This is a genomic window from Rhodococcus sp. NPDC003348, from assembly GCF_053589375.1.
The window spans coordinates 1-56190 of sequence record NZ_JBSFRT010000042.1 but is presented as its reverse complement, the minus strand read 5'-3'; the positions used below and the strand labels follow the sequence as shown (position 1 = coordinate 56190).

The 56190-nt window shown below is 69.9% G+C and carries 53 protein-coding genes and 1 pseudogene (1 of these 54 only partly in view); 34 read left to right on the top strand and 20 right to left on the bottom strand.

What is annotated here, in order from left to right:
- A protein-coding gene (locus ACWDU4_RS22965; RefSeq protein ID WP_450116238.1) for a GAP family protein crosses the window boundary here: on the bottom strand, nucleotides 1-421 show its 5' portion. It extends 251 nt beyond the left edge of the window; the window shows 421 of its 672 coding nt (coding positions 1-421); its start codon is at nucleotides 419-421; its stop codon lies beyond the left edge, outside the window.
- A 90-nt stretch (nucleotides 422-511) separates the two neighbouring features.
- Between ACWDU4_RS22965 and ACWDU4_RS22960 the strand changes: the two genes are divergently transcribed.
- The 6 genes from ACWDU4_RS22960 (at nucleotide 512) to ACWDU4_RS22935 (ending at nucleotide 4869) form a co-directional block, all read left to right on the top strand.
- Nucleotides 512-1435: a formylglycine-generating enzyme family protein gene (locus tag ACWDU4_RS22960; RefSeq protein WP_450116240.1), complete on the top strand. Its 924-nt coding sequence runs from the start codon at nucleotides 512-514 to the stop codon at nucleotides 1433-1435.
- Complete coding sequence (locus ACWDU4_RS22955; RefSeq protein ID WP_450116237.1) at nucleotides 1435-2280, top strand: hypothetical protein; 846 nt, start codon at nucleotides 1435-1437, stop codon at nucleotides 2278-2280. The genes ACWDU4_RS22960 and ACWDU4_RS22955 overlap by 1 nt, the downstream gene beginning before the upstream one ends.
- Nucleotides 2281-2439: 159 nt before the next feature.
- A complete protein-coding gene (gene rplS / locus ACWDU4_RS22950; protein ID WP_450116236.1) occupies nucleotides 2440-2781 on the top strand; it encodes a 50S ribosomal protein L19 in 342 nt (113 codons plus the stop codon).
- A gap of 195 nt (nucleotides 2782-2976) precedes the next feature.
- The gene (gene lepB / locus ACWDU4_RS22945) at nucleotides 2977-3762 is read left to right on the top strand and encodes a signal peptidase I (protein WP_450116235.1); all 786 of its coding nucleotides are present in this window, start codon (nucleotides 2977-2979) and stop codon (nucleotides 3760-3762) included.
- A gap of 26 nt (nucleotides 3763-3788) precedes the next feature.
- Nucleotides 3789-4481, top strand: a complete 693-nt coding sequence (locus tag ACWDU4_RS22940; protein WP_450116234.1) for a ribonuclease HII — start codon at nucleotides 3789-3791, stop codon at nucleotides 4479-4481.
- A gap of 64 nt (nucleotides 4482-4545) precedes the next feature.
- Nucleotides 4546-4869: a DUF2469 domain-containing protein gene (locus ACWDU4_RS22935; protein WP_345343313.1), complete on the top strand. Its 324-nt coding sequence runs from the start codon at nucleotides 4546-4548 to the stop codon at nucleotides 4867-4869.
- Between the two features lie 31 nt (nucleotides 4870-4900).
- On the opposite strand, the gene ACWDU4_RS22930 is transcribed toward ACWDU4_RS22935, so the two are convergent.
- The 5 genes from ACWDU4_RS22930 to ACWDU4_RS22910 form a co-directional block, all read right to left on the bottom strand.
- Entirely contained in the window at nucleotides 4901-5413 is a 513-nt protein-coding gene (locus tag ACWDU4_RS22930; protein WP_450116233.1) for a TIGR04338 family metallohydrolase, read from the bottom strand.
- A complete protein-coding gene (locus ACWDU4_RS22925; protein ID WP_450116232.1) occupies nucleotides 5410-6165 on the bottom strand; it encodes a DUF2786 domain-containing protein in 756 nt (251 codons plus the stop codon). Before ACWDU4_RS22925 ends, ACWDU4_RS22930 begins: the two co-directional genes overlap by 4 nt.
- 95 nt (nucleotides 6166-6260) lie before the next feature.
- Complete coding sequence (locus ACWDU4_RS22920; protein WP_450116231.1) at nucleotides 6261-9629, bottom strand: DUF4132 domain-containing protein; 3369 nt, start codon at nucleotides 9627-9629, stop codon at nucleotides 6261-6263.
- A gap of 92 nt (nucleotides 9630-9721) precedes the next feature.
- Nucleotides 9722-10360, bottom strand: a complete 639-nt coding sequence (locus tag ACWDU4_RS22915) for a response regulator (protein WP_450116230.1) — start codon at nucleotides 10358-10360, stop codon at nucleotides 9722-9724.
- Entirely contained in the window at nucleotides 10351-11598 is a 1248-nt protein-coding gene (locus ACWDU4_RS22910) for a sensor histidine kinase (RefSeq protein WP_450116229.1), read from the bottom strand. The genes ACWDU4_RS22915 and ACWDU4_RS22910 overlap by 10 nt, the downstream gene beginning before the upstream one ends.
- A gap of 111 nt (nucleotides 11599-11709) precedes the next feature.
- Here ACWDU4_RS22910 and ACWDU4_RS22905 point away from each other — a divergent pair, with 111 nt between their 5' ends.
- The 6 genes from ACWDU4_RS22905 (at nucleotide 11710) to ACWDU4_RS22880 (ending at nucleotide 18605) form a co-directional block, all read left to right on the top strand.
- The gene (locus ACWDU4_RS22905; RefSeq protein ID WP_450116228.1) at nucleotides 11710-12474 is read left to right on the top strand and encodes an ABC transporter ATP-binding protein; all 765 of its coding nucleotides are present in this window, start codon (nucleotides 11710-11712) and stop codon (nucleotides 12472-12474) included.
- 2 nt (nucleotides 12475-12476) lie between these two features.
- On the top strand, nucleotides 12477-14945 hold the full coding sequence (locus ACWDU4_RS22900; protein ID WP_450116227.1) for an FtsX-like permease family protein: 2469 nt from the start codon (nucleotides 12477-12479) through the stop codon (nucleotides 14943-14945).
- Between the two features lie 113 nt (nucleotides 14946-15058).
- On the top strand, nucleotides 15059-15415 hold the full coding sequence (locus tag ACWDU4_RS22895; protein WP_450116226.1) for a YraN family protein: 357 nt from the start codon (nucleotides 15059-15061) through the stop codon (nucleotides 15413-15415).
- On the top strand, nucleotides 15415-16923 hold the full coding sequence (locus tag ACWDU4_RS22890; RefSeq protein WP_450116225.1) for a YifB family Mg chelatase-like AAA ATPase: 1509 nt from the start codon (nucleotides 15415-15417) through the stop codon (nucleotides 16921-16923). The genes ACWDU4_RS22895 and ACWDU4_RS22890 overlap by 1 nt, the downstream gene beginning before the upstream one ends.
- Complete coding sequence (gene dprA / locus ACWDU4_RS22885; RefSeq protein ID WP_450116224.1) at nucleotides 16920-18038, top strand: DNA-processing protein DprA; 1119 nt, start codon at nucleotides 16920-16922, stop codon at nucleotides 18036-18038. The genes ACWDU4_RS22890 and dprA overlap by 4 nt, the downstream gene beginning before the upstream one ends.
- A gap of 45 nt (nucleotides 18039-18083) precedes the next feature.
- The gene (locus ACWDU4_RS22880; RefSeq protein ID WP_450116223.1) at nucleotides 18084-18605 is read left to right on the top strand and encodes a hypothetical protein; all 522 of its coding nucleotides are present in this window, start codon (nucleotides 18084-18086) and stop codon (nucleotides 18603-18605) included.
- A gap of 108 nt (nucleotides 18606-18713) precedes the next feature.
- Here ACWDU4_RS22880 and fahA read toward each other — a convergent pair whose 3' ends face one another.
- From fahA to ACWDU4_RS22865, 3 genes are read right to left on the bottom strand one after another with little or no spacing between them, the layout of a single operon-like run.
- Complete coding sequence (gene fahA / locus ACWDU4_RS22875; protein ID WP_450116222.1) at nucleotides 18714-19952, bottom strand: fumarylacetoacetase; 1239 nt, start codon at nucleotides 19950-19952, stop codon at nucleotides 18714-18716.
- A complete protein-coding gene (locus ACWDU4_RS22870) occupies nucleotides 19949-20815 on the bottom strand; it encodes a hypothetical protein (RefSeq protein ID WP_450116221.1) in 867 nt (288 codons plus the stop codon). Before ACWDU4_RS22870 ends, fahA begins: the two co-directional genes overlap by 4 nt.
- Complete coding sequence (locus tag ACWDU4_RS22865; protein WP_450116220.1) at nucleotides 20808-22025, bottom strand: homogentisate 1,2-dioxygenase; 1218 nt, start codon at nucleotides 22023-22025, stop codon at nucleotides 20808-20810. Before ACWDU4_RS22865 ends, ACWDU4_RS22870 begins: the two co-directional genes overlap by 8 nt.
- Nucleotides 22026-22405: 380 nt before the next feature.
- Here ACWDU4_RS22865 and ACWDU4_RS22860 point away from each other — a divergent pair, with 380 nt between their 5' ends.
- The 6 genes from ACWDU4_RS22860 to ACWDU4_RS22835 all read left to right on the top strand — a co-directional run bounded on the left by ACWDU4_RS22860 (nucleotide 22406) and on the right by ACWDU4_RS22835 (nucleotide 29725).
- On the top strand, nucleotides 22406-24175 hold the full coding sequence (locus ACWDU4_RS22860) for an FAD-dependent monooxygenase (RefSeq protein ID WP_450116219.1): 1770 nt from the start codon (nucleotides 22406-22408) through the stop codon (nucleotides 24173-24175).
- Nucleotides 24176-24191: 16 nt separating this feature from the next.
- Nucleotides 24192-25619 (top strand): MFS transporter, encoded by a 1428-nt coding sequence (locus ACWDU4_RS22855; RefSeq protein WP_450116218.1) that lies wholly within the window; start codon nucleotides 24192-24194, stop codon nucleotides 25617-25619.
- 131 nt (nucleotides 25620-25750) lie between these two features.
- Nucleotides 25751-27100 carry a winged helix-turn-helix domain-containing protein gene (locus ACWDU4_RS22850; RefSeq protein WP_450116217.1) on the top strand — a complete coding sequence of 450 codons (1350 nt, stop codon included), beginning with the start codon at nucleotides 25751-25753 and terminating at the stop codon, nucleotides 27098-27100.
- Between the two features lie 43 nt (nucleotides 27101-27143).
- Nucleotides 27144-27860: a CoA transferase subunit A gene (locus ACWDU4_RS22845; protein ID WP_450116216.1), complete on the top strand. Its 717-nt coding sequence runs from the start codon at nucleotides 27144-27146 to the stop codon at nucleotides 27858-27860.
- Between the two features lie 30 nt (nucleotides 27861-27890).
- Nucleotides 27891-28544, top strand: a complete 654-nt coding sequence (locus tag ACWDU4_RS22840; protein WP_450116215.1) for a CoA transferase subunit B — start codon at nucleotides 27891-27893, stop codon at nucleotides 28542-28544.
- Nucleotides 28541-29725 (top strand): acetyl-CoA acetyltransferase, encoded by a 1185-nt coding sequence (locus tag ACWDU4_RS22835; RefSeq protein WP_450116214.1) that lies wholly within the window; start codon nucleotides 28541-28543, stop codon nucleotides 29723-29725. The genes ACWDU4_RS22840 and ACWDU4_RS22835 overlap by 4 nt, the downstream gene beginning before the upstream one ends.
- Before the next feature lie 201 nt (nucleotides 29726-29926).
- Here ACWDU4_RS22835 and ACWDU4_RS22830 read toward each other — a convergent pair whose 3' ends face one another.
- On the bottom strand, nucleotides 29927-30502 hold the full coding sequence (locus tag ACWDU4_RS22830; protein ID WP_450116213.1) for a hypothetical protein: 576 nt from the start codon (nucleotides 30500-30502) through the stop codon (nucleotides 29927-29929).
- Nucleotides 30503-30638: 136 nt separating this feature from the next.
- On the opposite strand from ACWDU4_RS22830, the gene ACWDU4_RS22825 reads away from it, so the two are divergent.
- A complete protein-coding gene (locus ACWDU4_RS22825; RefSeq protein ID WP_450116212.1) occupies nucleotides 30639-31415 on the top strand; it encodes a siderophore-interacting protein in 777 nt (258 codons plus the stop codon).
- A 40-nt stretch (nucleotides 31416-31455) separates the two neighbouring features.
- Here the strand turns inward: ACWDU4_RS22825 and ACWDU4_RS22820 are convergent, their stop codons facing one another.
- The gene (locus ACWDU4_RS22820; protein WP_450116211.1) at nucleotides 31456-32643 is read right to left on the bottom strand and encodes a multidrug effflux MFS transporter; all 1188 of its coding nucleotides are present in this window, start codon (nucleotides 32641-32643) and stop codon (nucleotides 31456-31458) included.
- Between the two features lie 85 nt (nucleotides 32644-32728).
- On the opposite strand from ACWDU4_RS22820, the gene ACWDU4_RS22815 reads away from it, so the two are divergent.
- Complete coding sequence (locus ACWDU4_RS22815; protein ID WP_450116210.1) at nucleotides 32729-33679, top strand: tyrosine recombinase XerC; 951 nt, start codon at nucleotides 32729-32731, stop codon at nucleotides 33677-33679.
- 40 nt (nucleotides 33680-33719) lie between these two features.
- On the opposite strand, the pseudogene ACWDU4_RS22810 reads toward ACWDU4_RS22815, so the two are convergent.
- Nucleotides 33720-34199, bottom strand: a pseudogene (locus tag ACWDU4_RS22810) (M23 family metallopeptidase); the annotation flags it as partial.
- Nucleotides 34200-34485: 286 nt separating this feature from the next.
- Here ACWDU4_RS22810 and rpsB point away from each other — a divergent pair.
- Both rpsB and tsf read left to right on the top strand, forming a co-directional pair.
- Complete coding sequence (gene rpsB, locus ACWDU4_RS22805; protein ID WP_450116209.1) at nucleotides 34486-35334, top strand: 30S ribosomal protein S2; 849 nt, start codon at nucleotides 34486-34488, stop codon at nucleotides 35332-35334.
- A 90-nt stretch (nucleotides 35335-35424) separates the two neighbouring features.
- On the top strand, nucleotides 35425-36249 hold the full coding sequence (gene tsf / locus ACWDU4_RS22800; RefSeq protein ID WP_450116208.1) for a translation elongation factor Ts: 825 nt from the start codon (nucleotides 35425-35427) through the stop codon (nucleotides 36247-36249).
- A 78-nt stretch (nucleotides 36250-36327) separates the two neighbouring features.
- Here the strand turns inward: tsf and ACWDU4_RS22795 are convergent, their stop codons facing one another.
- A complete protein-coding gene (locus ACWDU4_RS22795; protein WP_450116207.1) occupies nucleotides 36328-37119 on the bottom strand; it encodes an SDR family oxidoreductase in 792 nt (263 codons plus the stop codon).
- Between the two features lie 197 nt (nucleotides 37120-37316).
- Between ACWDU4_RS22795 and pyrH the strand changes: the two genes are divergently transcribed.
- The 4 genes from pyrH to ACWDU4_RS22775 all read left to right on the top strand — a co-directional run bounded on the left by pyrH (nucleotide 37317) and on the right by ACWDU4_RS22775 (nucleotide 40342).
- Nucleotides 37317-38060, top strand: a complete 744-nt coding sequence (gene pyrH / locus ACWDU4_RS22790) for a UMP kinase (RefSeq protein ID WP_450116206.1) — start codon at nucleotides 37317-37319, stop codon at nucleotides 38058-38060.
- An 81-nt stretch (nucleotides 38061-38141) separates the two neighbouring features.
- Nucleotides 38142-38699, top strand: coding sequence for a ribosome recycling factor (gene frr, locus ACWDU4_RS22785; RefSeq protein WP_450116205.1), 558 nt, complete (start codon nucleotides 38142-38144; stop codon nucleotides 38697-38699).
- Between the two features lie 3 nt (nucleotides 38700-38702).
- Complete coding sequence (locus ACWDU4_RS22780; protein WP_450116204.1) at nucleotides 38703-39602, top strand: phosphatidate cytidylyltransferase; 900 nt, start codon at nucleotides 38703-38705, stop codon at nucleotides 39600-39602.
- Nucleotides 39603-39616: 14 nt separating this feature from the next.
- The gene (locus ACWDU4_RS22775; protein WP_450116203.1) at nucleotides 39617-40342 is read left to right on the top strand and encodes a class I SAM-dependent methyltransferase; all 726 of its coding nucleotides are present in this window, start codon (nucleotides 39617-39619) and stop codon (nucleotides 40340-40342) included.
- Between the two features lies 1 nt (nucleotide 40343).
- On the opposite strand, the gene ACWDU4_RS22770 is transcribed toward ACWDU4_RS22775, so the two are convergent.
- Nucleotides 40344-41252, bottom strand: a complete 909-nt coding sequence (locus ACWDU4_RS22770) for a cation transporter (protein ID WP_450116202.1) — start codon at nucleotides 41250-41252, stop codon at nucleotides 40344-40346.
- Nucleotides 41253-41255: 3 nt separating this feature from the next.
- Nucleotides 41256-41663: a lipopolysaccharide assembly protein LapA domain-containing protein gene (locus ACWDU4_RS22765; protein WP_450116201.1), complete on the bottom strand. Its 408-nt coding sequence runs from the start codon at nucleotides 41661-41663 to the stop codon at nucleotides 41256-41258.
- 95 nt (nucleotides 41664-41758) lie between these two features.
- Here ACWDU4_RS22765 and rlmN point away from each other — a divergent pair, with 95 nt between their 5' ends.
- Nucleotides 41759-42868 (top strand): 23S rRNA (adenine(2503)-C(2))-methyltransferase RlmN, encoded by a 1110-nt coding sequence (gene rlmN, locus ACWDU4_RS22760; RefSeq protein WP_450116200.1) that lies wholly within the window; start codon nucleotides 41759-41761, stop codon nucleotides 42866-42868.
- Nucleotides 42869-42950: 82 nt separating this feature from the next.
- On the opposite strand, the gene ACWDU4_RS22755 is transcribed toward rlmN, so the two are convergent.
- A complete protein-coding gene (locus tag ACWDU4_RS22755) occupies nucleotides 42951-43241 on the bottom strand; it encodes a DUF2631 domain-containing protein (RefSeq protein ID WP_450116199.1) in 291 nt (96 codons plus the stop codon).
- Nucleotides 43242-43302: 61 nt separating this feature from the next.
- Here ACWDU4_RS22755 and ACWDU4_RS22750 point away from each other — a divergent pair, with 61 nt between their 5' ends.
- From ACWDU4_RS22750 to ACWDU4_RS22725, 6 genes are all read left to right on the top strand, one after another.
- Nucleotides 43303-43818 (top strand): SRPBCC family protein, encoded by a 516-nt coding sequence (locus ACWDU4_RS22750; protein WP_450116198.1) that lies wholly within the window; start codon nucleotides 43303-43305, stop codon nucleotides 43816-43818.
- 106 nt (nucleotides 43819-43924) lie between these two features.
- Nucleotides 43925-45091 (top strand): 1-deoxy-D-xylulose-5-phosphate reductoisomerase, encoded by a 1167-nt coding sequence (dxr, locus tag ACWDU4_RS22745; protein WP_450116197.1) that lies wholly within the window; start codon nucleotides 43925-43927, stop codon nucleotides 45089-45091.
- Nucleotides 45092-45126: 35 nt separating this feature from the next.
- On the top strand, nucleotides 45127-46332 hold the full coding sequence (locus tag ACWDU4_RS22740; protein WP_450116196.1) for a M50 family metallopeptidase: 1206 nt from the start codon (nucleotides 45127-45129) through the stop codon (nucleotides 46330-46332).
- 98 nt (nucleotides 46333-46430) lie between these two features.
- Nucleotides 46431-47585, top strand: a complete 1155-nt coding sequence (ispG, locus tag ACWDU4_RS22735) for a flavodoxin-dependent (E)-4-hydroxy-3-methylbut-2-enyl-diphosphate synthase (protein ID WP_450116195.1) — start codon at nucleotides 46431-46433, stop codon at nucleotides 47583-47585.
- A gap of 84 nt (nucleotides 47586-47669) precedes the next feature.
- Nucleotides 47670-48506, top strand: coding sequence for a GNAT family N-acetyltransferase (locus tag ACWDU4_RS22730; RefSeq protein ID WP_450116194.1), 837 nt, complete (start codon nucleotides 47670-47672; stop codon nucleotides 48504-48506).
- Between the two features lie 95 nt (nucleotides 48507-48601).
- A complete protein-coding gene (locus tag ACWDU4_RS22725) occupies nucleotides 48602-50410 on the top strand; it encodes a penicillin-binding transpeptidase domain-containing protein (RefSeq protein WP_450116193.1) in 1809 nt (602 codons plus the stop codon).
- Between the two features lie 10 nt (nucleotides 50411-50420).
- On the opposite strand, the gene ACWDU4_RS22720 is transcribed toward ACWDU4_RS22725, so the two are convergent.
- The 4 genes from ACWDU4_RS22720 to ACWDU4_RS22705 all read right to left on the bottom strand — a co-directional run bounded on the left by ACWDU4_RS22720 (nucleotide 50421) and on the right by ACWDU4_RS22705 (nucleotide 54302).
- On the bottom strand, nucleotides 50421-51065 hold the full coding sequence (locus tag ACWDU4_RS22720; protein WP_450116239.1) for a LysE family translocator: 645 nt from the start codon (nucleotides 51063-51065) through the stop codon (nucleotides 50421-50423).
- An 82-nt stretch (nucleotides 51066-51147) separates the two neighbouring features.
- Nucleotides 51148-51912 carry a nuclear transport factor 2 family protein gene (locus tag ACWDU4_RS22715; protein WP_450116192.1) on the bottom strand — a complete coding sequence of 255 codons (765 nt, stop codon included), beginning with the start codon at nucleotides 51910-51912 and terminating at the stop codon, nucleotides 51148-51150.
- A 71-nt stretch (nucleotides 51913-51983) separates the two neighbouring features.
- A complete protein-coding gene (locus ACWDU4_RS22710) occupies nucleotides 51984-53408 on the bottom strand; it encodes an APC family permease (RefSeq protein ID WP_450116191.1) in 1425 nt (474 codons plus the stop codon).
- Nucleotides 53409-53432: 24 nt separating this feature from the next.
- Nucleotides 53433-54302, bottom strand: a complete 870-nt coding sequence (locus ACWDU4_RS22705) for a LuxR C-terminal-related transcriptional regulator (protein WP_450116190.1) — start codon at nucleotides 54300-54302, stop codon at nucleotides 53433-53435.
- Between the two features lie 107 nt (nucleotides 54303-54409).
- Between ACWDU4_RS22705 and ACWDU4_RS22700 the strand changes: the two genes are divergently transcribed.
- The gene (locus ACWDU4_RS22700) at nucleotides 54410-56062 is read left to right on the top strand and encodes an AMP-binding protein (protein WP_450116189.1); all 1653 of its coding nucleotides are present in this window, start codon (nucleotides 54410-54412) and stop codon (nucleotides 56060-56062) included.
- Nucleotides 56063-56190 lie beyond the last annotated feature (128 nt).

Below are 56190 nucleotides of genomic sequence, written 5' to 3'. Positions count from 1 at the left end.
CGACGATCATCAGCAGGTTCTTCGGGTTCACCACGGAGAGCACGACACCGAGTCCGAGTGCCTTGCCGGGCGTGACCTTGTCGATCGCGGCGAGCCAGGCCGGCATCTTCGGGTCCTCACCGGGCGCGGGGCGGTCCTTCCACTGCTTTGCGGCGAGCAGGAGCAGCAGCACACCCAGCACGATCTTGATCGTCGCCGTGGTGGCGTTGCCGTCCGAGGACGAGCTCAGTCCGACGGCGCTCGCGATCACCACGAGCACCGCGTAACCGACCGCGATACCCAGGACCCAGCCGGCGGTGAAACTGGTGGCAGTGGTGCCCGCCTTCGGGGTCAGGAGCATGAGGATCGCCGCGATGATCGGGATCGGGCTGATCGCGACGCCGAGCGCGAGGGGGAGGATGTCACCGATTGCAGTACCCATGCCCAGATCTTCGGCGGAGGGTCTCGTACCGACACCATCCGTGATGGGTGAGATGCTGTGGCAATGGTGACCAGCGGGGCGCGCAAGGACATGTCGTGGGTTCCCGGTGGCGTGTTCTGGATGGGGTCGGAGGATTTCTATCCGGAGGAACGTCCCGTGCACCAGGTGCAGGTCGACGGGTTCTGGATGGACACCCACCCGGTGACGGTGGCCGAGTTCCGCCGCTTCGTGAAGGACACCGGGCACGTCACCGTCGCCGAGACCGCGCCCGACCCCGCCGACTACCCGGACGCCGACCCGGGCGACCTGGTGCCCGGTTCGCTGGTGTTCACCCCGCCGCCGGGGAGGGTCTCGCTCGACGACTTCCGGCAGTGGTGGTCGTGGGTGCCCGGGGCGGACTGGCGCCACCCCGAGGGGCCCGGCAGCAACGTCGGTGGGCGTGAACGGCATCCGGTCACCCACGTCGCCTACGCCGATGCGCTCGCCTACGCGGCTTGGGCGGGCAAGGAGTTGCCCAGCGAGGCGGAGTGGGAGTTCGCGGCCCGCGGCGGCCTCGACCGCAAGACCTACGCCTGGGGCGACGACGTCACGCCCGGCGGCCGGTACCAGGCCAACACCTGGCAGGGCGAGTTCCCCTGGCAGAACCTGGCCGAGGACGGTTTCGTCGGCACCTCGCCGATCGGGTCGTTCCGTCCCAACGGGTACGGCCTGGTCGACATGGCCGGCAACGTGTGGGAGTGGACGACGGACTTCCACACCGCCGACCACGGCGCGTCGGGACGCAACGTCGCGCCTGCGAGTGCCTGCTGCATTCCGCGCAATCCGCGGGTGGAGGCGGCGGAGGTGCGGGCCGGCGAGGTGTATCCGCGGCGGGTGATCAAGGGTGGCTCGCACCTGTGCGCGCCGAACTACTGCCTGCGCTACCGCCCCGCGGCCCGGCAGGGGGAGACCGAGGAGACCTCCACCTGTCACGTCGGCTTCCGGTGCATCGTCAGGGGCGAAGGGCCGGCCTGATGCGGCACTGGCTGGAGGACGAGATCGTCGCACGCGGCCGGTTGCCGCTGTTGTTCTTCCTGCTCGGCTTCATTGCCGGTTTCGTCTTCATCCGCTTCAGCGTCCGCATGATCCGTGCGAAGGTCCGGTGGTGGCCGGGCAACGTGACCCCTGGCGGTCAGCACGTCCACCATGTCGTCTTCGGGGTGGTCGCGATGCTCGTGTCGGGGGTCGGGCTGATCGCGATCTACGAGGACGGCACGCAGGCATCCGGTGCGGTGCTCGCCGCGTGCTTCGGCATCGGTGCCGCGCTGGTGCTCGACGAGTTCGCGCTGATCTTCTACCTCAAGGACGTGTACTGGGCCGAGCAGGGGCGTGCGTCGGTGGACGCCGTGTTCGTGGCCGTCGCCGTCACCGGTCTGCTGCTGCTCGGGGCGCGGCCCGACGCGATCGTCAACCCGTCCGACTTCCGGGACAATCCTGAGCTGTGGGTGCGGGCCGTGCTGGCCGTGCTGTCACTGCTGAGTCTCGCGATCGCGGCGGTCGTGATCGCGAAGGGCAAGATCTGGACCGGTCTGTTCGGCATGTTCTTCTTCCCGATGCTGCTGGTCGGCGCCATCCGGTTGAGTCGCCCCGGGGCGCCGTGGGCCCGATGGCGGTACACGGACAAGCCCAGGAAGATGGCGCGGGCTATTGCACGGGAGAAGCGGTACCGGCGGCCGATGATCCGCGCGAAGATCTACGTGCAGGACCTCATCGCAGGCAAACCGAGCGTCGAGCACGCGGTGACGGCGACCGAGCAGGAGTTGGAGCGGACCGTGCGGGCCGCGCCGCCCGTCGGGCACGGCGGCCGGGACGGCGTCTGACGGGTGATTTCGCCTGGGAACAGCCCGTCTGGCACAATTGACGGGTTGCCTGCACAGGCGCACTCATTGAATCGGAGTACGAACCAGCCGAGCATCGCGGATCCGCGGTGCCGCTCGGGTCCTCTGCTCGTGCGAAGAAACGCAAGGATGGATCAACCGATGAACACACTGGACTTCCTGGACGCCCAGTCACTCCGTAGCGACATTCCGGAGTTCCGTCCCGGCGACACCTTGAACGTGCACGTCAAGGTCATCGAGGGCTCGAAGGAGCGCGTGCAGGTCTTCAAGGGCGTCGTGATCCGGCGTCAGGGCGGCGGCATCCGCGAGACCTTCACCGTCCGCAAGGTGTCCTTCGGCGTCGGTGTCGAGCGCACCTTCCCGGTGCACAGCCCCAACATCGCCTCGATCGACGTGCTCACCCGCGGTGACGTGCGTCGCGCCAAGCTGTACTACCTGCGCGATCTGCGTGGCAAGGCCGCGAAGATCAAGGAAAAGCGCTGAGCGTTCGCGCGCAAGCGCACTGAGCTCTGGCTCACAGTGTTGGCCCGGCCCGGAATTTCTGGGCCGGGCTTTCCGCTTTCGAGCGAAGGTCGACGCGTGGGGGGTCGAAGTGCGACGGGAAGCCGTGACCACGTAGCCCTCGTGCTGCTGGGCCAGTAGCAGCAATCGGAAGTGCGCAGACGCTAACCTGTTCCAGTGGTAGATACCCCGCAGGAATCGACGGCGCCGGGCAGCGGCGCCGATGGCCCCGACAGTGCGTCGGAGCGGCCCAAGAAGAAGCCCCGCTCGTTCTGGCGGGAACTCCCCATCCTCATCGTCGTCGCGTTGCTGCTGAGCTTCGTGTTGCAGACGTTCATCGCGAGGGTGTACCTGATCCCCTCCGAGTCGATGGAACCCACCCTGCACGGCTGCGCCGGCTGCACCGGCGACCGGATCCTGGTCGAGAAGATCAGCTACCGCTTCGGGGACCCCGATCCCGGCGACGTCATCGTGTTCAAGGGTCCCGATTCGTGGAACGGCGAATGGTCGTCCACCCGGTCCGACAACGTGGTGATCCGCGGCGTCCAGGAGTTCGGCTCGTTGGTCGGTCTGGTGCCGCCGGACGAGAACGACCTCGTCAAGCGGGTCATCGCGACCGGAGGCCAGAAGGTGGAGTGCTGCGACGAGCAGGGCCGCGTCCTGGTCGACGGCAAGCCACTCGACGAGCCGTACGTGGTCAGCGACTTCCCGTTCACTCCCGGCATCCAGACGTGCGACACCCCGATCAAGTCCGGCCGCTGCTTCGGCCCGTACACCGTGCCGGAGGGCAACGTGTGGGTGATGGGCGACAACCGCAGCAACTCGGCGGACTCGCGCTACCACGTCGGGGACGAGTACAACGGAACCGTGCCGATCGACAACGTGATCGGCAAGGCCGTCGCGATCGTGTTGCCGCCGTCGCGGTGGGGCACGATCTCCTCGCCCAACCCCCAGACGAACTGATCCCGAGACGAACTGACACAGAAGAATTGACCAGTTGGCCACCGCGCACCGTCATCCGCAGAGCATCCGGGCTGCGGACGATGGAGTCTGCGCTGATCCGGACGGGTCTCGGCCCGGTCGCCGGGGTTGACGAGGCGGGCCGGGGGGCGTGCGCGGGACCGTTGGTGGTGGCCGCCTGCGTCCTCGGTCCGAAGCCGCATCGTGCACTCGCCGGGCTCGACGACTCGAAGAAACTGACCGAGCGGGTCCGGGAGGAATTGTTCCCGGTGATCCAGCGCCTTGCCCGAGCGTGGTGCATCGTCGAGATCCCCGCCGCCGAGGTCGACGCGCTGGGCGTGCACGTCGCCAACATCGAGGGCATGCGCCGCGCCGTTGCCGGCCTGTCCTCACCGCCGGGTTACGTTCTGACGGACGGATTCCGGGTGCCCGGACTGGCCGCGCCGTCGCTGCCGGTGATCGGCGGTGACGCGTCCGCCGCGTGCATCGCGGCGGCCAGCATCCTGGCCAAGGTGTCCCGGGACCGCACCATGGTCGCGCTGGACGAGGACCTGCCCGGGTACGGCTTCGCCGGGCACAAGGGGTACAGCACACCCGTTCACACCGCGGCGCTGAGCGCCCTCGGACCGAGCCGCGAACACCGCATGTCGTACGCGAACGTGCGGGCCGCCGCAGGCGTCGGGACGGGTGCGATGTACACCGCCGCGGTCGGTGCGGGATGATGGGGCGTCAGGTCCGGACACCGGGCTGCCTGGACCAGCGAACAGCAGGAGGACAACGAAACCGATGAGCGCCGAAGATCTCGAGAAGTACGAAACGGAGATGGAGCTCTCGCTCTACCGTGAGTACAAGGACATCGTCGGCCAGTTCGCCTACGTCGTCGAGACCGAACGGCGGTTCTACCTCGCGAACTCCGTCGAATTGGTGCCGCACAACGCGGACGGGGAGATCTACTTCGAGGTACGGATGGCCGACGCCTGGGTGTGGGACATGTACCGGCCCGCCCGGTTCGTCAAGCACGTGCGGGTGATCACCTACAAGGACGTCAACATCGAGGAACTCGAGAAGTCCGACCTGCGGCTGCCCGACAACGGCCCGTTCGGATCCTGAGCTCCGCGCGGCCCGGGATCACGCGGTCGGGTCAGGCCAGCCGGACTCCGTTCTCGACGAAGACGGTGCGCAGTACGAAAGCGGTCTCGCCGCCGAGGATCTCCTCGACGAGCACCAGGTAGCGGTCGACGAACTCCGGGCCGTGCGGCGCCAGATCGGCGCCGTCCGGTTCGAGGTGGTGCGCCAGCTCGTGCAGGACGACCAGTTCCCGCAGTGCCCAGCGGGATCGGCCGCCCACGACCGGCACGGCGAGGGTGGCGGTACCGGGTTCGTAGTGCGCCGCCTTCGCGCCGGCGCGCGTCCGCACCGTCACCGGCACCGCGGACCGCGGCCAGCGGGCACGGACCCAGTTCAGGGCCAGCACCCGGTCCGCGTAGTCCTGCACCGACTCCACCGACGCGAAGCGACGCTCGACCGGCAGGGTCAGGTGCGAGCCGAACAGTTCGAGCTGCCGCCCGGTGCCCCGGTCGGCGCGGTCGAAGATCCCGCGCACCACCGATTCCGCGTCGTACACCAGCGAGCGTTGGCTGTCGCGGACACTCACGCGAGCCGCTTCCGTGCACCGGGCAGTTCCGGATTCGCCCCCAGCCGGGCGTCCCGGCCGGCCCGGTCCCCGGCCCGGCGGGCCTTGTCGGAGCGGGCGACGCTCGCCTGCGCGCCCCGCCAGGTGCCACGCGCCTTCGACGTCTGCGAGTAGAAGTCGCGCAGCTCGATCTGCTTGTCCCGCAACACGAGTGCGGTACCGGTCGGATCGGTGTTGCCGGTGTCGGTCCGCACGGCCTCCGCTTCGGCCTCGCGTTTGGCGGTGGCGAGGCGTTCGCCGATCCGCGCCGCGAAGGCGAGCTGGAAGTTCAGCCGGGCGGTCACCCCGGCGACGGGGCGGTGCGCCCCGGACCGGATGTACGCGTCCGACGCCCGGACCATCTGCATGAGCAGCGAGGCGTACAGCGTCTGACAGGCCTCGATGTCGGTGTCGAACCCGTACGCGAACACCTGCGTGGAATTGTGGGCGACGTCGCACTGCACGTCGTTGGCCGCGGCGATCGCCACGAACAACTGCACGTAGGTGCGCAGTCCCTTGCGTCCCGGTTCGCCGATCGAGATCGCCCGCTGCACCGGGGTGGCGCGGCGTTCGCGGGACGCGGTGTGCGCGCGCGCCACGGCCAGGTCAACGGCGGTGGCGGTCGCGAGCCGCTGCGCGGCCTCCATGAACGCCTGCGCCTCGTGCGGGTTGTCGGTCGACTCCGCCTGCCGTAACAGCCCGCCGATCCGGACCAGCATCTTCTCCGAACTCACCCGGTCGAGAGTAGCCGGAGGGTGCGACAGCGGTGCCCTCCCGCGAACCTCGCGGTGCGGCACCGGTGCGCCGGCGTGAGGTCGGACACGGTGCGTCAGGACGCGAAACCCGCCAGATCCGCGATGAGCTCCGAGACGGTCGCCCTGTCGACGTCGTCCAGGGTCCCTCCGCGAAGGTTCACCGAGACGAGCTTCTGGTCGGGATACCCGTCGTACGGGCTGCCCGTTCCCATCCCCGGTTCCAGTCCGAGCAACACCGACACCTCGTCGCTGAGCCGATACAGCAGCCCCTGACCCCAGGACGCGGGGTTCTCCCACACGGGTTCCCATCCGCGATACGTCAGCCGCAGGGCCTGACTCGGTGTCGCGGTCACCCCGGTGAATCGCGACAGTCCGCTCCCGTCGGTGTCACCGGGCAGGGGGTGGTGGACGGTACGGCCGAGTTGGGGAAACGGTTGCGCAATGTCGTGAGCGGCGAAGACGTCGGACCAGGCGCCCACGGTGTCGGGTATGTGGGCGGGGTGCACGAGCCCGATCGGGCCGTCCGGCAGGGCGACCGCGCGGTCCTCGACGTCGGCGAGCGTGTTGTCCTCCGCGACCCGGAACACGACCACGGGACGGGAGTTCTCGTCGAACGAGGCCCACAGCAGGCGGCGTGCCATGTGCACGAGCACGGGATGACCGAGAACGAAGTCGGTGAATTCGTCTCCGCTCCAGCGGCGCCCGGTGACCATCGACCGGTTGAACCGCTTGATCTGCTCCGCGGCGACAGTTTTCGCCTCACGTTTCAGTTCCGAGAACCGCTTCTTCGCTTCCTCGGCCAATGCCGGGTCGTCCCCGGCGCTCGCCTTGGGGAGTCCGGCCGTCTTCGTGCCGGCCTCGTCGAGGACGAACGGCACCAGTGCCTCGGTGAAACCCACGGCGAACGTGCGCGATCCGAAGTCGAACGTCATCGTTCCCTCGGGCGTGAGATCGAGATCGGGCACGGTGCGGTCCGCCAGTTGCTCGGGGTCGAGTCCGAGATCCTGGGCCACGTCCGCGACGCGTTGCCGGGCGCCGTTCTTCAACGACTTGAACTTCATCTTCCGCGAGATGCGATCGAGTTCGGTCAACGCCCGCGCCGACCCGCGTGCGGCGAGCGCATCGAGCCCGAGTTGAGCTCGGGCGGTGCCGTTCTCGCCCGGCCACCGCCGGATGAGTGGTGCCAGCCTGGCGACGGTCGAATCGTCGCCCAGCCAGCCAAGGGCGAGGATCACCCAGTTGTCCTTCGCCGGGGCGCCGGCTCCCCACCAGCGTTCGAACAGTTCCCATGCGGCCGCGGCCAGCGATGTGCGATCACAGAACGCGGCGACGACGTCGAGTCCGGCGTACGGGGCGTCCGCGGTCCCGATCGCGCACATCGTCAGCAGGGTCGACACGGCGGAGGTGGGGAGCGCCGCGGATCGATCGGTCGTCAGAATCGGCGGCAGCGACTCGATGTCCGCCCACGCGGGAATCTTGGGGATTCTCTTGGGTAGCGCCTCGAGCGGGTCGAGATCGACCAGGTCTCCCACGATCTTCGCGGCGTCGGTTCCGTACCGCTCGGCGCCGTCGACCACCGTCTCCCGGGCGGTGGCGCGGGCCAGCGCTCGCAGGGCGGCCGTGGCGTGATCGCGTTGCGTCCCTACCGGTCCCACCGCATCCGGAACCAGCAACGTCACCGCGTCCGCGGCGTGTCGCACGAGCCACGACAGTGCCGGTCTGCGGAGATTCTTGCGGGTGGCGAACATCGTCGCATGCAGCCGCGCAACGTCGATATCGACGTACGGCATCAGGTACGGGGCCGCGGCGCCGGGATGCGCGCGGGCGAACTGCAGCATCAGCGGTAGGGCGTCGAGTTCGTAGCGGGCCACGACGCGAAGCGGGTCCTTGAGCGACGTTCCCGCCCAGTCCGTGAGCAGCGGTCGGGCAATCTCGTCCGGGGCGATCAGGAAGATCAACCAGGCGTCCCACTCGTTCACACCCTGCGCGGTCGTCTCGCGGACGTACTGCCGGTACTGCTCCCACGTGGTGTACCAGTAGTCGTGCGGAGTATTCCGCAGCTCTTCGAGTTCGCCCGGTAGCCAATCGATTCGGCGAACAGCGGGGGCGACGAGCCCGTCCAGTACGGTCGGCGGGGTCGGCTTTCGCCTCTTCGACCACGGCGGGCTGACCAGGATCGCGGGAAGATCGGTTGCCTCGGGCACCGTCGTCGTCAGGTCCTCGACCCGGCGCCGGGCCCACGTGGGGAGGGTGTCCGCCAGCTCGGCGGCCAGGGCAGGTTGTTCCCGGACGTGGCGGTCGAACAACCCCGAACCGGATCGGGCCAGGATCCCGAAGGCACGGCGCGGGTAGTGTTCCATCGCGTGCAGCACCGCGGGAAGTGCGTTCTTCAGCTGCGCCCGGTCGACCAGTGCGGCGAACGCGTCCTCGGTGGGGATCGACGACAGTGCGTGCAGGATGCGCAGCCGGATCTCGTCGTCCCGAACGCTGCGGTAGGGGAATTCCGTGTCGAAGGCGGTGGTCAGTGCCGTCGCGACGTCGGCGCCGACACCGTCGACCACGCCCGCCAGAACCGCTTCGTCGTCGAGCCACGCGTGGCGCCCGTTCCGGCCGATCACCCGCCCGAGTTCGGCGGTCGTGTTCGACGACACCACGAGATGGGTGCGCCAGTGGTACGGGACCTCGTCCATCCCCATGATCAGCTCGTTCGACCAGTCCCGTTCGGTCGGGAAGAGGTACGTCGCGGTGAGGCACCGGATCGTGTTCGTGCGCAGCCCCGATGCCGCGTCGCGCGCCGCGGCGTAGTCGTCGTCCGACGCGGCGGCCAGTAGTGCGCGCATGCGGTCGAGCATGTGTTCGCGGACGGTGTGGCGCACCTGCTCGTTCAGGTCGCCGGTCTGCGTGAGCACGTCGCGCATCACGTGGCTCGGCGGGCCGACTTCCGCCGACGACTCGCGATTCGATCCGATGCCCCCCACCACGAAGGTCACGAAGACGAAGTCGGCGTTCTCCGGCACCGGCACCCGGGTGCTGACCTGCCGCATGTCGGATGCCTCCAGCAGTGCCTCGACCGCGAACGGCACTCCGTGCCTCGCCGCCCACCCGTCCACGACGAGTGCGCCCGTCTCGGGCGTCGTGAATCGCGTGAGCAGGACCATCAGTGCGGCCGCACCGACCGGCGAGTACTCGCCGGCCTGGTAGCGGCGCGCGGCGGCGGCGAGCGCGTTGGGATTGGGATCTTTCACCAGATCCCAGGCGGCCCATTGCAGATGCTGTTCGTTGGACTCGATCTCGTGGTCGAGGACCGTGCCCGCGTCGGGGTCGACGGGGGCGACGTCGGCCGCGAAGCCGCCCCGCCGCGGATACTTCACGGGAATCCACGAGGCGGGTGGCGCGAAGGCGGACTCGTCGTCCCGGGCGTCGGCGGTCGTCCTGTCGCTCACGAAGCTCCTCGAGGTCCCGTCCGGTTTCTTCGGACGCTTCCCGCGAAGGTAGCGACGGGGTCCGACAGGAGATCGCTGTTGCGTCTCGGTCGTCAGGCGCGGAGGTAGGCGAGCACCGCGAGGACCCGCCGGTGACCCGCATCCGACGCCGACAGTCCCAGCTTGGCGAAGATGTTGCCGATGTGTTTGCTCACCGCGGTGTCACTGACCACCAGTCGCGCGGCGATCGACGTGTTGTCCAGGCCCTCGGCCATCAGACCCAGGACCTCGGACTCGCGTGGGGTGAGGGACCGGATCGGGTCGTCGGCGCGGCGCCGGCTCATAAGCTGCGAGATCACCTCGGGGTCCATCACCGTCCCGCCCTCGGCGACGCGGCGCAGAGCGTCGGTGAACTCGGCCACCCGGCCGACGCGTTCCTTGAGGAGATAGCCGAGACCGCTCGCGCCGTCCGCGAGGAGCCCGCTCGCGTACCGGTCCTCCACGTACGCCGAGAGCACCAGAACCGGGAATCCCGGCCGGCGCCGCCGCGCCTCGGCCGCCGCCTGCAGTCCTTCGTTGGTGAACGTCGGCGGCATTCGGACGTCGAGCACCGCCGCGTCCACCGAGTCGAGGGTCTCGAGGAACGAGTCGGGATTGTCCACCGCGGCAACGACATCGAACCCCTCGCTGCGCAGCAGCAGGGCCAGGCCCTCCCGCAGCAGGGCATCGTCCTCGGCGATCGCTATGCGCACGGCAACTCCACTCTCAATGTCGTCGGTCCACCGACCGGGCTGTCCAGTTCCACTCTTCCCTCGAATGCCCGTGTCCGGCGACGGATCCCGGCGAGGCCACCGCCGTCCCGTTCTCGCGCGTCGCCGCCGCCGTCGTCGACGACCCCGATCGTGAGGACGTGTCCTGCCTCCGCCGCTTCGGTCCGCACGGTCACCGCGACCCGGGCCGCGCCGCTGTGCTTGACCACATTGGTCAGGGCCTCCGCGACCACGAAGTATGCCGCGGACTCGACGGCGGCAGGTACCCGCGCGAGCTCGTCCACGTCGAGCACGCACGGCACCGCGCAGCGCCCGGCCAGCGCCGACAGGGCGCCGTCGAGGCCCAGTTCGTCGAGGATCGGGGGGTAGATGTCGTGCACCACGGTCCGCAGGCTCGCGAGCGCATCGGCGGCGGCCTCCTGCGCCCGCGCCAGCTGCGGCAGTGCCTGCGCCGGATTCGTGGTCAGGGAGCGTTCGGCGAGACCGAGCATCATCACCACACCGACGAGTCGATTCTGGGCGCCGTCGTGCAGATCCCGTTCGATGCGCCGCAGTTCGGCGGCATGCGCGTCCAGCGCGGCCGCCCGGCTCTCGGTCAGCTCGCTCACCCGCGCCGCCAACTCCGATTCGCGTGCCGGCGCCAGGAGCCTGCGGGTGAGCGCGGACAGGCCGCGAGCCATCGCCGGGACCAGCCACAGGGCCAGCCCCGCGTAGAGCGCCGCGACCACGGGCATCGCCGCCGCGGTCCACCAGGACGTCACCGGGAACGGGTTGGTCACCGGCTCCTCGGGCGGCATCGTCGACCAGTAGGCCGGGACGAGCAGCGAGTTCAGGACGCCGAGGGGGAGACCAACGGCCAGCGCACCGGCAATCGGCGCGAGGACGCCGTGCAGGACCACCCACCACGCGTCCCGCCGCGTGGACGGTGCCGTCAGCAACCGTCGTGCGTCGGCGAACGTGGGCTCGCCCGGGATCGGGGGATACCGCTGCGGCACCGTCTCGCCGACGAACCGACCGATACGAAGCCGGGCCAACCCTGCCCACCACCGCAGCAGTCGCACCGCGTGCGGTGCCGCCAGCCAGCCGGGACCGATCACGGTGAACACGACGAGCAGCACGCCGACGGGGAGCAGCGCCAGGGACACGAATCCGGCCAGCCCCTCGATGACCAGGAAACGGGTCGCCCGCCACCACCTGCGCAGGATCCCGGTCATCGACATGGACCCCAGCATGCCGCACCGGGCTGGGCCGGACGGTACAGCCAGCTACACCATTGATCGGGTACCACGGTGGATCGGCAGGATGCAGCAGCGTCAATAGCGTTGGGAGTCATGCAGACATCAGCAGTGACCCCGGTCCGGGTCCCGTCCGGGACCGCTCTCCGGCTCGACTCGGTGACCAAGACGTACGGCTCCGGCGCGGCGGGCGTCACCGCCTTGCGCGGAGTGGACCTGCATCTCGCGCGGGGCTCGTTCACCGCGGTGATGGGGCCGTCCGGATCCGGGAAGAGCACCTTCCTGCACTGCGCGGCCGGCCTCGACCGCCCGACGAGCGGATCGGTGTGGCTCGGTGGCACCGACATCTCGCGGTTGAAGCCGAAGGCGCTCACCAGGTTCCGCCGCGACCACGTGGGCTTCGTGTTCCAGGCCTACAACCTGCTGCCCGCGCTGACGGTAGAGCAGAACATCACCCTGCCGTTGTTGCTGGCGGGCCGGTCCGTCGATCCGGCCTGGCTGGACTTCGTGGTGGACGCTGTCGGACTGGCCGAGCTCCGTGGGCGCAGGCCCGCGGAGATGTCCGGTGGTCAGCAGCAGCGGGTGGCCATCGCCCGCGCCCTCGTCACACGTCCCGACGCGGTGTTCGCGGACGAGCCGACCGGAGCACTCGATTCGCGGACCGGCCGCCAGGTGCTCGACCTGCTGCGGCGGACCGCCACGGACCTCGACCAGACCGTTGTCATGGTCACCCACGATCCCGTTGCCGCCGCGCACGCAGACCGGGTGGTGTTCCTCGCGGACGGCGTCTTCGTCGGTCACCTGGACCGGCCGACGCCGCAGCAGGTCGCCGACCACATGACCCACCTCGGGGAGTGGTGACGATGAGGGCACTCGCGAGGGCCGGTGTTCGCGAACACCGCGGCGGCTTCGTCGGCATGTTCGTCGCGGTCCTGTGCGCCGCGATGCTCGTCACCGGACTCGGGGTGCTGATCGAGTCGGGCATCCGCGGCGGGGTGGCGCCGCAGCGCTACGCCGGTGCGGACGTCATCGTCGGCGTGTCACAGCGCCTGGCCGTCCCGGCGGACATCGATCAGGCGCTGCCCGAGCGGGCGACGTTGCCCGCCGGTGTGGTCGGGGAACTCGCGGCGCTGCCCGGCGTCGGCCGGGCGGTGGCCGACACGACCGTCCCGCTGTCCTGGGCGGGGCGGCCGGTGCAGGCGCACGGCTGGTCCGCGGCGGCGATCACCCCGTACGAGATCCGGCAGGGCCGGGCCCCCGGGAGCGCGGGCGAGGTGGTCGTCGACGACCGGCAGCCCGCCCGGCTCGGTGACCGGATTCCGCTGGCACACGGCGGCATCGGAGCGGAATACATCGTCGTCGGCGTCGCCTCCGTGCGGGACGGCGACACCCCGGACCGGGCGGCGCACGTCTTCGTCACCGACTCGCGTGCCGCGGAATTGTCACCGCACCCGGACACCGTGGACGCGATCGCGATCGATGCGGCCGACGGCACGTCCCTTCGGGTCCTGGTGGACGAGATTCACCGGGCCGCGCCCGAACTCGAGGTCCGCACCGGCGCCGCCCGAGGCGACGTCGAGTTCCTCGACTCCGGAGCCGCGCGAAGCGAACTCGTCATGATCGGAACGTCCTTCGCGGGCACCGTGGTGCTGATCGCGATGTTCGTCGTGGCCACCACCCTGTCGCTGACCATCGCCGGGCGCAGGCGCGACTTCGCGCTGCTGCGCGCGGTCGGCGCCACCTCCCGGCAGATCCACCGGCTCGTCGGCCACGAGGTGCTGCTGGTCGGCGCCGTCGCGGCCGCTCTGGGCACGGTGCCCGGGTATCTGCTCGCCGGGCTCCTGCGGTTCCGGTTCGCCGCCGTCGGGATGCTGCCCGCCGACTTCGACCTGGCGTACGGCCCGCTTCCCGCCGTCGCGGCCGTCGTCCTGAGCGTGCTGACCGCGCGGGTCGCCGCGGCCGTCGCCGCCCGCCGACCCGCACGGATCGACCCTGTGGACGCGCTGCGGGAGGCGTCGGCCACCCCGGCCGCGCTCGGCCGTGGTCGGGTGATCACCGGGCTCGTCCTCGCGGCACTCGGCCTCGCCACGTCGATGACGCCGGTGGTCGTGCACGGCCCGGCGGCCGTCGCCGGCGCCGCGAGTTCGGCTGTGCTGCTGATGATCGCGGTCGGACTGCTGGGGCCACGACTTGTCGCGGGGGCGGTGTCGCTCGTCGGGGGACCGCTGCGCCGGTCGGGCCGGCCCGCACTGTTCCTCGCCGCCGCGAACACCGGCAGCAATGCCCGTCGGCTCGCGTCCGCGATCACCCCGCTGGCGCTCGCGATCGGGCTCGGGTGCGTGCAGGTGTTCGCCCAGACGACCGTCGCGGCGGAGGCGAACCATCAGGCGAGGGACGGCGTCACCGCCGACTTCCTCGTCACCGCCCCCGGTTCCGGCCTCTCACCCGGCGTCGGCGCCGCGGTCGCCGCGCTGCCGGGAGTGTCGGCCGCGAACCCGATCACCCGAAGCCAGGTGTTGATCCCGCACGGGGTGGGGGAGGAGTCGGTCACGGAGCGGTACGCGCTGCAGGGCGTCGACCCCGCCGCGACAGCGGACACCATGGACTTGAAGGTGGTCGACGGCAGCCTCGACGGGCTCGCCGCCCCGGACGCCGTGGCGCTGAGCACCGATGCCGCGCAGACGATCGGAGCCCGCATCGGGGAGACCGTCGACCTGCACTTCGGCGACGGCACCCCGGTCGCCGCGACGGTGGTCGCCACCTATGGCCGGGGGCTCGGATTCGGTGACGTCACGATGGCCGGCACCATCGTCCGGGCGCACACCACCAGCGGGCTCAACGACTCGATCCTCGTCCGCACCGAACCCGGCAGGCAGGCCGAGGTCGGGCAGGCGCTGACCGCGGCCGGGTTCGTGGCAGTCGACCGCGCAGCACTCGGCGCCGCAGGCGAGCAGGAACGGGATGCGCAGTCGTGGACCAGCCTGATCGGACTCGCCGTCCTGCTCTGCTACCTCGCCGTGGCCGTCGTGAACACGCTGGTGATGTCGACCGTGGAGCGAGGACGCGAGTTCACACTGCTTCGGCTGGTCGGGTCGAGTCGGCGGCAGGTGCGGGCGATGATGCGGGCCGAGTCGGTGATCGTCGTCGTGATCGCCGCGGTGGTCGGCACCCTCATCGCGCTGCCGCCGCTGGTGGGCGTGAGCATCGGGATCTCCGGGCAGCCGATCCCGGCGATCTCCCCGGCCGTGTACGGCGGGATCATCGCCGCGACGGTGTTGCTGGGAGCGCTCGCCATCGCGATCCCGACGCGGGTCGCGGTCCGGAGGACCTGACCGATTCGGCACGGCGTGGTCCTTGTCCACAGCCCCTGATTCCATCCACAGGCCCGCCGAAACCCGCTGGTGGCTCAGGCACTTCGGGTGGTGGTGGGGTGCAGGGTCGTGGCATGGCACGCAATGTGGAGTTGGGGGCGTTCGGCGAGGAGCTGGCGGTCGAGCATCTGGTCGGGCGGGGGATGGTGGTGCTGGACCGCAACTGGCGGTGCCGGTACGGCGAACTGGACGTGATCGCCGAGGAAGGCGGTGCGGTGGTGTTCGTGGAGGTCAAGACCCGCACCGGGCGCGGTTTCGGGACGCCGGCGGAGGCGGTGACGTATTCGAAGCAGGCGCGGATTCGGCGGTTGGCGGGGCTGTGGCTGCGGGAGCAGGCCCGGGGGTGGGCGCGGGTGCGGTTCGACGTGATCTCGGTGCTGGCGACGCCGGGATGCGCGCCGGAGCTGACCCATCTCGAGGCGGTGTTCTGATGGCGCTGGGGCGGGCGCACTCGGTCGCGGTGCGGGGTGTCGAGGGGGAGCTGGTCGAGATCGAGGCCGATCTCGGTCGGGGTCTGCCGGGGACGCATCTGGTCGGGTTGCCGGACACCGCGTTGCAGGAGTCGCGGGACCGGGTGCGGGCCGCAGTGACCAATTCCGGTGAGAAGTGGCCGGATTCGCGGATCATCCTGGCGTTGTCGCCGGCGACGCTGCCGAAGGGTGGCAGTGCCTACGATCTGGCGCTGGCGTGTGCGGTGCTGGCGGCGGCCGGGGTGGTGCCGGTCGGGGATCTCGAGAAGAGCGTCCTGCTGGGGGAGTTGGCGCTCGACGGGCGGCTGCGGACGGTGCGGGGCATCCTGCCCGCGGTGCTCGCCGCGAAGCAGGCCGGATGGTCGACGGTGGTGGTGCCGTATGTCGCGCTTGCCGAGGCCGGACTCGTCGACGGCGTCGATGTTCTCGGCGCGCGTGACCTGCGCGAGGTGGTCGAGTGGCTGCGCGGTGAGCTGGTGCTCGCGAAACCGGGTGCGATCGACCGTGATCCGGTACGGGTGGTGCCGGATCTGAGTGACGTCGCCGGGCAGGAGGAGGCCCGGCTGGCGCTGGAGGTCGCCGCGGCCGGCGCGCATCACCTGATTTTGACGGGGCCGCCCGGGACCGGGAAGACGATGCTGGCGCAGCGACTTCCGGGGATCCTGCCCGCGTTGAGCGAGGAGGAGTCGCTGGAGGTGACGGCGATCCACTCGGTGGCGGGACTGCTCACGGCCGACCAGCCGCTGATCACCGAGCCGCCGTTCGTGGCACCGCACCACACGTGCTCGATCAGCGCGCTCGTCGGCGGCGGGTCGGGGATGGCGCGACCGGGGGCGGTGAGCCGGGCGCATCGGGGTGTGCTGTTCCTCGACGAATGCGCCGAGCTCGGGGTGAAATCACTCGAGGCGCTGCGGACCCCGCTCGAAGACGGTGAGGTGCGCATCGCCCGCCGCGACGGCGTCGCACGATATCCGGCCCGCTTCCAACTGATCCTCGCCGCCAACCCCTGTCCGTGCGCGCCCCCGCGCGCCGAGGACTGCATCTGCGCTCCGACCGCCCGCCGCCGCTACCTCGGCAAGCTGTCGGGTCCGTTGATGGACCGGGTCGACCTTCGGGTGCAGATGTTCGCGCTCTCGGTCGGCGCGCTCAACGGCGACGCGGGGGAGGGCACCGCCGCGGTGCGTGCGCGGGTCGAGCAGGCCCGCGCGGCGGCGGTCGAGCGCTGGCGTGAATTCGGGTGGCGCACCAACGCCGAGGTCCCGGGACCGGCTCTGCGGCAGAGGTTCCGGCTCGGCCGGGGCGCGCTCGCCGGGATGGAGCGGGCACTGCGGGCCGGTGAGATCACCGCTCGAGGCGCCGACCGCGCGCTTCGAGTTGCGTGGACGCTGGGAGATCTGGCGGGGTTGACCGTCCCTGGTGAGGACCAGGTCGGACTGGCCCTGGGCTACAGGGACCGGTGGGCCGCGTGAGCGCGCGGACCCTCGCCTGGGCGTACCTGTCGCAGGTGGCGCTCGGCCCGTGCGCGCCGCTGGCCGAACTCGTCGCGGCCGTCGGACCGGAGGACGCGGCCCGCGCGGTCCGGGAGGCCGATCTGCCCGAGGTGCTGCGTACCCGCACCGAGGCACGAAGGCATCTCGACACCGCCGAGCGCGACCTCGAACACCTCGAACGACTGGGAGGCCGCCTCCTGACGCCGGACGACGAGGACTGGCCGGTATGGAAACTGCTGGCGTTCGACGGGATCGATGCGGTCCGGGACCGGGAGGCCGCGCCGCCGCTCGCGCTGTGGGCGCTCGGCGAAGGATCGGCGGCCGACCTCACCGACCGCGCCGTCGCCGTGGTCGGCACCCGCGCGGCGAGTGGGTACGGCGAGTATGTGACGACGCAGTTCGTCGAGGACCTGTCCGGTTCCGGGTGGACGATCGTCTCCGGCGCGGCGTACGGCGTCGACGGGGTCGCGCACCGGGCCGCGCTGGCCGCAGGCGGACCCACCGTCGCGGTCCTCGCGTGCGGCGTGGACCGGGCGTACCCGGCCGGGCACGCCCGGATGCTCAAGGAGATCGCCGCCACCGGGTTGGTGGTCAGCGAGTATCCCCTCGGGACCACCCCTGCGCGGCACCGGTTCCTGGCCCGCAACCGGTTGGTCGCGGGACTGTCCGACGCGGTTCTCGTCGTCGAGGCGGGGGCACGCAGCGGTGCCCGGAACACGGCGGCGTGGGCGGCGCGGCTCGGCCGTCCGGTGCTGGCGGTTCCGGGACCGGTGACGTCCGCGGCATCCGTGGGATGTCACCGGATGATCCGCGACGGTGCCGCTCAACTCGTCACGCGGGCCGCGGAGGTCGTTGCGGCCGCGGGACCGATAGAGGCAGGGGAGAACGAGTCCGGCCCGGCGCGACGCCTCGATGCGCTGTCCGTCACCGAATCCCGGGTGTACGAGGCGCTGCCCGCGTCGGGCGCGGTCGGGGTGCGCGAGCTGTCCGAGTCGTCGGGGCAGCCGCTCGCGGCGGTCCGGGGGGCACTGCCCACGCTCGAACTCGAGGGTCTGGTCGGGCAGGACGAGACGGGCTGGTTCCGGCGGGGATGAGCGCCGAAAGCCACGAGTGCACGAATCGAAGGGAAGGGAACGGATATGGCGATCACACGAGCGGACGTCGGGTGCTGGATCGTGAAGGGCAACCCGGCCGTGTCGGACTACTTCGGCAGTATCGGCGACGGGCCGGAACCGGAAGTGCACCAGAGCAGTTGGAGTCTGAGCGCCGCCTCCCGGCGCTCCGGCCTCGTGGAGCGGGGAGACCTGATTGCGCTGTGGATCACCGGGCCGAAGAACCCGGGCATCTACGAGGTCGGGAGGATCACCAGTGACGGCGCGCTCGACTGGCCGGACGGCTTCGACGCCCAACACGCGGTCGACCGGGAGAAGGCGTCGCGGCCGTGCCTGGGTGTCGAGTTCGATGCGGTCCGGTTGGCCGGCCCGACGTACGTTCCCCGCGAGGTGCTGCGGCAGACGCCCGCACTGCAGGGGTGCGAGCAGTTTCGGGTGCCGCGAACGGCGAATCCGAGTTACCTCACGCCGGACGAAACCTCGGCGCTGGCGGCACTGCTCGCGGACCGCGTGCCGGCCGGCCTGCTGGACCGCGTGGGGTGGCGCTGATCCCGGATTGGTTCCGGGATCAGCGCGGTCCACGCGATAGGTGACATGCCCCGGGTCGTGCGTTGCGCCGCGGGTCGCCGCCTCCGCGACGACCCGCAGCGCAACGACCTACTTCGCGTCGGGGCCGGTGCCGAACTCGGTGATCCGACCCGAGCAGTCGCCGAATCGCAGCACCGAACCGTCGTTGGCGCGTGCGGTCGCGCGAAGCGCAACCTCGTCTCCGTCCCGGAGGAATGTGAAGTCGGAACCGTCCGACAGCGTCAGGGGCTCTGCTCCACCCCAGCACAATTCGAGGAACGAGCCGCGCTGATCCTTGCCCGGCCCGGAGATGGTGCCACCGGCGAAGAAGTCGCCGGCACGGAGTCCAGCACCATTGACGGTCATGTGCGCGAGCATCTGCGCCGCCGTCCAGTAGGTCGATGCGAACGGTGGGCGGGAGACGACCTGTCCGTTGAGTACCACCTCGAACTCGACTTCGAACGACCACGGTGCCGCCGCGGCGTCGTCCAGGTACTCCGACAGCGGCACGTCGCGTGTGGGGGGAGCGACCCGAGCCGAGTCGAGCGCCGCGAGCGGAGTCACCCACGGCGAAATGCTGGTCGCGAACGACTTGCCGAGGTTGGGGCCGAGCGGAACGTACTCGTAGGCCTGGATGTCGCGGGCCGACCAGTCGTTGGTGAGGGTCAGACCGAAGATGTGGTCATCCGCTTCGTTCACAGAGACCCGGCCGCCGGGAACGGGACCGCCGAGCACGAAGCCCATCTCGGCTTCGATGTCGAGTCGGCGGGACGGGCCGTAGGTGGGGATGCCGTCCGCTTCCGGACGCAGCCCGTGCGGGCGGCGCACTTCGGTGCCGCTGACGACGATCGTGCCCGCGCGACCGTGGTATCCGACGGGGAGATGCTTCCAATTCGGCAGCAGAGGGGGCATTTCGGGGCGGAAGATGTGTCCCAGATTGGTGGCGTGATGTTCGTTGCCGTAGAAGTCGACGTAGTCGGCGACGGTGAACGGCATGTGCAGCGTCACGTCGACGATCGAGTGCAGGGCGCCGCCGATCCGCGCTGCATCGGATTCCGAGGAGAGCACGTCCTGCAGTTCGGCGCGCAGCCGATCCCAGACGGTGCGGTCGGATGCCAAGAGTCGGTCGAGGTTTGCGGTGTCGACGACGTCGCGGAGGTCCGATGCGTCGGACAGGGCGTCGGCGACGGCGACGACGTGGTCACCGATCCGGACACCGAGTTTCGGTGCCGCGTCGGGTGTCGAGAACGAGCCGTACGGCAGGTGCGCGATGCCGTAGCCCTCGGTGGAATGGCGTGCGGCAATGCTGTCGGTGTGGACGTCGGTCATGGGTGCTCCTTGAGAATTGGGGTGGCCCGCGCGGTGGGGGCGGGCGCCAGGCCGAGTTCGGCGAGCGTCTCGATCGGTTCGGCGATGCTGCAGGTACCGAAGGACTCGAACCGTGCGCGCCACGCGGTGTCCGAGACATCGAACCGTCCCGCGAGGGTGACGCCGTCGCGTTCCTCGAGGATCTCGGAGAGGGTCGCGTGGTCGGCTCCGGCCAGTGCGGCGGCGGTGGCCACGGCGATGTTGAGGAAGCCGTGGTGGGCGAACCCGGTGTACTCGTCCGTGTACCGGACGGCTCGGTGCAGTCCGGCGGTGAGCTTGAACGAGGTTCCGGTGCCGACCGCGGCCTCGATCATCGAGGCGAGGTCATCGGCGGTCGGAAACGCCTCCGGCACGAGGCCACCGGTGCGGGCCTTGAGCCGAACCGGCCCGCCCGCCAGCAGGGACACGGCCCCGCTGCGGATCCGGTCCATGGACAGCTCCACGTGGACGCCGAACCGGTCGGTGAGCGCGGCCGCCGCCGTCACCGTCCGTTCGATGTCCTTGTCGGACGTCTTGAGTTCCAGACCGGTCACCGCGATCGCCCGACCGGCGCGCTCGATCGCACCCATGGCGTCGTCCAGGCCGGCGGGCGCGACGACGACTCCGACGCGCAGCGGCTCGTCGGCCACCTCGGCCAGTCGGGCCGCCTCGTCAAGGTGGTCCGGGGTCAGCAGCAGCGGGCCGACCGAGGCTCCGAGCGCGGTGTCTCGCCGCGCCAGGTGCTCGCGCACCGCCCGGTCGAGCGGTGCGCGACCCGGCGGGAAGACGGCGGCATCGTCGAAGAACGCGTCGAAGACCGCGGGAAGTCGATCGGTGTCAGTCATCGGTCATCCACCGTCCTCCCGACCACGACGACGCGTACCCGACGTCTTCGGACGCGAGAGCGGCCTCGCCGAGCAGCAACGGCCGGAACGTGTCGACCATGATGCCGGTCTCGTCGAAGTGGTCCTTGCCCAGGCTGGCCTCGATCGCGCCGGGCTGGGGGCCGTGCGCGTGGCCCCCCGGATGCAGGGAGATCGAACCGATGCCGATGCCCGACCCCTTGCGCGCTTCGTAGTCACCGCCGACGTAGAACATGACCTCGTCGGAGTCCACGTTCGAGTGGTAGTAGGGCACCGGGACGGACAGCGGATGGTAATCGACCTTGCGGGGCAGAAAGTTACAGATGACGAAGTTGTGTCCCTCGAACACCTGGTGCACCGGCGGTGGCTGGTGCAGCTTGCCGGTGATCGGCATGAAGTCCTCGAGAGCGAAGACGAACGGGTAGAGGCAGCCGTCCCAGCCGACCACGTCGAAGGGGTGCTGGGGAACGATGTGCACGCTGCCGGTGATGCCCGTTGCGCCGCGATGCTTGATGTACACCTCGACGTCCGTGCCGTCCACGAGGAGCGGTTCGGCCGGGCCGCGCAGGTCCCGTTCGCAATAGGGGGAGTGCTCGAGCAGCTGACCGGTCGAGGACAGGTAGCGCCGCGGCGGACCGATGTGGCTGTTGGCCTCGACCGCGAACAGGCGCAGGGGTTCGGGTCCCGTCACCCGCCACCGGTGTGTGGTGGCGCGGGGGATCACCACGTACTCCTCCGCGGCGACCTCGAGTGCGCCGAAGACGGTTTCGACGACCGCCGAGCCGGACTCGACATAGACGCATTCGTCGCCGATCGCGTTGCGGTACAGCGGTGAATCACTGTCGGCAGCAACGTAGTACACGCGCACGTCGTCGTTGCCGAGGAGTAGCCGCCGGCTGCGCACGGCGTCGGTTCCGGCCGCGCCGGTCAGGTCGTGCAGGCGTAGGTGCCGGGGCAGCAACGGCTGATTGGGTACGAGGGAGTGATCCGGCAACTCCCAGGAGCGGGCGCCGACGATCGCGGCCGGGATGTGCCGGTGGTAGAGCAATGAGGAGTCCGAGGAGAACCCCTCTTCTCCCATCAGCTCCTCGTAGCGCAGGGCGCCGTCCGCGTCCCGGAACACGGTGTGGCGATGCCGAGACACCTCTCCGATGGTGCGGTAGTGAACCACTCTCACTCCTTTGCGATCCATGGTCGAGCCCGATCACGGATCGGGGACCGAGTTCGGCGGGATCCGCCGTTCGTCGAACCCACAGTGGGTCGCAGGCACCGAACTTCTCAAGTGCTCGCCCTCGGTGCGAGGTCCCGAGGCGCGGGCGGATCGCGTCCCCTCCAAATTGCTTGGCAATGGCCCTACCTGCGGCTTTCGACGCTCCTTGCGCGGCGGGGTCAGCTTCCTGGGTGCTGCCGCACCGTCGTGAGCGCTCCGATTACTGAAATGTTTTTGAAATGTTTTCCATGTCACACTTTGATTCGCAAGCGCTCGACCACCCCCTGAGCGCTCGACCTTCTTTCGCGCCGCCCGCAGTGCGCCCCCTCCCCGAACAAATTTCTCTCGAAGGAGCTCCACCAGTGAAAAAGACCGATGTCGAGGTGCTGATCGTCGGAGGCGGCGGCTGCGGACTGACCGCGTCCAGCCTTCTCGCCGACCTCGGGGTGGACTCACTCCTGGTCGAGCGGCACCCGTCCACCTCGCACCTGCCGAAGGCGCACCTGCTCAGTCAGCGGACGATGGAGATCTTCCGCCAGCACGGCATCGCGGACAGTGTGTTCGAGAAGGGTTCCCCCCTCGACAAGATGTCGAGGGTCCGGTTCGCGACGTCCCTCGGTGGCGACGGCGACCTCGATCGGCGCACCATATTCTCCATCGACGCCTTCGGCGGCGGATCGCTGCGGCATCGCTACGAGACCGACAGCCCCGTTGTGTGCACCGACCTTCCCCAGATCTGGCTCGAGCCGGTCCTGCGTGAGCACGCCGAGCGGCGCAACCCGGGAAAGGTCCTGTTCAACACCCAGGTCGAGTCGTTCTCCCAGGACGCGGACGGCGTCACCGCAGTGATTGTCGACCGCGGTACCGAGGAGCGCACCGAGGTCCGTGCAAAGTTCCTGCTCGCCGCTGACGGCGGCAAGACCGTCGGACCCGCGCTCGGCATCGAGATGCTCGGCGAGAAGAACGTGCTCGACATGGTCACCGTCTACTTCGCCGCCGACCTCTCGCCGTGGGTGCCCGACGACGGCACCTTCCAGACGTGGTTCGCCAATGTCAACGCGAAGGGCCTGTGGTCCAACGGAAATCTCGGCCCGCGCGGCCCGCACCAGTGGGGTGCGAAGTCCGAGGAGTGGGCGGTCCACTTCTCGATGCCGGTCGAGGAGGGCGCGAAGTTCGACACCACGACTGTCGAGCCGCGTATCCGCGAGCTGCTCGGCATCCCCGAGCTGGAGCTGAACGTCATCAGCGTCAACCACTGGATCATCGAGGGTGTCCACGCCGAGCGCTACCGCGAGGGACGGATCCTGCTGGCCGGAGACGCCGCGCACAAGCACCCGCCGACGTCCGGTCTGGGCCTGAACTCCGGCATCGGCGACGCCCACAACATCGCGTGGAAGCTCGCCGCCGTCCTGCGAGGCTGGGCGGACCTCGATCTGCTCGACTCCTACGAGGCGGAGCGGCTGCCTGTCGCGCAGCAGAACATCGACTGGGCGATGATGACCTTCCGCGCGCACGCGATCCTGCCTTCCGCAGTCGGGCTCGTCGCCGGTGACCAGGACAAGAACCGGCAGGTTCTCACCGACCTGTTCTCCGACGGCCGCCGCGGAGAGACCCGCCGCAGCCTGGTCGCGGAGGCGACCACGTCGCTGCGTCGCGAATTCCAGGCGCACGACCTCGACCTGGGTGTCGTCTACGACGGGGGAGCAGTGCTCGGCGACGGCACCACCGCACCGCCGCGTGACCCCGCAGGTCTCGATTACGTCCCGACCACTCGGCCCGGTCATCGGCTCCCACACGCATGGCTCGTCGACGGCGACGACCACCGGTCCACGCTCGACCTGGTCGAGCCCGGCCGCGCCCTGCTTCTCGTCGACACCGCAGGCAGCGAGTGGGCCGAGGCCGCGGGGAAGATCGCCGAACAGCGTGGCATCCCGCTCGATGTCGTGACCGTCGGCCGCCACGCCGCGATTCGTCCGGTCGGGGACCGCTGGCATGCCGTTCGTGGCGTTGGCGATCAGGGTGCGATCCTCGTGCGCCCGGACGGTCACGTCGCATTTCGTTCGGTATCAGGCGTCGCCGAACCGTTGGCCATCCTGGAGCAGGCATTCGCCGCTCTGACCGCGCAGAACTGATGGAGAGGCTCCTCCCATGACCTTGCATTCCGGCACCGCTGGGGCCCGGTCCACAGGGCCCCGCATCGACGCGCGCTCCACCGCGGCTCGTCTGGAGCGACTCCCGGTTGGAAGCTGGCACTGGAAACTGACTGCCCTGGTGGGCATCGGTGCTTTCTACGAATACTTCGAGGTGTTCCTCGGCGGCGTTCTCGCCGCGGTCCTCGGACCGATCTGGGACCTGGGCACATATGAGAAGGCGAGCCTGATCGGCTCGGTCTTTCTCGGCATGTTCGTGGGAGCAGTGACCCTCGGGCGCCTCGCCGACCGCGTCGGCCGCAAGAAGATGTTCCTGATCAATCTTGGTATCTATCTTGTGTTTTCGCTGATCGCGGCATTCTCTCCGAACGTGTGGTTCCTGATCGTGTGCCGCTTCGTCGCGGGCATCGGTGCGGGCGCCGAGGCTGCGCTCATCCCGACCTACCTGGGCGAGTTCATCCCGCGGCACCGTCGCGGGCGCTACATCGGCTACGCCTTCACCCTCGCTTTCGTCGCGTACCCGCTCGTGGCGCTCGTCGGCGCACCGCTCGCGAGCAGCGAGTTCCTGATCGACGGCTGGCGCTGGCTGCTGATCATCGGTGCCAGCGGCATCATCGTGCTGCTGTGGATGCGACGCAACCTGCCCGAGTCGCCGCGCTGGCTGGTCTCCGTCGGACGCACCGAGGAGGCGGACGCCGAGCTGCGCAAGATCGAGGACGAGGTGCGGGCCCGGACCGGCGCGGAGCTGCCGGACCCCGACTACTCGGTGCTGCCGCCGGAAGCGGTGGTCGAGGAGAAGAAGGCCAAGGTGTCGGACCTGTTCCGTGGTGGCATCCGCAACTCGATGATCGCGGTCGGCGCGCTGTGGACGATCGGTGTGCTGGCGTACTACGGGTTCAGCTCGCTGGCCCCGGTGCTGCTGGTGGACAAGGGCTACGACATCACGAAATCACTCCTGTACACCGCGGTGATCGCGGTCGGCTACCCGTTCGGTGCCCTCACTGCCGCGATCGTCGCGGAGAAGGTGGAACGACGTACCCTCGCCGTCGTCACCGCGTTGGCGACCGCTGGTGCCGGTCTGGTCTTCGGCTACGGCGCCGGCGATGCGGTCATCATGGCGGCGGGTTTCGCGATGGGCTACGCGTCCAACATCCACTCCAGCTGCGTGAACATGTATGCCTCCGAGGTGTTCCCCACTCGCCTGCGTTCGACGGCGATCGGCCTGTGCTACGGCAGCGGGCGCCTGTTCGCTCTGATGATGCCGTTCCTCGGCCTGACGATTCTCGAGGCCTTCGGTGGCTCGACCGTGCTCGCACTGTCGGCGGTGCTGTTCGTGATCACCGCCGTCCTGGTGTGGATCTTCGGACCGAAGACCACCGGTCGATCCCTCGAGGACATCGTCGAGTCGGCCCCGGCGCCGCGCTGATCGGTTCCCCGGACTCCCGCCGACAGGTATCCCGCGCAACTGTCGACAGGAGTCCGGGGAAGCGGGCGGCTCGAAGTCCGGTGCACCGATCGCTTCCGTCTAATCTGCTATGGAACCTGCAAGGAGGGACGATGGTCCGTCAGCTCGAGCCCCCAGTCGGGCCCACCTCGCGCCGCCCTCGCTCCGGACCGCCCGCCGTGTTCCCGATTCCCCGACAGCGTCTCGCGATCGTCGGGGCGGCTGCGGACCATCCTTCCGTGCAGGCGGCGCAGCGGTCCGCGGAGAAGCTGGGCTGGCCGTACCTGCTGGTCACGGACCGCACGGAGGCGGTGTGGGCCATCACGGTGAACAAGCCCGCACTCGTCGTCGTGGCCGGTGGTGAGACACCCGTCTGCCTTGAGGACGTCACCGCGATTCGTAACGGTTACAAGGGTCCCATCGTGATGCTCGACAACCTGTCGCCATCCACGACGGTGTCGGCCCTGGTCACCGGCGCCGACACCGTGTTGAGCCCCGACCTGCGCGACGACGAACTCGGAGCCCGGCTGTTGGCTCTGGTGCGCCGGACCGCCGAGGGCTCGGAATCCGGCGCCCGCTTCCTCACCAGCGGCGGGCTGAGTGTCGACCTGTGGCGCAAGGAGGTCACGCTCGACCGCACGCCGCTGCGGTTGTCCTCCACAGAGTTTCGTCTGCTGGTGTGCCTGATGGAGAGTGCCGGACAGAACGTTCCGGTCAACCGGATCCTGCACCGGGTGTGGGGTTGGGCCGACGCCGACGTCAACATGCTCCGCATCTACGTCACCCGGCTGCGTAAGGCATTGGGCGAGAAGGCGTCGTCGCCGCGGTTCGTCCGATCGGTGCGCGGCCACGGCTACATGTTCGCGGGTTCGGTCATCGAGGCGGGGGACCGCGAGTCCGACGTCGTCGAGGGGGAGTTGCCGATGATGCAGCGACTCGCCGCGAAATGCGCCGAACTCGCCGCGACCACCGACGTCGGGTCGGCCGCCGAACGCATCGTCTCCGGTCTGGTCACCGAAGGCACGGTGGACGCGGTCGGCCTGCACCTGCTCGACGGTGACGTGCTGCGCCTGATCGCGCACAGCGGGTTCACCACGGCATGGGAGGACATGGCACGGGAACTCACTGTCGCCGACGGCCGGTTCGCCTCCACCCAGGCGGTGACGACGGCGGCTCCCGTGCAGGTGCTGCGACTGCGCACGCGGACCTTTCCCGGCACGAGCGAAGCCTGTGGTGCGGAGAGTCCCGGAAACTACCTGTTCGTCCCGCTGATGTACGCGGGAAAGGCAATCGGCGCGATGGGCGTACTCCGGCACTCCATCGAGCCGATCGGCCCTCTGACCCTCTCGTATCTCAGCGCCGTCGCGGCTCTGTGCGGCACATGCCTGGGTCCCCGGTGGACGGACCAGCTCATGCCGCTCACGTCAGCCGGCGCGGCGTCACCCACCCAACCCCACCAGTGATGACGGTTCGTTCGCCGAGCCGTCACCGAGGAGAGAATCCCGCATGTCTGTTCTGCACGAAACCCCTGCCGCGGCCCTGTCCGATCTGTTGTTCGACGGAATGACCATCGCAGTCGGAGGATTCGGACTCAGTGGTGTCCCCGTGGACCTCATCGATGCCGTGGTTGCCTCCGGCGTGAAGGATCTGACCGTCGTGTCCAACAACATGGGTGTCGACGGCAAAGGGCTCGGCCTCCTGCTCGAACACGGGCAGGTGCGCAAGGTCGTCGCGTCCTATGTGGGCGAGAACGCCCTGTTCGCCGAGCAGTACCTGTCCGGCACTGTCGAGGTCGAGTTCAATCCTCAGGGCACCCTCGCCGAGCGCCTGCGCGCCGGCGGTGCCGGCATCCCGGCGTTCTACACCGCCACCGGTGTGGGCACCGAGGTCGCGGCCGGGAAACCGCACGCCGAGTTCGACGGGCGCACCTACGTTCTCGAACGCGGGATCGTCGCCGATCTCTCGCTGGTGCGCGCGCACATCTCCGACACCGACGGCAACCTCGCCTACCGCTACACCGCCCGCAACTTCAATCCCGTGGTCGCGGCGGCGGGCCGCGTCACGGTCGCCGAAGCGGAGCGGATCGTCGCAGTCGGTGACCTCGCCCCCGACGCGGTGACAACGCCCGGCGTCTACGTCCAGCGCGTCGTGCGTGCATCCGAGCGAATCAAGGACATCGAACAGCGCACGGTGCGACCGCGCCGCGCCGACGTGTCCTTCTGATCGCACTCCCACCCCGAAAGGAGCGGCATCATGCCGTGGACCCGAGACGAGATGGCCGCGCTCGCGGCCTCCGAACTGAACGACGGCTCGTACGTCAACCTGGGGATCGGCATCCCCACGCTGGTCGCCAACAATCTGCCCGAGGGACGCCGGGTGATCCTGCAGAGCGAGAACGGCCTGCTCGGCATGGGACCGTTCCCCTACGACGGTGACGAGGACGCCGACCTCATCAACGCCGGAAAGCAGACCGTGACGATAGTGCCCGGCGGCAGCATCTTCGACTCGGCCGAATCCTTCGGGATGATCCGCGGGGGTCACGTCGCGGTCGCGATCCTCGGAGCGATGCAGGTATCCGCATCAGGGGACCTGGCAAACTGGAGCATCCCCGGCAAACTCGTCAAAGGCATGGGCGGAGCGATGGACCTCGTCGCCGGCACCCCGCGCGTCATCGTCCTGACCGAGCACGTCGCCAAGGACGGCGCCCCCAAGATCGTCGAGACGTGCACGCTGCCCCTGACCGGGGTGGGCGTCGTCGATCGCATCATCAGCGACCGATGCGTCTTCGACGTCGAGGACGCAGGTCTGGTCCTTCGCCGGCTCGCTCCCGATGTCACGCTCGACGAGGTCCGCGAGAGCACCGGCGCGCCGTTCACCGTCCGACTCGACGAGGAGCTGGTCGCATGACCCTGCGTGATCGCTTCGGCACCGACGTCCTCATCGCGGGATGGGGTCACACCCGGTTCGGGAAGCTCGCCGACGAGACGCTGGAATCGCTGATCGTCTCCGTCGCACGGGAGGCGCTCGACGACGCCGGCGTCGAGCCCGGCCAGGTCGACGAGGTCTATCTCGGTCAGTTCAATTCCGGCATGCACCCGTTGGGATTCGCGTCGTCGCTGGCGTTGCAGCTCTCCGATGATCTCGCCGGTGTGCCGGCCACCCGCGTCGAGAATGCCTGTGGTTCGGGAAGTGCGGCCGTGCACCAGGGAATTCGGGCCCTGCTCGCGGGGACCGCCCGAACGGTGCTCGTCATCGGCGCGGAGAAGATGACCCACGCCGGTGCTGATGTCGTCGGGGCCGCGCTTCTCGGCGCCGACTACGAAGCCGCCGGCACGGAGTCGACGACGGGATTCGCCGGGCTGTTCGCCCGCGTCGCAACCGCCTACACCGACCGGTACGGCCCGGTCGACGACACCCTCGCCCACATCGCCGCGAAGAACCACCGCAACGGCGTCCTCAACCCGTACGCGCAGCTGCGCAAGGACCTCGGCTTCGAGTTCTGCGCAACGGTATCCGACCGGAACCCGATCGTCGCGGGCCCGCTGCGCCGCACGGACTGCTCGCCGATCTCGGACGGCGCCGCGGCCCTCGTCCTGACCACCGCACCCACCCGGTCGGCGCATTCACCGGTCCGCGTCACCGGTTTCGGGCACGCGAACGACTTCCTGCCGCAGGCCAAGCGGGATCCCGTCGAGTTCGCAGGCAGCGTCACCGCGTGGCGGCGGGCACTCGACATGGCCGGTGCGGGTCTCGACGACCTCGACTTCGCCGAGGTTCACGACTGCTTCACCATCGCCGAACTCGTCATGTACGAGGTGATGGGGCTGGCCGAGCGGGGCGAGGGCCGACGCGTGATCGACGACGGAACGGTGCTCCCGGGCGGGCGCCTACCGGTGAACTTGTCGGGCGGACTGAAGTCCAAAGGCCACCCCGTCGGCGCCACCGGCGTCTCCCAGCACGTCCTCGCCGCCATGCAACTGAGCGGAACCGCAGGCGACATGCAGCTCGACTCCGCCCGCCGCGGCGTCGTCCACAACATGGGAGGGCTGGCGGTCGCGAACTACGTCAGCGTTCTCGAAGCACTCTGATCGCATCCGGCAAACGATGTTCGGAGCGCGCGACGCCTTCTCCGCGGAACGCGCCGCGCCTCCGCGCGATCATCGTGGCGGCCCTGGCGTTGTTCGCGGCACCGTGTGCGTCCTCGGGGACGCTCAACCGTGACGGCCCGGCCGGGATGTCGCGGGACGGTGTCTCGCGGACCGGGCCGTCACGGTTCGGGACGTCAGACGTCAGGCCCCGAACTGCGGGCAGAGGTGCTCGAGGGCTGCGTCGGCGAGCTGGCGGGTGCCCTCGCTGTCGTCGCCGCGCGACATCATCTCCACGTAGCCGTTCCAGTCCGACCAGGCGTCGGTGGAGACGGCCGAGGGGCGCAGCTGCTCGTAGGTGTCGCAGAAGGTGTGGCCCGTGGACACGATGGCGGCCCGCTGCGTGCGGAGCCCGGGCGTCGACGTGCCATCGGCCGACGTGTGGTCGTCCCAACGGGACTGGCCGCACACGGCTTTCGCGAACTCGGCGTCGCCACCCTCGGGCACGGCGACGAACACGCTGCTGGCCTGCATCCGCTCGATCTGCGCTGTACGGGACTCGTCGAACATGGCCGTCAGTTGCCGGTAGGTGTCGTCGGGCTCCCCGACCGGCTGCGGGCGAAGCACGTCGACGAGCTCCTCGGCGGTCGCGTTGGGCTGCGAGGCGTCAACGCAGGTGGAGTCCGCGGCCGCGTCGGCCTCGGAGGTGGACGAGCAGCCGGTCAGAACAGCGGCGGCGACGAGCAGGACGGCGGGCGCGATGCGACGTGCGAGATTCATGATCCTCCGATGGAAGCGGCTGCGACCGAAGGAGTATGCCAGCCGTGGTCGATCGGTCGGACCGAATCCTCGCCCTCGCGGCGCCACGACCCGGACGCGTACAGTTAGGTGAACCTAATAAGTGGAGGCTTGAAGCATGACGCGACCGACCGTGACGCTGACCGTGCAGCGCACCGAACAGCTCACCCCGCACCTGGTCCGGGTTCACCTCGGTGGGCCGGGGTTCGAGGAGTTCGTGCCCAACGGCTACACCGACGCCTACGTGAAGCTCGTCTTCGGCGCCGACGAGGATCCGGTGTTGCGGACCTACACGGTGCGCCGGGTTGACGACGAGAAGCGGGAGATCGCAATCGATTTCGTGGTGCACGGAGACGAGGGCATCGCCGGTCGGTGGGCCGCGGGCGCGAAGCCGGGAGAACGGCTGCGGCTGCGCGGGCCGGGTGGCGCCTACGCCCCGCGTGCGGACGCGGACTGGCACCTACTCGCCGGGGACGAGTCCGCAGTGCCCGCGATCGCGGCCGCGCTCGAGGCGCTGCCGGCCGGCGCCCGCGCGCAGGTGTTCATCGAGGTCGCGGGCCCCGAGGACGAGGTGGAGCTGCGCACCGACGCCGACGCGACGATCACCTGGGTGCACCGCGGTGGTGGCGCGAACGAGGTCGGCGACGAGCTGGCGGGGGACAACGCCCTCCTGATCACTGCGGTCAAGGCCGCCGACTGGTGGCCCGGCCGGCCGCACGTGTTCGTTCACGGTGAGGCGCACGCCGTCATGCACGGCATCCGTCCCTACATCCGCAAGGAACGCGGCGTGAGCGCCGAGTGGGCGTCGATCTCCGGGTACTGGCGCCGCGGCCGCACCGAGGAGGGCTTCCGCGTGTGGAAGTCGGACCTGGTGGCGGCCGAGCAGGGCCGCTGACCCCGGGTGGCTCCCGAACCCCGGTTCGGGAGCCACCGCACTACTCTGTCGCCACCGTCACCGGAACCGGGTGCTCGGCTCCCGCCTTCGGCCGGGTGAGGGTGAACAGGGCGAGCAGCGCGACCGCCGCGCACACCAGGATGCTCGTCGCCATGCCCGCGGCAGACCCGCCGGCCAGCGGGGACACCAGCGCGCCCAGGCCGAACTGGCCCGCGCCCATCACCGCGGATCCGGTGCCCGCGGCCTCGCGCACCTCGGACTGACCGAGCGCGGTCGCGTTGCCCATGATGAAACCGATCGCGGTGGTCGTCACGAACAGCAACGGCAACACCACGGCCCGGTTCGTGCCGCCCACCGTCACCTCCAGGAGCAGGACCGCCGCGGCGGCGGTCAGCAGCAGCACACCGAAGGCCAGCATCTGCCGGGCGTGGAACCGTCCGATCAGCCGGGTGTTGACGATGCTGCCGAGCACGATGCCGATCGAGTTGACGCCGAACACGACCGAGAACTGCCCCGAGCTCAGACCGAGCACGTCCTGCATGACGAACGGCGACGCCGAGATGTACGAGAAGAGCGCACCGAACCCGAACATGAACGTCAGCGCGTAGCCGACGAACCGCCGGTTGCCGAGCACGTACCGGGCGTTGCGGGCCAGCGCCGTCAGTCCGCCGCCGTGACGGCGCTCCGGTGCGAGGGTCTCCGGGATCAGCGCGAGCACGCCGACCACCATCACGACACCCGCGCCCGCGAGAACCCAGAAGATGCCACGCCAGCCGATAGGTCCGAGCAGCGCGCCGCCGGCCATCGGCGCCACCACCGGGGCGACGCCACCGATGATCATCATGATCGAGAACAGCTTCGCGGCCGCGTCGCCGGTCGCGCGGTCGGCGATCACTGCGCGCGCCAACACGATTGCCGCGCCGCCGCTGAGCCCCTGCAGGAGCCGGGCGGCGATCAGGACACCCGCGGACGGTGCCAGTGCGCACAGAAGGCCGCTGATCGCGAACAGGACGGTTCCGCCGAGGAGCAGTTTGCGGCGCCCCCAGCCGTCCGAGAGCGGACCGACGATCAACTGCCCGACGCCCAGACCGGCCATGAAGGTGGTCAGCGTCAGCTGGATCGTCGAGGTGGACGTCGCGAGGTCCTCGCCGAGCGTCGGCAGCCCCGGCAGGTACATGTCGGTCGCGAGGGGCGCGATCGCGGACAGCAGGGCAAGGGTCAACAGCATCGGAACGGATATCGCACGGGTCACATGAGACACCCAGCGGCGCGTGTGCTTGCTTTATTCCCGTGGCGGGGCAATCTTTTTGACCATGACCTCCGACGCGCAGGGTGACGGGCCCGACGAGCTGCCCGCGCGCCTGGCCGAACTCCTCGACGTCTACGCCGACCACCTGCGCCTCGAACGTGGACGTTCCGAACACACCGTGCGTGCCTATCTCGGGGACGTGCGCTCGCTGCTGACCCACGTCGTCGCCGCCGATCCGGAGGCCCGGCTCGAGGACCTGGACCTGGCCACGCTGCGGGGCTGGCTGTCCGGGCAGGCCGCCGCCGGTGTCGCCCGCACCACCCTCGCCCGGCGCACCGCGTCCGCGCGGACCTTCACCGCGTGGCTGACCCGTACCCGCCGCATTCCCCGCGACCCAGGGGTGCGGCTGGCGTCCCCGAAGACGCACCGCACCCTGCCGGCGGTGCTGCGGCAGGGACAGGCGGAAGAGGCGATGCGGGCTGCCGAATCCGGTGCCGCGCAGCATGACCCGGTGGCGGTGCGGGACCGGTTGATCGTGGAGATGCTGTACGCGAGCGGGATCCGGGTCGGGGAACTGTGCGGACTCGACCTCGACGACGTGGACCACGACCGGCGGGTGGTCCGGGTGGTCGGCAAGGGCGACAAGCAGCGGTCGGTGCCGTTCGGTGGCCCGGCCGCCGAGGCCCTCGACGCCTGGCTGCGAGTCGGGCGGCCCGCACTGGCGAACTCGCAGTCCGGGAACGCTCTGCTCCTCGGCAAGCGCGGCCGTCGGCTCGACCAACGCCAGGCCCGGACGGTCGTGCACGAGGTGCTCGAAGCGGTGCCGGGCGCGCCCAGCCTGGGGCCGCACGGGTTGCGGCACTCCGCCGCGACCCACCTGCTCGAGGGCGGCGCCGACCTGCGCGTCGTGCAGGAACTGCTCGGGCACAACAGCCTGGCGACCACCCAGCTCTACACACACGTGTCCGTCGCCCGGCTGCGCGCGGTGCACGACCAGGCCCACCCGCGGGCATGACGCCCCGCCCGGCGGCGGTGCGAGCGGGCATGACGCGCCGGCCCCGCAGCGGCTTCAGCCGCACCGGGCCAGATCGCACCAGGGCCAGCGGATCGAGGTACTCCTCCCGGCCACGGCGCACGCCCCAGTGCAGGCAGGTGTCCGGGCATCCGGAATGCCCGGTGACCAGGACCCCGATCTCGGTTCCCCGCGTCACCCGCTGACCGACGCGGACGCCGGCCGTCACGGGTTCGTAAGTGGTGCGCAAGCCGTTCGGGTGGTCGACCGAGACGACCGGTTTTCCCGCCACCGGACCGGCGAACACCACCACGCCGTCGCCCGCGGTGAGCACCGTTTGTCCGGGTGCGCCGCGCAGGTCCACCCCGCGGTGTCCGGGCAGCCAGTCGTGGGCGGGCGGGTCGAACCCGGTGACCACGGTGGGCCGGGGGCGCAACGGCCACCCGAAACCCGCCGCGTCGGCGGGAGGACCGCCGCCGAGCATCATCAGTCCGCACAGTCCGAGCACCACGGGCAGTCGCATGCCGACCACTCTCGGCCGCCGAGCGGCGTGCGGGGAGCCCGCCGAGTCGATCTGTGGATCCTCTCGCGCCGAACTCCACAGGCAGAGGGACCGGTTAGGTCGGGCGCCGTGGACCCCGTACACTCGACACGCGGTCTGTGTTCGCGCAGTCCGACTTCGCGCGCCCGCGCAACGAACAACGGCCCTCGGCTGGTCCTGCATTCGTGCAGGTCCGAGGGTTGGTGGGCGCCAGGGCAGGGGTCACCCGACCACCTGCGACAACCGGCAATGAAAGAGGTACACAGCCATGGCTGTCGTGACCATGAAGCAGATGCTCGACAGTGGTACCCACTTCGGGCACCAGACCCGTCGCTGGAACCCGAAGATGAAGCGATTCATCCTCACGGACCGCAACGGCATCTACATCATCGACCTGCAGCAGACCCTCACGTACATCGACAAGGCGTACGAGTTCGTCAAGGAGACCGTCGCCCACGGCGGCACCATCCTGTTCGTCGGCACCAAGAAGCAGGCGCAGGAGTCCATCGCCGAAGAGGCCACCCGCGTCGGCATGCCGTACGTGAACCAGCGCTGGCTCGGCGGCATGCTCACCAACTTCACTACCGTCCACAAGCGCCTGCTGCGCCTGAAGGACCTCGAGGCCATGGAGCAGACCGGCGGCTTCGAGGGTCGCACCAAGAAGGAAATCCTCATGCTCACGCGTGAGATGACCAAGCTGGACCGCACCCTCGGTGGTATCCGGGACATGGCCAAGGTTCCGTCGGCCATCTGGGTCGTCGACACCAACAAGGAGCACCTGGCGGTCTCCGAGGCGCGCAAGCTGAACATCCCGGTCATCGCGATCCTGGACACCAACTGCGACCCCGACCTCGTCGACTACCCGATCCCGGGCAACGACGACGCCATCCGCTCCGCCGCGCTGCTGACCAAGGTTGTCGCCTCCGCCGTCGCCGAGGGCCTGCAGTCCCGCGCCGGCCGCAACGCCGCCGACGACAGCAAGCCCGAGGCCGGCGCCGAGCCGCTCGCCGAGTGGGAGCAGGAACTGCTCTCCCAGGCCGCTCCGGCTGCTGACGCCGAGGCCGCGCCCGCCGCCGAGGCCGCTCCCGCGACCGACGCCGAGGCCCCGCAGGCCTAGTCGATCCGGCCCCGACCCCTCGCATGCACCACCGGGTCGGGGCCGTTTCGCTCCCCACCACCGAAACTCACTCGAGGAGGCTCGCCCCCGATGGCGAACTACACCGCCGCTGATGTGAAGCGGCTCCGTGAGCTCACCGGCTCCGGAATGATGGACTGCAAGAACGCGCTGACCGAGACCGACGGTGACTTCGACAAGGCCGTCGAGCTGCTGCGCATCAAGGGCGCGAAGGACGTCGGCAAGCGTGCCGAGCGTTCCACCGCCGAGGGCCTGGTCATCGCCAAGGACGGCGTCATGATCGAGCTCAACGCCGAGACCGACTTCGTCGCCAAGAACGCCGAGTTCCAGGCGCTGGCCGACACGATCATCGCCGCTGCCGCCGCCGCGAAGCCGGCCGACCTGGACGCCCTCAAGGCGGTCGAGGTCGACGGCAAGACCGTCGAGGCGCTGGTTCAGGAGCTGTCCGCCAAGATCGGCGAGAAGCTCGAGCTGCGTCGCGTCGTCTCCTTCGACGGCCCGGTCGCGACCTACCTGCACAAGCGTGCCTCCGACCTGCCGCCGGCCGTCGGCGTGCTGATCGAGTACACCGGCGAGGGTGACGCGGCGGCCGAGGCCGCCCGTGCCGCCGCCATGCAGGTCGCCGCGCTCAAGGCGAAGTACCTGACCCGTGACGAGGTCCCCGCGGACGTCGTCGAGAACGAGCGTCGCATCGCCGAGCAGACCGCGAAGGAGGAGGGCAAGCCGGAGGCCGCTCTCCCGAAGATCGTCGAAGGCCGCGTCAACGGCTTCTTCAAGGATGTCGTGCTCACCGAGCAGTCCTCGGTCACCGACAGCAAGAAGACCGTCAAGGCCCTGCTCGACGAGGCCGGCGTGACCCTGGTCCGCTTCGCGCGGTTCGAGGTCGGCGCCAGCTAGTCGCCAGGCAGTAGCTGCGAGCGGCCCCGTCACCAATTGTGGTGGCGGGGCCGTTTTGCGCACGGGCAGCAGCGCTGCTCACAGGTCGGGGAGGCCGAAGTCCAGGTTCGGGGTCTGCAGGCCGCCGTCGACCTCGAGGACCTTGCCGGTCAGATACGACCCCGCCGGCGAGCAGAGGTACAGCACCGCGGCGGACGCGTCCTCCGGTTCGCCGATCCGGTGCAGAGGGGTGGCCGCCTCCATCGCGGATTTGATCGACTCGTTCTGCGCGACCACGTCCAGTGCCGACGTGAGGACCGACCCGAGACTGACGCAGTTGACGCGGATCCGCGGGGACAGATCGGCCGCGGCCAGGCGGGTGTAGTGCGCGACGGCGGCCTTCGCGGTCCCGTAGGCGGCATACCCGCGTCCGCCGACCCTGCCGACCACCGAGGACACGTTGACGATCGCGCCGCCGCCCGCCGTCTCGAGGATGTGCGGCACCGCGGCCCGGACCAGGGCGTGCGCGGTCGAGACGTTGAAATGGAACGCCTCCTCCAGCTGTCGGGGCTTCGTCTGCAGCAGCGGCGTCGGCAGCGCGCCGCCGACATTGTTGACGACGATGTCCAGACGCCCGAACGCCTCGACGGCCGCACCGGCGAGCCCGGCGACGGCGTCCAGATCGGCGAGGTCGGCGGCGACCACGTGGGCCCGGCGACCGGCCGCACGCACCCGGTCCGCGACCTCCTCCAGCTGTTCGGTGGTGCGCGCTGCGAGTACGACGTCCGCGCCGGCCTCGGCGAGCGCCACCGCGGACGCCGCGCCGACGCCCCGCCCGGCACCGGTCACCACCGCCACCTGATCGGTCACCCGGAAACGGTCCAGAATCATGGCACTCCTTCGTTCCGGAGTCCGGGGACTCCTCGTTGTCCTCGCGCCCACGCGGTGCGCCGCGCGAGCCTACGGCCCCGAAGGTGGTCTGCGGGCCCGGATAAGGCAGGATGAAGGGGTCATCTGTGGCTGTACCGCCGAGGGTGGCCGATTCATGCTGGTCGCACCATCCAAGCGGCCCGAGACGAAAGAGAGCCATGACCGAATCCGCCCCAACCGACACCACGCCCCGACGCGACGGCTTCAAGCGCGTCCTGCTCAAACTGGGCGGCGAAATGTTCGGTGGTGGCGAGGTCGGTCTCGATCCGGACGTCGTGCAGACAGTGGCCCGGCAGATCAAGGCCGTGGTCGAGTCCGGGGTGCAGGTCGCGGTCGTGATCGGCGGCGGCAACTTCTTCCGCGGCGCCGAACTGCAGCAGCGCGGCATGGACCGGGCCCGGTCCGACTACATGGGCATGCTCGGCACCGTGATGAACTGCCTTGCGCTGCAGGACTTCCTGGAGAAGGAAGGCATCGACACCCGCGTGCAGACCGCCATCACGATGGGGCAGGTCGCCGAGCCGTACCTGCCGCTGCGGGCCCGCCGCCACCTGGAGAAGGGGCGCGTGGTCATCTTCGGCGCCGGCATGGGCATGCCGTACTTCTCCACCGATACCACCGCCGCCCAGCGCGCCCTCGAGATCGGCGCCGAGGTGGTCCTGATGGCCAAGGCCGTCGACGGTGTCTACACCGCCGACCCGCGCGTCGACCCGACCGCCACCATGTACACCGAGATCAGTCACCGCGAGGTCATCGAGCAGGGTCTGAAGGTCGCCGACGCGACCGCGTTCAGCCTCTGCATGGACAACCGGATGCCGATCATGGTCTTCAACCTGCTCACCGAGGGCAACATCGCCCGCGCGGTGTCCGGTGAGAAGATCGGGACCCTGGTGAAATCGTGACCAGTGAAGTCGTGACCACTGCCGTCGTGAACAGCACGACGGCAGGCAGCACCGCCATCCCCGCGAGCCTGGAGGAACACCGTGATCGATGAAGCGCTCTTCGATGCCGAGGAGAAGATGGAGAAGACCGTCGCGTCGGCGAAGGACGACCTCGGCGGTATCCGAACCGGCCGTGCCAACCCGGGCATGTTCAACCGCATCGCGATCGAGTACTACGGCGCGATGACCCCGATCTCGCAGGTCGCGTCGATCACGGTGCCGGAGGCGCGGCTCCTCGTGATCAAGCCGTACGAGGCGTCCCAGCTCGGGCCGATCCAGAACGCGATCCGCAACTCGGACCTGGGTGTCAACCCGACCGACGACGGCACCCTGATCCGCGTCTCGGTTCCGCAGCTGACCGAGGAGCGGCGACGCGAGCTGGTCAAGCAGTCGAAGGCCAAGGGGGAGGACGCGAAGGTCGCGATCCGCAACGTGCGCCGCAAGGCGATGGACGAGCTGAACCGCATCCAGAAGGACGGCGAGGCCGGCGAGGACGAGGTCGCGCGCGCGGAGAAGGAGCTCGACAAGACCACGGCCAAGTACGTGGCGCACATCGACGAGCTGGTCAAGCACAAGGAAGCCGAATTGATGGAGGTCTAGGCGGTGTCCACCGACAGTCCCACCGGCGCGGAGCGCCACGATGGGACGGATGGCTCCCGTGCGAACGGGACAACCGCCGCTGTCACCTCCAAGGCGGGTCGAAACCTGCCCGCCGCGATCGCGGTCGGGGTGGGCCTCGGCGCGCTGGTGATCGTGTCGCTGTTCTTCGTGCCGAAGGTGTGGTTCGGGATCGTCGCCGCGGCGATCGCGATCGCGACCTGGGAGGTGGCGTCGCGGCTGCGGGAGAGCGACGTCCTCGTCCCGTTGATCCCGTTGATCCTCGGCGGTCAGGCGATCATCTGGCTGGGGTGGCCGTACGGCACCACCGGGGTGCTGGCGGGATTCGCCGGCACCGCGCTGGTGTGCATGGTGTGGCGGCTGCTGGCGCAGGGCCTGCAATCGGCGCCGCGAAACTATCTGCGGGACATGGCGATCACCGTGTTCGTTGCGGCGTGGCTGCCGTTGCTCGCGTCGTTCGCGACTCTGATGGTCACCCACGAGGGCGGAAACAAGTGGGTGTTCGTGTTCATGATCGGTGTCGTCTGCTCGGATGTCGGCGGCTACACGGCCGGGGTGCTGTTCGGTAAGCACCCGATGGTGCCCGCGATCAGCCCGAAGAAGTCCTGGGAGGGTCTCGGCGGGTCCCTGGTCTTCGCGGTCCTCGGGTCGCTGGCGACGGTCACCCTGATCCTGGACGCCAACCCGTTCATCGGCGTCCTGCTCGGTGTCGTGCTGGTGATCACCGGAACCCTCGGCGACCTGATCGAGTCCCAGGTCAAACGCGACCTCGGGATCAAGGACATGGGCACCCTGCTGCCCGGGCACGGCGGCATCATGGACAGGCTCGACTCGCTGCTGCCATCGGCGTTCGTGACCTGGCTGGTGCTCACCGCCCTGCTCTGACGCCCGCCGAACCCATGACTCGCCGACCGCCCCCGGGCGTCCCGATCCCCAGCCCGAACATCTGGCACTGGCCGCGGATCTACGAGGTGGAGAACCGCGCCCAGGACGTGGACGGCGCGATCTTCGAGACGCTGGCCCGCGTCGCCGACTGGACCGACCGCGACGTCCTCGACGTCGGGTGCGGCACCGGTTTCCACCTGCCGGTGTTCGCGGCGGACGCGCGCAGCGTGACCGGGGTCGAACCGCATCCGCCGCTGGTCGACGCCGCCCGTGAGCGCACCGCGCGGTTGCCCGGCGTGCGGGTGCTTGCCGGCAGCGCGGAGACGCTGCCGGTGCCGGACCGCAGCGTCGACGTCGTGCACGCCCGGACCGCGTACTTCTTCGGTCCCGGCTGCGGCCCCGGGATCACCGAGGCGATGCGCGTGCTGCGGCCCGGCGGGGTGCTTGTCGTCGTGGACCTGGATGCGAGGGCGCCCGGCTACGGCGACTGGATGCGCGCGGACCTGCCGCACTACGACCCGGCGGCGGTGGAGGCGTTCTTCGCCGCGCAGGGCTTCGACCTGACGCGGGTGGCGACGCGGTGGGAGTTCGAGGACCGGCGCGCGCTGCGGGCCGTCCTCGGTATCGAGTTCACCGAGCGGACCGCGGACCGGGCGTTCGCGCAGACCTCGGGGATGTCACTCGAGGTCGGGTACCGCGTCCACACCCGGCGGGCGCCGCAGGGCCTGGTCCTGCGTTGACTCAGACCAGCTCCGGGTCGGTGGTCAGCTCCACCGTCGCCCACAGGTCGTAGGGCAGTTCCCGCAGACGGCGGGCGACCTGCCTGCGGACCTCGTCCTCGGTCGCCAGGTCCCAGGCCGTGCCCGAGACCAGGAACACCACCTCGACGTACACCTTGCGACCGACCTTGCCGATCGCGATGTCCGGCGCGGGTAGATCGAACTTGTCGCGGACCTGCTCCACCGCCCGGTGGATCGGCTCCTGGATCTGCGGTCCCGGGGCGCTCTCGAGCAGTTCGAGCATGCCGCCGCGGATCAGGGTCCACGGTTGGGGGAGCAGCACCGCGCAGCTGATGAGCACCAGCGCCGAGTCGACGTAGCGGTCGGCCGACGAGTACTCGGTCCGGCCGAGCACCCACACGACGACGCCGCCGACCGCGACGACGGCGCTGAACACCGCCGAGGATGCCCACTGGGTCGCCTCCGCCGCCAGCAGATCCGACGCGGTCGCGGCCCGGCGAACGTACAGGTACGTCGCCGTCGCCGCGATGGTGCCGATCAGGCCGTACACCAGCAGCGACCCGCCGGCGACCTCGGATCCGCCGTCGACGATCACCCGGACCGCCTCCATCGCGGCGTAGCCGAGCGTGAGGAGCAGCGCGAGACCCTGGACCACCACGACCACCGGGGTGAGGGCCTCGCGGCCGAACGGGAAGCGCGCGGTCGGCCCGCCCGCGACGATCCGGGACGCGGCCAGCGACAGCCATGTCAGGGCGGCGCCCAGCGCGGCGTAGGCGCCGTCGAGGAGGATCACCTGCGAGTTCGACGCGATGCCCCACGCCACCGCGAGCACCGCGAGGGTGCAGGTCACCGCCATCGACACCCGCAGGACGCTCCGTTCGCGACGCAGGTCGGCGGCCGTGGGTGCCACCGGTCAGTCCGCGGTGGTGGCCCGCTTGGCCAGGCGCCGGATCTGCACGATCCGCACCCCGCCCGCCAACGCCATGATCAGCGCACCCGCGATGGCGGCGAGCAGCAGGCTCACCCCGAGCGGCAGCGAGAACTCCCACAGGAAGAGGTTGAGCGTCACCGAGTCCAGGTTCTGCAGGATGAACACCAGCAGCAGGATCAGAACCAGCACGCCGATGACCAGTCCGGTCCAGGTGGCGGCCGCCTTGGTGTGACCGAGGCTGGTGTGCCGCCGGACGGCCTCGACTTCGGGTGAGGGGGTCGGCGCCGGGACGCTCGGCTGATCTGGCGGGGAGGGAACCGGGGCGGCAGGCCGGTCCGGTCGCCCGGTCGAATCGGAGGCGTCGGGGTTGGGCCCCTCAGTGGTGGACATGCTGTGATCATCACGCACCGTATGTGTGATTGCACGCGCATCCCGCCGGCGAAATTCGCATGTCGCCGGTGGTCGGTGGGACACTGGGCAACACTATGGCCGTTTCCCTGCCCCTCGTGTTCAACGCCCCGCGTCGCGGCATGCCGCCGACGCACCTCGCCGACCTCGATGCGGAGGGCCGGAAGGCGGCCGTCAAGGAACTCGGCCTGCCCGGTTTCCGTGCCGACCAGCTGGCCCGTCAGTACTACGGCCGGCTCGAGGCGGACCCCGACAAGATGACCGACCTGCCCGCCGCCGTGCGGGAGAAGGTCGGTGACGCGCTGTTCCCGACGTTGCTGACCCCGGTCAAGCACGTCGCCTGCGACGACGGCACCACCCGCAAGACGCTGTGGAAGGCGAACGACGGGACGCTGCTCGAGTCGGTGCTGATGCGCTACCCGGACCGCGCGACGCTGTGCATCTCCAGCCAGGCAGGCTGCGGCATGGCCTGCCCGTTCTGCGCGACCGGGCAGGGTGGACTGAACCGGAACCTGTCGACCGCGGAGATCGTCGACCAGGTCCGGGCGGCCGCCGCCGCGATGCGCGACGGCGAGGTGGCCGGCGGTGAGGGCCGGCTGTCGAACGTCGTCTTCATGGGCATGGGCGAACCGCTGGCGAACTACAAGCGCGTGGTCGCTGCGGTGCGCCGCATCACGTCGCCCGCGCCCGAGGGGCTCGGGCTGTCGCAGCGGTCGGTCACCGTCTCGACGGTCGGGCTTGCGCCGGCGATCCGCAAGCTCGCCGACGAGGGTTTGTCGGTGACGCTGGCGGTGTCGCTGCACACCCCGGACGACGAACTGCGCGACACCCTGGTTCCGGTGAACAACCGGTGGTCCGTGGCGGAGGTGCTCGACGCCGCCCGCTACTACGCCGACAAGACCGGGCGCCGGGTGTCGATCGAGTACGCGCTGATCAAGGACGTCAACGACCAGCCGTGGCGCGCCGACATGCTCGGCAAGAAGCTGCACAAGGCGCTCGGCTCGCTGGTGCACGTGAACCTGATCCCGCTGAACCCGACCCCGGGCAGCGAGTGGGACGCGGCGCCGAAGGACGTCGAGCGCGAGTTCGTGCGCCGCGTCATCGCACAGGGCGTCTCGTGCACCGTCCGCGACACCCGCGGCCAGGAGATCGCCGCCGCGTGCGGTCAGCTCGCTGCGGAGAACTGACGAGACCTGCCGGGGACACGGCGAAACGACGACGGCCGCGCGGCTCCGGGGGAGCGGCGCGGCCGTCGTCGTAGGTGTGTGGTTACCGCGGCTTGCGGCGACGAACGATGTCGAGCACCAGCATGACGATCATGGCGGCGGAGAGGCCGACCAGCCACAGGTCCTCGACCTTGCCCTCGTGGTTGCCGATCGTGTACAGGAGCAGGAACAGCGCGAAGAACCAGCCCAGGAAGCGGAACAGTCGCGGCGCCTCACCGCTCCAGCCCCATTCCGCAGAGGGCACCTCGGCGGTGTCGACTTTGCTGGTGACGATGGGCTCGCTGGCGGCCACGGCCGATCCTCCTGCTCGTGCGGGTGTGCATATTGCTCGCATATCGTGGCATACGACCCGCCGTCGTAGCGAGCGGGGTGGGCATGTGGGAGGGGTGTTTCGCGTGACCGTCACACCGACCGGACGAGTCGTTCGCCGCGACAGCGGTGCGGACCTCGTCATCGACCGCCGGTTTCCCGACCCGATCGAGGAGGTGTGGGCCGCCGTCACCGAATCCGACCGCACGGCAGCCTGGTTCGGTCCGTGGACCGGAACCGGGGCTCCGGGCAACACCATTCGTGTGCAGATGCTCTTCGAGGAGGGCGAACCGTGGATGGACATGACCGTCGAGGCCTGCGAGGCGCCGACCCGATACGTCGTGTCCTCGTCGGACGAGTTCGGGTCGTGGCTGATGGAGGTGCAGTTGGTCGCGGAACCGGACGGAACCCTCCTGAGCCTGATCCAGCATCTCGACGAGGCGTCGGTCGCGGTGGCCGTCGACACCGGACCCGGCTGGGAGTACTACCTCGATCTGCTTGTCGCCGCCCGCACGGGTGGATCGCGGCCGCAGTTCGACGACTACCTCGCGATGAAGGGTCATTACGAGTCGGAGGTCGCGCGGCTCGGGGAGAACCGATGACGATCCGCGTCACCGGTGCCGCCAACGCGCAGTGGCCGACGGCCCACACCGCCCGGTCCCGGTGACCGTCGGCCTGTCAGGTTGCTCTCAGGCGCCATCGGGAAGAATGGACGGCGTGTCTGACACTTCTCCCGTTCGGGTGCTCCTGCTCGGCAGCACCGGCTCCATCGGCACCCAGGCCCTCGAGGTCGTCGCCGCGAACCCCGGCAAGTTCACCGTCGTCGGTCTGGCGGCGGGCGGCGGCAACGTCGACCTGCTCGCCGAACAGATCCGGGCGACCGGAGTGACGCGGGTCGCGGTCGCCGACCCGGCCGCGGCGGCCCGGCTGGACCTGCCGGGTGTGCTGTCGGGCCCCGGTGCGGTGACCGAGCTCGTCCGGACCACCGAGGCGGACGTGGTGCTCAACGCGCTCGTCGGCTCGCTCGGACTGGAACCGACACTCGCCGCGCTCGAGTCCGGCGCCCGGTTGGCGCTGGCGAACAAGGAGTCCCTCGTCGCCGGCGGGCCCCTGGTGACCGCCGCCGCCGCGCCCGGTCAGATCGTGCCCGTCGACTCCGAGCACTCGGCGCTCGCGCAGTGCCTGCGTGGCGGGCGCGCCGAGGAGGTGGACCGGCTGGTGCTCACCGCGTCGGGCGGGCCGTTCCGCGGCTGGACCGCGGAGGCGCTCGAGTCCGTGACCCCGGAGCAGGCCGGCGCCCACCCGACGTGGTCGATGGGCCCGATGAACACCCTCAACTCGGCGTCCCTGGTGAACAAGGGTCTCGAGCTGATCGAGACGCACCTGCTGTTCGGCATCGACTACGACCGCATCGACGTCACCGTGCATCCGCAGTCGATCGTGCACTCGATGGTCACGTTCACCGACGGCTCGACCCTCGCGCAGGCCAGCCCGCCGGACATGAGGCTGCCGATCGCCCTCGCCCTCGGCTGGCCCGACCGGGTGCCCGGCGCGGCCGCCGCCTGCGACTTCACCACCGCCGCGACGTGGACCTTCGAACCTCTCGACAACGCCGTCTTCCCGGCCGTCGACCTGGCCCGGGCGGCGGGGAAGGCCGGCGGCTGCATGACCGCGGTCTACAACGCCGCGAACGAGGTCGCCGCGCAGTACTTCCTCGACGGTGCCGCGACGTTCCCGTCGATCGTGCGGACCGTGGAGCGTGTTCTCGCCGGTGGCGGCCAGTGGTCGGCGGCACCGGCTACCGTGGACGACGTGCTCGCGGCTGACTCCTGGGCCCGGGCCCGGGCACACGAGCTCGTCGAGCGGAAGGGCTAGGACGAAACGGTGTTGATCGGGGAGGCCGCGGCCGCATGTTGATTATCGGTGTGGTGCTGTTCGCGCTCGGCATCACGGTCTCGATCGCGCTGCACGAGGCGGGCCACATGTGGACCGCGCGCAAGCTCGGCATGAAGGTCCGTCGCTACTACATCGGCTTCGGTCCGAAGATCTTCTCCTTCCGGCGCGGCGAGACCGAGTACGGGCTCAAGGCCATCCCCGCGGGCGGGTTCTGTGACATCGCGGGCATGACCGTGCACGACGAACTCGCCCCCGACGAGGTCGACCGGGCCATGTACAAGCAGAAGACGTGGAAGCGTCTGGTCGTCATGTCCGGCGGCATCGCGATGAACTTCCTGCTCGGTCTGGCTCTGGTCGTGGTGCTCGCGGTCGGGTGGGGCCTGCCGAACATGAACCAGCCGCCGGAGACGCAGCTCGGCGCGATGAGCTGCACCTCGGACCAGATCGACGCGCAGACGCTGGCGAAGTGCTCCGGCACCGGCCCGGCCGAGGCGGCGGGCCTGCGTGAGGGCGACCTGGTCACCGCGATCGGCGGGGTGCCGGTCGAGACGTGGAGCCAGTTCCAGACCCAGACCCGGAAGCAGACCGGCCCGGTCGACTTCACGATCGAGCGCGACGGCCGGTCGATGACGGTGACCGTGGTGCCCGACCAGGTCCAGCGGATGGTCACGAACGCCGACGGAACGGTGACCACCACGACCGTCGGCGCGATCGGTGTGTCCCCGGACTACTACGAGCCCGTCAAGTACAACGTCGCGGCCGCGATCCCGGCCTCGGTGGCGTTCACCGGGGACCTGATGGTCGAGTCGGTCAAGGGCCTCGCCGAGTTGCCGAGCAAGGTCGGCGACCTGTGGACCGCGGTCACCGGTGGAGAACGCGCCCAGGACACCCCGGTCAGCGTCGTCGGGGCGTCGGTGATCGGCGGTCAGGCGGCCGAGCGTGGCCTGTGGGAGATGTTCATTCTGCTGCTCATCAGCCTGAACTTCTTCCTCGGCGTCTTCAACCTGCTGCCGCTGCTGCCCCTCGACGGCGGCCACATGGCCGTCGCGGTGTACGAGAAGATCCGCAACACGCTGCGCATCCGTCGCGGACTGCCTGCGGGCGGGCCGGTCGACTACACGAAGCTGATGCCGCTCACCTATGTGGTGATCGTCATCGGCGGCGCGTTCATGCTGCTGACCCTGACCGCCGACATCGTCAATCCGATCAAGATTTTCTAGCCCGGAGGACGTGCCTTCCGATCCCCTCACGGCGCCCCCGGCAAGGATCGGGAGACACGACCTAGACTTTCCTGGTACCGCAAAGAAAGAAGGCAACCGTGACCAGCCCCGTCGGTTTGGGCATGCCCGATGTTCCCGCCGTCCTCGCTCCCCGCCGCAAGACCCGGCAGTTGATGGTCGGCAACGTCGGTGTCGGCAGCGATCATCCGGTGTCGGTGCAGTCGATGTGCACCACCAGGACGCACGACGTGAACGCGACCCTGCAGCAGATCGCCGAGCTCACGGCGTCCGGATGCGACATCGTCCGGGTCGCGTGCCCGCGGCAGGAGGATGCCGACGCGCTCGCCGAGATCGCACGCAAGAGCAAGATTCCCGTCATCGCGGACATCCACTTCCAGCCGCGCTACATCTTCGCCGCCATCGACGCCGGCTGTGCCGCGGTGCGGGTCAACCCCGGCAACATCAAGGAGTTCGACGGCCGCGTCAAGGAGGTCGCGAAGGCGGCCGGGGACGCGGGCATCCCGATCCGGATCGGCGTCAACGCCGGATCCCTCGACCCACGGCTCATGCAGAAGTACGGCAAGGCCACCCCGGAGGCCCTCGTCGAGTCGGCGCTGTGGGAGGCGGGCCTGTTCGAGGAGCACGGCTTCGGCGACATCAAGATCTCCGTCAAGCACAACGACCCGGTCGTGATGGTGGAGGCGTACCGGCAGCTGGCCGCGCAGTGCGACTATCCGCTGCACCTGGGCGTCACCGAGGCCGGTCCGGCGTTCCAGGGCACCATCAAGTCCGCCGTCGCGTTCGGTGCGCTGCTCAGCGAGGGCATCGGCGACACCATCCGAGTGTCGCTGTCCGCGCCACCGGCCGAGGAGATCAAGGTCGGCACGCAGATCCTGCAGTCGCTGAATCTGCGCCCGCGCAAGCTGGAGATCGTCTCGTGCCCGTCGTGCGGACGCGCACAGGTCGACGTGTACACGCTGGCGAACGAGGTGACCGCCGGGCTCGAGGGCATGGAGGTGCCGCTGCGGGTTGCGGTGATGGGCTGCGTCGTCAACGGTCCCGGCGAGGCGCGCGAGGCGGACCTCGGTGTCGCGTCCGGCAACGGCAAGGGCCAGATCTTCGTCAAGGGCCAGGTCATCAAGACCGTCCCCGAGGCGCAGATCGTGGAGACGCTGATCGAGGAGGCGATGCGCATCGCGGAGGAGATGGGCAACGATTCCGAATCGGGATCGCCTGTCGTCACCGTGAGCTGATCGCGCACCGTATCCTGTCGGCACGCCCACCGTGAGGAACGGCGTGACTGTCCGCTTTCTTCGACGAGACCCGGGGGTGACGGGGTGCTCAAACTCCTCGGCGCCAGGCAACTCGGCGCACGGGACCGCGCTGACGTGCTGCGGGTCCTCGACGCCGACCCCGTCGCCACCTGCATGGTCGCCGCGCGGGTGCAGGACCTCGGGGTCGAGCCGCGGTCGATCAACGGGGAGTTGTGGAGTCGTGGCGGCCCCGACGAGTCGCTGTGCTTCTCCGGGGCGAACCTGGTCCCACTGCGTGGCAGCATCGGCGACCTGCGCGCGTTCGCGGATCGGGCGTGCCGGTTCCCGCGGATGTGTTCCTCCCTCGTGGGGCGTGCCGAGCTGACCATGCCGCTGTGGGAGATGCTCGAATCCGACTGGGGTCCGGCGCGGGAGGTCCGCGCCGAGCAGCCGCTGCTCGCGTTGGCGGCCCGGCCGCTCGTCGAACCCGATCCCGACGTCCGGCTCGTCCGGATGGACGAACTCGACACCTACCTCTGCGCCGCCGTCGAGATGTTCATCGAGGAGGTCGGGGTGGATCCGCGCGCCGGGGACGGCGGTCGCGGCTACCGGCGCCGGGTCGCCGGGCTGATCGCCGCGGGCCGTGCGTTCGCCCGATTCGAGGACGGCCAGGTGTTGTACAAGGCGGAGATCGGCTCCGCGTCTCGGCAGGTCGGCCAGATCCAGGGCGTGTGGGTGCATCCCGACCACCGATCCCGCGGGCTCGGCGCCGCCGGAACCGCGGCCGTCGCGGCCGCCGTGGTCCGGGGTGGGCGCACCGCCAGTCTCTACGTGAACAGCTTCAACGTGCCGGCTCGGCGGGCATACGAGCGGGTCGGCTTCACCCAGGTCGCGACCTTCTCGACCGTCCTCCTCGACTGACGCGGCAGCCGTCGGGTGCCGTGCTCCGGCTGGGGTGAATCTCACGCGTGGTCGATCGGCCGAATGTGTCGGCGGCACACCTACTATGGGCGTCGATGAACTCTCGTGTCGCCCGCCGTGTCCGCACCCCGCTCGCTCTCGCCGTGACGGGGGCGTTGACCGTGGGCCTCGCCGCCTGCACCCCGAAACCCGACGGACCCGAGCCGGCCGCGCAGGAATTCGTCTCCGCGCTCGCGGAGCGGGACACCGAGGCCGCGGCTGCCCTGTCCGACCGCCCGGACGTCGCGCAGCGGGCGCTCGACTCGGCGTGGGAGAACCTGCAGGCCGAGTCGATGACCGCGACGCTGGGTTCGGTCCGCGTCACCGGCGACACCGCGACCGTCGGCTACACCTACGAGTGGCACCTGCCGAAGGAGCGCGTGTGGACCTACTCCGGTGATCTGCAGATGGGACGCAAGGACGGGGACTGGGCGGTGCGCTGGAGTTCGACCGACCTGCACCCGAAACTCGGTGACACCCACACCATGTCGTTGCGGGCCACGCCGGCGCCGCGGGCGCGGGTCAACGAACGCTCCGGCACCGACGTCCTGGTGCCCGGCACGATCGAGCGGATCAAGCTGGACGCACGCAAGGCGGGCAACCTGGGGTCCGTCGCGGCCGCGCTCGCGAAGATCCTTGCGCCGTTCGACAAGTCGCTGACGGCGCAGTCCATCGCCGAGTCGGCATCGACCGTCAAGGGCACCTATCTGGTCGCGAGCCTGCGCCAGGAGGACTACGAGACGGTCGCCGCCTCGCTCGCCGAACTGCCGGGCGTCACGGTCGACGAGGAGGCCGACCTGGTGTCCACCGACCGCGACTTCGCGCCCGACCTGATCGGCCAGGTCAAGAAGCGGGTCATCGACGAGGTGGACGGAACCGCGGGGTGGAGTGTGGTCACCGTCAACCAGAACGGTGTCGACACCGACGTGCTCACGGACACGAAACCGCAACCGGCGCCGTCGTTCTCGGTGAGCCTGGACCGGCCGATCCAGGTGGCCGCGCAGAACGCCGTCAATGCCCGCACCGACCAGGCGATGATGGTGGTGATCCAGCCGTCGACGGGCGCGATCCTCGCCGTCGCGCAGAACAAGGCCGCCGACCGCGACGGCCCGGTCGCGTCCACCGGCATGTACCCGCCCGGGTCGACGTTCAAGATCGTCACCGCGGGCGCCGCCATCGACAACGGTCTCGCGCAGCCCGGCACCATGGTCGGCTGTCCGGGCCGGATCACGATCGGCGAGCGGTCGGTGCCGAACTACAACGAGTTCGCGCTCGGCACCGTCTCGATGAGCACCGCGTTCGCCCGGTCCTGCAACACCACCTTCGCGAAACTGGCCAGCGAGATGGAGCCGGACGCGTTGACGAAGGCGGCGGCACAGTTCGGTATCGGGGTCGACTACGAGGTGCCCGGCCTGCCGACGGACTCGGGGTCGGTGCCCCCGGCCGAGGATCTCGTGCAGCGCACCGAGGACGGCTTCGGGCAGGGCAAGGTCGTCGTCAGCCCGTTCGGCATGGCGTTGGCCGCCGCGACCGTCGCGAACGGTTCGACGCCGGTGCCGCACCTGATCCTCGGTGACGAGACCACCGTCGACGGCGACCGCACGGCGATCACCCCGGAGATGGTCAGCGGTCTGCGCGGCATGATGCGCGAGGTGGTCACCTCCGGTACCGCGACCCGGATCGCCGGCGAGGGCGACGTGTACGGCAAGACCGGTGAGGCCGAGGTCGACGGCGGCTCGCACGCCTGGTTCGTCGGCTATCGCGGGGACATCGCCTTCGCCACCCTCGTGGTCCGCGGCGGCAGTTCCGACAACGCGGTCGCCGTCACCAACGACATGTTCGCGGCGCTGCCGGAAGGCTACTGACCCGCACCCGTCACGCTCGTGCCCGAGCCGGTACCTCCCGGGCGAGCAGCAGGGCCACCGCGCCGAGGAGGGTTCCGGTGACTCGGCGCTGCCATGTCGCCCACGCGGGGCGCGCGGCGATCAGTGCGGCGACCGAGCCCGCCGCGATCACGATCGCCGCGTTCACGGCGACGCTGACCGCGATCTGCACGCCGCCCAGCGCGAATCCCTGTGCCACGGGGTGCCCGCGGCCCGGGTCGACGAACTGCGGGATCAGCGCGAGATAGATGATCGCCGCCTTCGGATTGAGCAGGTTGGTGACCAACCCCATCCCGAAGAGCCTGCCGGTCGAGTCGCGGGACAGTGACGCCGGTTCGAACAGGCCTCGTCCGCCGGGTTTGAGCGCCTGCCAGGCGAGGTAGGCCAGGTAGCCCGCGCCGGCCGCCTTGAATCCCGTGTACAGCCACGGAACCGCGAGGAAGACCACCGCCAGACCCAGGTTCGCCATCGCCATGTAGATCACGAATCCCGTCGCCGTGCCGGACAACGAGATCAGACCGGCCGTGCGGCCCTGGCTGATGCTGCGAGACACCAGGTACATCATGTTCGGCCCCGGGGTGAGGACCATTCCCAGTGCCGTCAACGCCATACCCAACGCCGCCGCCGTCGAAATCACCACGCCCCCAGGCTGCCCGGCAGGTGCGATGTGGTCGACAGCCAGATCGCGAACACTGGCCTGCTGCGGTCCAGGGCGCGCGTCAGGAGTAGACGACGGCCCGGATCACGCGGAGGGACCTGCGATCGAGATAGCAGCACAGCAGGGCCGGGGAGCCGTCGGCGGTGCAGGAGGCGGTGACGGCGTCCCCCGCGGCGATGACCTTGGTCAGGTCGGTCACGGTACGTCCGCCGAGGACCGCCCGGGCGTCGGCGTCTCCGCGTCCGGCGGACTCGACGAGTCGCCGCACGGACTGCTTGCCGCGTTCTCCGACGCTGCGGACCGCGGCGCCGAAGGCGAGGGATCCGCCCAGGCCCTGGTGCCGCAGCATCCGCGCGCCCATCGACATGCCGACCTTGAGTTTCGCCGGATCGACCCCCGCGACCTGCGCGAACATCGGTGCGACCGCCCAGTGCGCGGCGATCCGACGGATCCGCGGTTCGCCGTCATCGAGGGTGGTCTCGTACAGCAGGTGCATCGGGGCCTTCGCGGCAACGCCTCCGCCGAGACGGGTCTCGATGGTGACGTCGCGGACCACGGTCAGGCCGTCGACGATGTCGTCGCGGTCGATGTGGAACCGAATGTCGTTGGGGGCGATGAAGGTGTCCCAGAACCGGGCGAGGGGTTCGCCGCCGCGGCGGAGGCTGCGCTTGTCGTACAGGCCGCCGAGGACGGGCCGCCCGCCGACCGGGTCCTCGACGACGTGCTGGCGGGCGAACAGGCCCAGCCACGCGGCCTTGTCGTGGGCGGCGACCGCGGCGGGGGAGGCGTGCGCGAGCGCGAGCAGGGTGGTGGGGTCGGCGAGCATGGCACACCTCGGATCGGTGACGGCGTCGGGCATCGCGGAGTATGCCAGAAAGTTGGAACGCGTTCTAGAAGTCAGTTGCTGGGGCCCTGCGGATTCGTGGGATCCTGCGGGGCGTCCCCGAGGTACTCGGGATGCAGTTCGCCCTTGACCCCGAGTTTCGTGTTCACCAGGTGGTTGACGAACCACAGCACCACACCGATCGCGAGCAGCACCCCGGCGATCGCGTACTGCTCGGGGTTGCGGTCGGTGAACGGAGTGGCGAGGAATGCGCAGCTCAGCGCCCCGACGACCGGCAGGGCAGTGGGTGCGCGGAAATGCTTGTGCTCCACCGGGTCCCGGCGTAGGACCAGCACCGCGACGTTCACGATGGTGAAGACGCACAGCAGTAGCAGCGCCGTGGTGCCGCCGAGCTGCGGCACCTCGCCGACGAACGTGATCAGCCCCAGTGCCAGCAGGGTGGTGAACGCGATCGCGATGTACGGCGTGCGGCGGGTGCGGTGCACCCGGCCCAGTTGCGGCGGCAGCACGTGCTGGCGGCTCATGCCGTAGAGGAGGCGGCTGGCCATCAGCATGTTGATCAGTGCGGTGTTCGCGACCGCGAACATCGTGATGAACGCGAAGATCCCGAGCGGGAAGCCGGGGGCGCCGGCCTGCACGACCTTGAGTAACGGGGTGTCGCCCTCGCCCAGTTCGTCGGCAGGCACCAGTGCGATCGCGGTCACGGACACCAGCACGTAGATCAGGCCGGTGAACAGCAGCCCGATCAGGAGCACGCGCGGGAAGATCCGGCTCGGTTCCTTGCACTCCTCGGCCATGTTCACCGAGTCCTCGAATCCGACCATCGCGTAGAAGGCCAGAGTCGTCGCGGCGATCACGCCTCCGAGCGCGGTGCGGTCGCCGGTGTCGAACGTCATCGCGCGGGAGAAGTCGCCCTCGCCGACTCCGAGCGCCCACATGCCGATGAAGATGATGATCAGCAGTCCGGACAGTTCCACGCAGGTGAGGACCACGTTGATCTTGACCGACTCGCCGACCCCGCGGAAGTTGACCGCCGCGACCACCAGCATGAACGCCACGCCGAGCAGGGTGATGCCGATGCCGGTGCGCACGTCCAGCTCGAAGGCCTCGGCGAAGTTCGCCGCGAACGCCCGGGACGCGGTGGCCGCCGAGGTGATACCCGAGCACATCACCGCGAACGTGACCATGAACGTGAGGAACTGGAGACCGAACGCCTTGTGCGTGTACAGGGCGGCGCCGGCCGCCTGCGGATACTTGGTGACCAGTTCCAGATAGCTGAAGGCGGTGATCATCGCGACGACGAAAGCGACCAGGAACGGCAGCCACACCACGCCGCCGACGTCGTTCGCGACCTGGCCGGTCAGTGCGTAGATCCCGGTACCGAGGATGTCGCCGACGATGAACAGCAGCAGCAGCCACGGGCCCATCACGCGCTTGAGGGTCGGTTCGTGCCCGGTGGTGGACGACGGTGCGGCCATGGCCCCTCCTCGCGCTGACTGGATCTATGGAAGCAGACCGAGGCGCCTCGCGCTGACCACCGCCTCGTGCCGCGAGTGCGCGTCGAGCTTGCCCATCGCGCTGCGCAGGTAGCTCTTGACGGTCTCCGGTCCCAGCGAGAGCCGGTGCGCGACTTCATTGTTCGTGCAGCCGAGGGCGATGTGCGCGAGGACGTCGAGTTCGCGCGGGGAGAGGGTGACCGCAGACGGCTCGGCACCCTCCGCGAGCAGTCCGGCGAGCTTGTCGGCGACCACACGCAGCCGGCTCCGCAACGCGTTGTCCGGTACGTCCTGGGCCAGGCTCCGCAGCTCCGCGTGCGCGTCCCGGATGCCCTCCGACACGGCGGCGTCCGCGGGACCGGAACTGGTCTCCCGGGTCCCGAGCAGTCGCAGCCGCCGGTCCACCTCGTCCCGGATCGCGATCTCCGCGGCCAGCCTGCGCCCGGACAGCGTGAGCAGTTCCGCGGTCCGGTCACCGATCGGGGTGGATTCGCGGATCGCGGCGTAGAGCACGGCACGGGAGACGCCGTCGACGACGACGGGGACGGCGATCACCGACCGCAGGCCCTCGCCGAGGACTGGTCCGTCGAAGTGGTGGGTGATGTTCAGGGCGCTGCGATAGTCGGGCACCGACGCCGGCCGGCGCTGGTGCGAGACGCGTCCACCGAGCCCGGACGACGACGGGACGGTGAGTCCTTTCAACCCGTTGGTTCGGGTGCCGAGGAACTCGCTGAGCAGCAGGTTTCCGTCGTGGACCTCACCGCCGAACAGCACCGGTACGTCGGTGAGGCTCGCGGTCAGTCGCAGTTCGGCGCGCAGCGCGTCCCCGTCGCGGGGACGGAGGAGCGCGTCGCGGGGGCTCGTCGGCGTCGGCATCGGTGCGGCTACCCCTTTCCGGGGGTGGTGTGGAGACCTTGTGAGCTAGATCATAAGGCGAGTGAAGTGTCCGGCGTCATGCCGGAGTGAAGTGGGAAGGAACCTCCATGGTCGACAACAGTGCCGCGACGAGTCGTGCAGATGCTGATGCGCGGGTGCGCGAGCTGCTCGGTCAGTACGACACCGCCGATGCCTGCGCGGCCGAGCTGCTCTGCGACCGGCATCCTGCCGAGGATGTCGCGTTCACCGTGATCGAGGGCGACCTGTCCTCCCGCGACCTCACCTACGGCGAGCTGCGCGCCGAGTCGACGAAGTTCGCCGCCGCCCTCGCCGACCTCGGCGTCGAGCCCGGCGACTGCGTCGCCACCCTGATGGGCAAGTCCGCGGAGCTGGTCGTCGCGCTGCTCGGGATCTGGCGGCGTGGCGCGGTGCACGTGCCGCTGTTCACCGCGTTCGCGTCCCCGGCGATCGCGTTCCGGCTCGACTCGTCCGGCGCGAAGGTCGTCGTCGCGGACCGGAACCAGCTCGACAAGCTTGCGCCCGGCGAGGACATTCCCGCCGACGCGCCGTGGACGGTGATCGTCGCTGCCGGTGAACCGGAGTCCGACGGTCAGCTGAAGCTGGCGGCCCTTCTCGCCGCGCATCGCGGGGACGACCCGAAGGGTGCCGCGGTCGCGGTCGGCGCGCAGGGGCCGATCGTGCAGCTGTTCACCTCCGGGACCACCGGAACCCCGAAGGGCGTGCCGGTGCCGGTGCGCGCGCTCGCGTCGTTCCACGGATACATGGAGTTCGGGCTCGACGTGCGACCCGACGACGTGTTCTGGAACGCGGCCGACCCGGGCTGGGCCTACGGGCTGTACTACGCGCTGCTCGGGCCGCTGGCGTCGGGCACGCGAAGCCTGCTGCTGCACGCCGGGTTCTCGGCACCCCTCACCTGGCAGGTGATCGAGAAGTTCGGTGTCACCAACTTCGCCGCCGCGCCGACCGTGTACCGCAGCCTGCGCGCCGACACCAACCCGGTCCCGGCCGGGCTGGCGTTGCGCCGGGCGTCGTCGGCGGGCGAGCCGCTTACCCCCGACGTCGTGGCGTGGTCGCAGTCCACGCTCGGGGTCGAGGTCCGCGATCACTACGGGCAGACCGAGCACGGGATGTTCATCGTCAACGCCTGGGCGGACGGACTGCGCGAGGGTGTGCCGGCCGGGTCGATGGGCCGGGCGCTGCCGGGCTGGTCGTGCGCGGTGCTGCTCGACGACGCCGACGAGGTCGCGCCGCCGCGCACCGCGGGCCGGGTCGCGATCGACACGCACCACAGCCCGATGATGTGGTTCACCGGCTACGTCGACGCCCCGGAGAAGACGAAGCAGCGGTTCAGCGAGGACGGCCGCTGGTACATCACCGGCGACGCGGGCAGCGCCGACGACGACGGGCACTTCTTCTTCAGCTCCCGCGACGACGACGTCATCATCATGGCGGGATACCGGATCGGCCCGTTCGACGTCGAGTCGGTGCTGGTGATGCACGATCAGGTCATCGAGGCCGCCGTCGTCGGCATGCCCGACCAGCTGCGCGGCGAGGTCCTCGAGGCGTTCGTCGTGCTGCGTGACGGGGTGGAGGGCACCGACGAGCTCGAGGCCGACCTGCAGCAGCTGGTGAAGAAGAAGTTCGCCGCGCACGCGTACCCGCGCACCGTGCACTTCGTGCCGTCGCTGCCGAAGACCCCGAGCGGCAAGGTGCAGCGCTACATCCTGCGGAAGGGCTGACAGCGCGTGACGGGGAGTTGGGGGGGGGGGGGGGGGGGCACCCAAAAAACGGAAAAGAGTGTCGGTGAGACGGGGGGGGTGGGAAACCGGAATATAGGTGGGGGGGGCAAAAGTAGGCGACGCCCCCG

What these genes read in the sequence shown, in the direction of transcription:
- ACWDU4_RS22960 (WP_450116240.1), top strand. Translation starts at nt 512, where the DNA reads ATGTCGTGGGTTCCCGGTGGCGTGTTCTGGATGGGGTCGGAGGATTTC.
- ACWDU4_RS22955 (WP_450116237.1), top strand. Translation starts at nt 1,435, where the DNA reads ATGCGGCACTGGCTGGAGGACGAGATCGTCGCACGCGGCCGGTTGCCG.
- rplS (WP_450116236.1), top strand. Translation starts at nt 2,440, where the DNA reads ATGAACACACTGGACTTCCTGGACGCCCAGTCACTCCGTAGCGACATT.
- ACWDU4_RS22935 (WP_345343313.1), top strand. Translation starts at nt 4,546, where the DNA reads ATGAGCGCCGAAGATCTCGAGAAGTACGAAACGGAGATGGAGCTCTCG.
- ACWDU4_RS22910 (WP_450116229.1), bottom strand. Translation starts at nt 11,598, where the DNA reads ATGTCGATGACCGGGATCCTGCGCAGGTGGTGGCGGGCGACCCGTTTC.
- ACWDU4_RS22905 (WP_450116228.1), top strand. Translation starts at nt 11,710, where the DNA reads ATGCAGACATCAGCAGTGACCCCGGTCCGGGTCCCGTCCGGGACCGCT.
- ACWDU4_RS22900 (WP_450116227.1), top strand. Translation starts at nt 12,477, where the DNA reads ATGAGGGCACTCGCGAGGGCCGGTGTTCGCGAACACCGCGGCGGCTTC.
- ACWDU4_RS22895 (WP_450116226.1), top strand. Translation starts at nt 15,059, where the DNA reads ATGGCACGCAATGTGGAGTTGGGGGCGTTCGGCGAGGAGCTGGCGGTC.
- ACWDU4_RS22890 (WP_450116225.1), top strand. Translation starts at nt 15,415, where the DNA reads ATGGCGCTGGGGCGGGCGCACTCGGTCGCGGTGCGGGGTGTCGAGGGG.
- ACWDU4_RS22880 (WP_450116223.1), top strand. Translation starts at nt 18,084, where the DNA reads ATGGCGATCACACGAGCGGACGTCGGGTGCTGGATCGTGAAGGGCAAC.
- fahA (WP_450116222.1), bottom strand. Translation starts at nt 19,952, where the DNA reads ATGACCGACGTCCACACCGACAGCATTGCCGCACGCCATTCCACCGAG.
- ACWDU4_RS22870 (WP_450116221.1), bottom strand. Translation starts at nt 20,815, where the DNA reads ATGACTGACACCGATCGACTTCCCGCGGTCTTCGACGCGTTCTTCGAC.
- ACWDU4_RS22865 (WP_450116220.1), bottom strand. Translation starts at nt 22,025, where the DNA reads ATGGATCGCAAAGGAGTGAGAGTGGTTCACTACCGCACCATCGGAGAG.
- ACWDU4_RS22855 (WP_450116218.1), top strand. Translation starts at nt 24,192, where the DNA reads ATGACCTTGCATTCCGGCACCGCTGGGGCCCGGTCCACAGGGCCCCGC.
- ACWDU4_RS22850 (WP_450116217.1), top strand. Translation starts at nt 25,751, where the DNA reads ATGGTCCGTCAGCTCGAGCCCCCAGTCGGGCCCACCTCGCGCCGCCCT.
- ACWDU4_RS22845 (WP_450116216.1), top strand. Translation starts at nt 27,144, where the DNA reads ATGTCTGTTCTGCACGAAACCCCTGCCGCGGCCCTGTCCGATCTGTTG.
- ACWDU4_RS22840 (WP_450116215.1), top strand. Translation starts at nt 27,891, where the DNA reads ATGCCGTGGACCCGAGACGAGATGGCCGCGCTCGCGGCCTCCGAACTG.
- ACWDU4_RS22835 (WP_450116214.1), top strand. Translation starts at nt 28,541, where the DNA reads ATGACCCTGCGTGATCGCTTCGGCACCGACGTCCTCATCGCGGGATGG.
- ACWDU4_RS22830 (WP_450116213.1), bottom strand. Translation starts at nt 30,502, where the DNA reads ATGAATCTCGCACGTCGCATCGCGCCCGCCGTCCTGCTCGTCGCCGCC.
- ACWDU4_RS22825 (WP_450116212.1), top strand. Translation starts at nt 30,639, where the DNA reads ATGACGCGACCGACCGTGACGCTGACCGTGCAGCGCACCGAACAGCTC.
- ACWDU4_RS22820 (WP_450116211.1), bottom strand. Translation starts at nt 32,643, where the DNA reads ATGCTGTTGACCCTTGCCCTGCTGTCCGCGATCGCGCCCCTCGCGACC.
- ACWDU4_RS22815 (WP_450116210.1), top strand. Translation starts at nt 32,729, where the DNA reads ATGACCTCCGACGCGCAGGGTGACGGGCCCGACGAGCTGCCCGCGCGC.
- rpsB (WP_450116209.1), top strand. Translation starts at nt 34,486, where the DNA reads ATGGCTGTCGTGACCATGAAGCAGATGCTCGACAGTGGTACCCACTTC.
- tsf (WP_450116208.1), top strand. Translation starts at nt 35,425, where the DNA reads ATGGCGAACTACACCGCCGCTGATGTGAAGCGGCTCCGTGAGCTCACC.
- ACWDU4_RS22795 (WP_450116207.1), bottom strand. Translation starts at nt 37,119, where the DNA reads ATGATTCTGGACCGTTTCCGGGTGACCGATCAGGTGGCGGTGGTGACC.
- pyrH (WP_450116206.1), top strand. Translation starts at nt 37,317, where the DNA reads ATGACCGAATCCGCCCCAACCGACACCACGCCCCGACGCGACGGCTTC.
- ACWDU4_RS22775 (WP_450116203.1), top strand. Translation starts at nt 39,617, where the DNA reads ATGACTCGCCGACCGCCCCCGGGCGTCCCGATCCCCAGCCCGAACATC.
- ACWDU4_RS22765 (WP_450116201.1), bottom strand. Translation starts at nt 41,663, where the DNA reads ATGTCCACCACTGAGGGGCCCAACCCCGACGCCTCCGATTCGACCGGG.
- rlmN (WP_450116200.1), top strand. Translation starts at nt 41,759, where the DNA reads ATGGCCGTTTCCCTGCCCCTCGTGTTCAACGCCCCGCGTCGCGGCATG.
- ACWDU4_RS22755 (WP_450116199.1), bottom strand. Translation starts at nt 43,241, where the DNA reads ATGCGAGCAATATGCACACCCGCACGAGCAGGAGGATCGGCCGTGGCC.
- dxr (WP_450116197.1), top strand. Translation starts at nt 43,925, where the DNA reads ATGGACGGCGTGTCTGACACTTCTCCCGTTCGGGTGCTCCTGCTCGGC.
- ACWDU4_RS22740 (WP_450116196.1), top strand. Translation starts at nt 45,127, where the DNA reads ATGTTGATTATCGGTGTGGTGCTGTTCGCGCTCGGCATCACGGTCTCG.
- ACWDU4_RS22725 (WP_450116193.1), top strand. Translation starts at nt 48,602, where the DNA reads ATGAACTCTCGTGTCGCCCGCCGTGTCCGCACCCCGCTCGCTCTCGCC.
- ACWDU4_RS22715 (WP_450116192.1), bottom strand. Translation starts at nt 51,912, where the DNA reads ATGCTCGCCGACCCCACCACCCTGCTCGCGCTCGCGCACGCCTCCCCC.
- ACWDU4_RS22710 (WP_450116191.1), bottom strand. Translation starts at nt 53,408, where the DNA reads ATGGCCGCACCGTCGTCCACCACCGGGCACGAACCGACCCTCAAGCGC.
- ACWDU4_RS22705 (WP_450116190.1), bottom strand. Translation starts at nt 54,302, where the DNA reads ATGCCGACGCCGACGAGCCCCCGCGACGCGCTCCTCCGTCCCCGCGAC.
- ACWDU4_RS22700 (WP_450116189.1), top strand. Translation starts at nt 54,410, where the DNA reads ATGGTCGACAACAGTGCCGCGACGAGTCGTGCAGATGCTGATGCGCGG.